At 68.3% G+C, this 56,306-nt stretch carries 49 protein-coding genes and 1 tRNA gene (1 of these 50 running past the window's edge); 22 read left to right on the top strand and 28 right to left on the bottom strand.

What is annotated here, in order from left to right; all coding sequences use genetic code 11:
* Both CUR96_RS00835 and CUR96_RS00830 read right to left on the bottom strand, forming a co-directional pair.
* On the bottom strand, positions 1-465 hold the 5' end (the start) of the coding sequence (locus CUR96_RS00835) for a carbohydrate ABC transporter permease (protein ID WP_245861043.1). It extends 507 nt beyond the left edge of the window; the window shows 465 of its 972 coding nt (coding positions 1-465); it begins with the start codon at positions 463-465; the stop codon falls past the left edge of the window.
* Entirely contained in the window at positions 462-1,799 is a 1,338-nt protein-coding gene (locus CUR96_RS00830) for a sugar ABC transporter substrate-binding protein (protein WP_102191401.1), read from the bottom strand. The genes CUR96_RS00835 and CUR96_RS00830 overlap by 4 nt, the downstream gene beginning before the upstream one ends.
* 114 nt (positions 1,800-1,913) lie before the next feature.
* On the opposite strand from CUR96_RS00830, the gene CUR96_RS00825 reads away from it, so the two are divergent.
* The 3 genes from CUR96_RS00825 to CUR96_RS00815 all read left to right on the top strand — a co-directional run bounded on the left by CUR96_RS00825 (position 1,914) and on the right by CUR96_RS00815 (position 5,242).
* Positions 1,914-2,942, top strand: coding sequence for a hydroxyacid dehydrogenase (locus tag CUR96_RS00825; RefSeq protein WP_102191400.1), 1,029 nt, complete (start codon positions 1,914-1,916; stop codon positions 2,940-2,942).
* A 102-nt stretch (positions 2,943-3,044) separates the two neighbouring features.
* Complete coding sequence (locus tag CUR96_RS00820) at positions 3,045-4,124, top strand: LacI family DNA-binding transcriptional regulator (RefSeq protein ID WP_102191399.1); 1,080 nt, start codon at positions 3,045-3,047, stop codon at positions 4,122-4,124.
* On the top strand, positions 4,121-5,242 hold the full coding sequence (locus CUR96_RS00815) for a glycerate kinase (protein WP_102191398.1): 1,122 nt from the start codon (positions 4,121-4,123) through the stop codon (positions 5,240-5,242). Before CUR96_RS00820 ends, CUR96_RS00815 begins: the two co-directional genes overlap by 4 nt.
* A gap of 105 nt (positions 5,243-5,347) precedes the next feature.
* Here CUR96_RS00815 and pgm read toward each other — a convergent pair whose 3' ends face one another.
* Positions 5,348-6,991 carry a phosphoglucomutase (alpha-D-glucose-1,6-bisphosphate-dependent) gene (pgm, locus tag CUR96_RS00810; protein ID WP_102191397.1) on the bottom strand — a complete coding sequence of 548 codons (1,644 nt, stop codon included), beginning with the start codon at positions 6,989-6,991 and terminating at the stop codon, positions 5,348-5,350.
* A gap of 77 nt (positions 6,992-7,068) precedes the next feature.
* On the opposite strand from pgm, the gene pheA reads away from it, so the two are divergent.
* Complete coding sequence (pheA, locus tag CUR96_RS00805; protein WP_102191396.1) at positions 7,069-8,019, top strand: prephenate dehydratase; 951 nt, start codon at positions 7,069-7,071, stop codon at positions 8,017-8,019.
* 228 nt (positions 8,020-8,247) lie between these two features.
* Here pheA and CUR96_RS00800 read toward each other — a convergent pair whose 3' ends face one another.
* The 4 genes from CUR96_RS00800 to CUR96_RS00785 all read right to left on the bottom strand — a co-directional run bounded on the left by CUR96_RS00800 (position 8,248) and on the right by CUR96_RS00785 (position 11,355).
* Positions 8,248-9,180, bottom strand: coding sequence for an endonuclease domain-containing protein (locus CUR96_RS00800; RefSeq protein WP_146008100.1), 933 nt, complete (start codon positions 9,178-9,180; stop codon positions 8,248-8,250).
* Positions 9,181-9,512: 332 nt separating this feature from the next.
* A complete protein-coding gene (locus tag CUR96_RS00795) occupies positions 9,513-10,553 on the bottom strand; it encodes an LLM class flavin-dependent oxidoreductase (protein WP_102191394.1) in 1,041 nt (346 codons plus the stop codon).
* 60 nt (positions 10,554-10,613) lie between these two features.
* Positions 10,614-10,841: a DUF2795 domain-containing protein gene (locus CUR96_RS00790; RefSeq protein WP_180968896.1), complete on the bottom strand. Its 228-nt coding sequence runs from the start codon at positions 10,839-10,841 to the stop codon at positions 10,614-10,616.
* Positions 10,842-10,932: 91 nt separating this feature from the next.
* Positions 10,933-11,355 (bottom strand): Hsp20/alpha crystallin family protein, encoded by a 423-nt coding sequence (locus CUR96_RS00785; RefSeq protein WP_102191392.1) that lies wholly within the window; start codon positions 11,353-11,355, stop codon positions 10,933-10,935.
* Between the two features lie 131 nt (positions 11,356-11,486).
* Between CUR96_RS00785 and CUR96_RS00780 the strand changes: the two genes are divergently transcribed.
* The 3 genes from CUR96_RS00780 (at position 11,487) to CUR96_RS00770 (ending at position 14,238) form a co-directional block, all read left to right on the top strand.
* A complete protein-coding gene (locus CUR96_RS00780) occupies positions 11,487-11,771 on the top strand; it encodes a MerR family transcriptional regulator (protein WP_102191391.1) in 285 nt (94 codons plus the stop codon).
* A gap of 72 nt (positions 11,772-11,843) precedes the next feature.
* Positions 11,844-12,470 carry a phosphoribosyltransferase gene (locus CUR96_RS00775; protein ID WP_102191490.1) on the top strand — a complete coding sequence of 209 codons (627 nt, stop codon included), beginning with the start codon at positions 11,844-11,846 and terminating at the stop codon, positions 12,468-12,470.
* A 40-nt stretch (positions 12,471-12,510) separates the two neighbouring features.
* Positions 12,511-14,238 carry a cation:proton antiporter gene (locus CUR96_RS00770; protein WP_102191390.1) on the top strand — a complete coding sequence of 576 codons (1,728 nt, stop codon included), beginning with the start codon at positions 12,511-12,513 and terminating at the stop codon, positions 14,236-14,238.
* A gap of 296 nt (positions 14,239-14,534) precedes the next feature.
* Here the strand turns inward: CUR96_RS00770 and CUR96_RS00765 are convergent, their stop codons facing one another.
* Together CUR96_RS00765 and CUR96_RS00760 are read right to left on the bottom strand one after the other, a co-directional pair.
* Positions 14,535-15,977 carry a dicarboxylate/amino acid:cation symporter gene (locus CUR96_RS00765; RefSeq protein WP_180968895.1) on the bottom strand — a complete coding sequence of 481 codons (1,443 nt, stop codon included), beginning with the start codon at positions 15,975-15,977 and terminating at the stop codon, positions 14,535-14,537.
* A gap of 139 nt (positions 15,978-16,116) precedes the next feature.
* Entirely contained in the window at positions 16,117-16,449 is a 333-nt protein-coding gene (locus tag CUR96_RS00760; protein ID WP_102191389.1) for a hypothetical protein, read from the bottom strand.
* 95 nt (positions 16,450-16,544) lie between these two features.
* On the opposite strand from CUR96_RS00760, the gene CUR96_RS00755 reads away from it, so the two are divergent.
* The gene (locus tag CUR96_RS00755; protein ID WP_102191388.1) at positions 16,545-16,886 is read left to right on the top strand and encodes a YbjQ family protein; all 342 of its coding nucleotides are present in this window, start codon (positions 16,545-16,547) and stop codon (positions 16,884-16,886) included.
* Positions 16,887-16,893: 7 nt separating this feature from the next.
* On the opposite strand, the gene CUR96_RS00750 is transcribed toward CUR96_RS00755, so the two are convergent.
* The 3 genes from CUR96_RS00750 to CUR96_RS00740 are packed head-to-tail and all read right to left on the bottom strand — an operon-like array spanning position 16,894 to position 18,345.
* The gene (locus CUR96_RS00750) at positions 16,894-17,130 is read right to left on the bottom strand and encodes a helix-turn-helix domain-containing protein (RefSeq protein ID WP_102191387.1); all 237 of its coding nucleotides are present in this window, start codon (positions 17,128-17,130) and stop codon (positions 16,894-16,896) included.
* Positions 17,127-17,735 (bottom strand): hypothetical protein, encoded by a 609-nt coding sequence (locus tag CUR96_RS00745; protein WP_102191386.1) that lies wholly within the window; start codon positions 17,733-17,735, stop codon positions 17,127-17,129. The genes CUR96_RS00750 and CUR96_RS00745 overlap by 4 nt, the downstream gene beginning before the upstream one ends.
* A 1-nt stretch (position 17,736) precedes the next feature.
* Positions 17,737-18,345, bottom strand: a complete 609-nt coding sequence (locus CUR96_RS00740) for a hypothetical protein (protein ID WP_146008099.1) — start codon at positions 18,343-18,345, stop codon at positions 17,737-17,739.
* Between the two features lie 248 nt (positions 18,346-18,593).
* Between CUR96_RS00740 and CUR96_RS00735 the strand changes: the two genes are divergently transcribed.
* From CUR96_RS00735 to CUR96_RS00720, 4 genes are all read left to right on the top strand, one after another.
* Positions 18,594-21,122 (top strand): ATP-dependent Clp protease ATP-binding subunit, encoded by a 2,529-nt coding sequence (locus CUR96_RS00735; RefSeq protein ID WP_102191384.1) that lies wholly within the window; start codon positions 18,594-18,596, stop codon positions 21,120-21,122.
* Between the two features lie 114 nt (positions 21,123-21,236).
* Positions 21,237-21,740 carry an amino-acid N-acetyltransferase gene (locus CUR96_RS00730; protein ID WP_102191383.1) on the top strand — a complete coding sequence of 168 codons (504 nt, stop codon included), beginning with the start codon at positions 21,237-21,239 and terminating at the stop codon, positions 21,738-21,740.
* Between the two features lie 9 nt (positions 21,741-21,749).
* Entirely contained in the window at positions 21,750-22,397 is a 648-nt protein-coding gene (locus CUR96_RS00725; protein ID WP_102191382.1) for a hypothetical protein, read from the top strand.
* Between the two features lie 228 nt (positions 22,398-22,625).
* Positions 22,626-23,033, top strand: a complete 408-nt coding sequence (locus CUR96_RS00720; RefSeq protein ID WP_102191381.1) for a dehydrogenase — start codon at positions 22,626-22,628, stop codon at positions 23,031-23,033.
* 1 nt (position 23,034) lies between these two features.
* Here CUR96_RS00720 and radA read toward each other — a convergent pair whose 3' ends face one another.
* Entirely contained in the window at positions 23,035-24,402 is a 1,368-nt protein-coding gene (gene radA, locus CUR96_RS00715; RefSeq protein WP_102191380.1) for a DNA repair protein RadA, read from the bottom strand.
* A gap of 115 nt (positions 24,403-24,517) precedes the next feature.
* Here radA and CUR96_RS00710 point away from each other — a divergent pair, with 115 nt between their 5' ends.
* The 4 genes from CUR96_RS00710 to cydC are packed head-to-tail and all read left to right on the top strand — an operon-like array spanning position 24,518 to position 30,286.
* Positions 24,518-25,933, top strand: coding sequence for a cytochrome ubiquinol oxidase subunit I (locus CUR96_RS00710; RefSeq protein WP_102191379.1), 1,416 nt, complete (start codon positions 24,518-24,520; stop codon positions 25,931-25,933).
* Positions 25,934-25,944: 11 nt separating this feature from the next.
* Complete coding sequence (cydB, locus tag CUR96_RS00705; protein ID WP_102191378.1) at positions 25,945-26,976, top strand: cytochrome d ubiquinol oxidase subunit II; 1,032 nt, start codon at positions 25,945-25,947, stop codon at positions 26,974-26,976.
* Positions 26,973-28,628, top strand: a complete 1,656-nt coding sequence (gene cydD, locus CUR96_RS00700; protein WP_102191377.1) for a thiol reductant ABC exporter subunit CydD — start codon at positions 26,973-26,975, stop codon at positions 28,626-28,628. Before cydB ends, cydD begins: the two co-directional genes overlap by 4 nt.
* Positions 28,625-30,286, top strand: coding sequence for a thiol reductant ABC exporter subunit CydC (gene cydC, locus CUR96_RS00695; RefSeq protein WP_102191376.1), 1,662 nt, complete (start codon positions 28,625-28,627; stop codon positions 30,284-30,286). The genes cydD and cydC overlap by 4 nt, the downstream gene beginning before the upstream one ends.
* 90 nt (positions 30,287-30,376) lie before the next feature.
* Here cydC and CUR96_RS00690 read toward each other — a convergent pair whose 3' ends face one another.
* The 4 genes from CUR96_RS00690 to CUR96_RS00675 form a co-directional block, all read right to left on the bottom strand.
* Positions 30,377-31,702: an ABC transporter substrate-binding protein gene (locus CUR96_RS00690; RefSeq protein ID WP_102191375.1), complete on the bottom strand. Its 1,326-nt coding sequence runs from the start codon at positions 31,700-31,702 to the stop codon at positions 30,377-30,379.
* A gap of 82 nt (positions 31,703-31,784) precedes the next feature.
* Entirely contained in the window at positions 31,785-32,663 is an 879-nt protein-coding gene (locus CUR96_RS00685; protein WP_102191374.1) for a carbohydrate ABC transporter permease, read from the bottom strand.
* On the bottom strand, positions 32,660-33,553 hold the full coding sequence (locus CUR96_RS00680; protein WP_102191373.1) for a carbohydrate ABC transporter permease: 894 nt from the start codon (positions 33,551-33,553) through the stop codon (positions 32,660-32,662). The genes CUR96_RS00685 and CUR96_RS00680 overlap by 4 nt, the downstream gene beginning before the upstream one ends.
* Positions 33,550-35,562 carry a beta-galactosidase gene (locus CUR96_RS00675; protein ID WP_102191372.1) on the bottom strand — a complete coding sequence of 671 codons (2,013 nt, stop codon included), beginning with the start codon at positions 35,560-35,562 and terminating at the stop codon, positions 33,550-33,552. Before CUR96_RS00675 ends, CUR96_RS00680 begins: the two co-directional genes overlap by 4 nt.
* Positions 35,563-35,704: 142 nt before the next feature.
* On the opposite strand from CUR96_RS00675, the gene CUR96_RS00670 reads away from it, so the two are divergent.
* Together CUR96_RS00670 and CUR96_RS00665 are read left to right on the top strand one after the other, a co-directional pair.
* Positions 35,705-36,721 carry a LacI family DNA-binding transcriptional regulator gene (locus CUR96_RS00670; protein ID WP_102191371.1) on the top strand — a complete coding sequence of 339 codons (1,017 nt, stop codon included), beginning with the start codon at positions 35,705-35,707 and terminating at the stop codon, positions 36,719-36,721.
* A 70-nt stretch (positions 36,722-36,791) separates the two neighbouring features.
* Positions 36,792-37,253, top strand: coding sequence for an SRPBCC family protein (locus tag CUR96_RS00665; protein WP_102191370.1), 462 nt, complete (start codon positions 36,792-36,794; stop codon positions 37,251-37,253).
* 1 nt (position 37,254) lies between these two features.
* Here the strand turns inward: CUR96_RS00665 and CUR96_RS00660 are convergent, their stop codons facing one another.
* A complete protein-coding gene (locus tag CUR96_RS00660) occupies positions 37,255-38,028 on the bottom strand; it encodes a hypothetical protein (protein ID WP_102191369.1) in 774 nt (257 codons plus the stop codon).
* Positions 38,029-38,130: 102 nt separating this feature from the next.
* On the opposite strand from CUR96_RS00660, the gene CUR96_RS00655 reads away from it, so the two are divergent.
* A tRNA-Ser gene (locus CUR96_RS00655) sits at positions 38,131-38,221 on the top strand.
* 69 nt (positions 38,222-38,290) lie between these two features.
* Here the strand turns inward: CUR96_RS00655 and CUR96_RS00650 are convergent.
* Positions 38,291-40,747, bottom strand: coding sequence for a X2-like carbohydrate binding domain-containing protein (locus tag CUR96_RS00650; protein WP_180968894.1), 2,457 nt, complete (start codon positions 40,745-40,747; stop codon positions 38,291-38,293).
* Positions 40,748-40,963: 216 nt separating this feature from the next.
* On the opposite strand from CUR96_RS00650, the gene CUR96_RS00645 reads away from it, so the two are divergent.
* The 3 genes from CUR96_RS00645 to CUR96_RS00635 are packed head-to-tail and all read left to right on the top strand — an operon-like array spanning position 40,964 to position 45,595.
* The gene (locus CUR96_RS00645) at positions 40,964-43,426 is read left to right on the top strand and encodes a glycosyl hydrolase family 95 catalytic domain-containing protein (RefSeq protein WP_102191367.1); all 2,463 of its coding nucleotides are present in this window, start codon (positions 40,964-40,966) and stop codon (positions 43,424-43,426) included.
* 16 nt (positions 43,427-43,442) lie between these two features.
* A complete protein-coding gene (locus CUR96_RS00640; protein ID WP_245861042.1) occupies positions 43,443-44,420 on the top strand; it encodes an acetylxylan esterase in 978 nt (325 codons plus the stop codon).
* 8 nt (positions 44,421-44,428) lie between these two features.
* Positions 44,429-45,595 (top strand): ROK family transcriptional regulator, encoded by a 1,167-nt coding sequence (locus CUR96_RS00635; RefSeq protein ID WP_102191365.1) that lies wholly within the window; start codon positions 44,429-44,431, stop codon positions 45,593-45,595.
* 83 nt (positions 45,596-45,678) lie between these two features.
* Here CUR96_RS00635 and CUR96_RS00630 read toward each other — a convergent pair whose 3' ends face one another.
* The 9 genes from CUR96_RS00630 to CUR96_RS00590 form a co-directional block, all read right to left on the bottom strand.
* A complete protein-coding gene (locus CUR96_RS00630) occupies positions 45,679-47,307 on the bottom strand; it encodes an extracellular solute-binding protein (protein ID WP_102191364.1) in 1,629 nt (542 codons plus the stop codon).
* 53 nt (positions 47,308-47,360) lie between these two features.
* Positions 47,361-48,338, bottom strand: a complete 978-nt coding sequence (locus tag CUR96_RS00625) for a carbohydrate ABC transporter permease (RefSeq protein ID WP_245861041.1) — start codon at positions 48,336-48,338, stop codon at positions 47,361-47,363.
* The gene (locus CUR96_RS00620) at positions 48,335-49,309 is read right to left on the bottom strand and encodes an ABC transporter permease (protein ID WP_180968893.1); all 975 of its coding nucleotides are present in this window, start codon (positions 49,307-49,309) and stop codon (positions 48,335-48,337) included. The genes CUR96_RS00625 and CUR96_RS00620 overlap by 4 nt, the downstream gene beginning before the upstream one ends.
* Before the next feature lie 80 nt (positions 49,310-49,389).
* Positions 49,390-51,558 carry an alpha-galactosidase gene (locus CUR96_RS00615; RefSeq protein WP_102191363.1) on the bottom strand — a complete coding sequence of 723 codons (2,169 nt, stop codon included), beginning with the start codon at positions 51,556-51,558 and terminating at the stop codon, positions 49,390-49,392.
* A 45-nt stretch (positions 51,559-51,603) separates the two neighbouring features.
* Complete coding sequence (locus CUR96_RS00610; RefSeq protein WP_102191362.1) at positions 51,604-52,323, bottom strand: GntR family transcriptional regulator; 720 nt, start codon at positions 52,321-52,323, stop codon at positions 51,604-51,606.
* Positions 52,324-52,328: 5 nt separating this feature from the next.
* A complete protein-coding gene (locus tag CUR96_RS00605; protein ID WP_102191361.1) occupies positions 52,329-53,360 on the bottom strand; it encodes an aldo/keto reductase in 1,032 nt (343 codons plus the stop codon).
* Positions 53,357-54,517 carry a mandelate racemase/muconate lactonizing enzyme family protein gene (locus tag CUR96_RS00600; protein WP_102191360.1) on the bottom strand — a complete coding sequence of 387 codons (1,161 nt, stop codon included), beginning with the start codon at positions 54,515-54,517 and terminating at the stop codon, positions 53,357-53,359. The genes CUR96_RS00605 and CUR96_RS00600 overlap by 4 nt, the downstream gene beginning before the upstream one ends.
* A complete protein-coding gene (locus CUR96_RS00595) occupies positions 54,517-55,380 on the bottom strand; it encodes a carbohydrate ABC transporter permease (protein WP_102191359.1) in 864 nt (287 codons plus the stop codon). The genes CUR96_RS00600 and CUR96_RS00595 overlap by 1 nt, the downstream gene beginning before the upstream one ends.
* Complete coding sequence (locus tag CUR96_RS00590; protein WP_245861052.1) at positions 55,373-56,245, bottom strand: carbohydrate ABC transporter permease; 873 nt, start codon at positions 56,243-56,245, stop codon at positions 55,373-55,375. Before CUR96_RS00590 ends, CUR96_RS00595 begins: the two co-directional genes overlap by 8 nt.
* Positions 56,246-56,306 lie beyond the last annotated feature (61 nt).

Below are 56,306 nucleotides of genomic sequence, written 5' to 3'. Positions count from 1 at the left end.
CCGCCACAGCTCGGCGATGACGGCCATAGGGACGACCACCGGCAGGAAGGCCGCTGAGCGGATGAAGGAGAGCTTGCGGGTCTGGCCCTCGAGGAGGAGCGCCAACAGGAACCCGAGCACCAGGCATCCGAGCGTCTGGCCGAACGCCAGGACGAGGGTGTTGATCGTCGCGTCGCGGAAGGCCGGGTCGGAGAGGATCGTCTCGTAGTTCTTCAGCCCGACGAACTCGTTGCCGAGGTAGGGGCGCACGTTCTCGACCGACATGCCGATGGCCTGGACCATGGGGATGTAGCGGAAGACGAGGAACAGCAGCAGGGCGGGCATGAGGAAGGCCCACGGGACCCACCACTGTCCCTGTACGCGATGGCGGCCGCGCCGCCGGGCGGGCGGCGGGGACACGCTGGTCCCCGCCGCCGACTTCGGAGCGTCTGCCGTGTTCACGGCGTCGGCTGTGTGGATCGTCACTGCTTGAGGATTCCCTGCGTCAGGAGCTCGGCCGTCAGCTTGCCGTCGAGCTTGGTGAGTTCTTCTTCGACGTCGAGGGAGCAGTCCGCGAGCAGGGCGTTGATGGTGTCAGCGCTCATCTGGCGTACCGGCGTCCAGCTCGGGATGGTCGGAGCGTAGTGGCCGCTCTCCTTGTAGGCGGTCGCGAAGGTCTCCCAGCGGGGGTCGTCGCGGACCTGGCCGACATCGACCTTCTCGTTGACCGGCAGCTGGATGGCGAAGGCATCCGTGCCCTCCATGCCGTAGGCCTGCGACTCCTCGCCGACGTACCAGTCGGCGAACGCCGTCTGGCCCTCCTCGTTCTCGGACCCGGCCATCAGGTAGACCGTGCCGCCCTCGGCGAGCACCGAGGCGTCCTTCGGGCCCTCGGGTGCCGGGACCACGGTGTACTTGTCGGCTCCGAGCACCTTGTCGAAGCGCGGCATCATGTAGGGGCCGGTCACGTACATGCCGGCAACACCCGACTCGAAGGCCTCGTTCGTCGGCGGGGTGTCCATGCTCGGGGCGCCCGGCTGGATGACGCCGGCGGTGCACTGCAGGTCGCGGAACCATGTGGTGGCCCCGATCGCCTCGTCGGAGGTCATCGACGGCAGCCACTCGTCGCCGGAGCCGGTGATGAAGTCGCCGCCCGCGGCCCAGAGGAAGTTCGAGAAGTACCACGACGCGTAGCCGCGCTTGGTCGAGCCGGGAACCGCGAGCCCGTAGGTGTCGGCCTGGCCGTTGCCGTCCGGGTCGTTCTTCGTGAACGCCTCGGCGACCGCGAGCAGCTCGTCCCAGTCGGTCGGTGCCTCAAGGCCCAGGTTCGCCAGCCAGTCGCTGCGGATCATGAGGGCGTTGGCCTGAGCCGAGTAGGGGATGCCGTAGGTCTTGCCGTCGATGGCCTTGCCGGCCTCGAGCGCCTGCTCGGTCATGTTCTTCGAGTTCTTGATGTCCTTGAGGTCGATCTCGCGGAGGATGCCCTGAGACTGCATGGTGCCGAGCTGGCTGACGTCGTTGAGGACGATGTCGGGCAGGTCCTTCTGGCCGGCACGCTGGGCGAGCTTGATCTCGAAGTCGTCGAAGATCGCGGTGACCTCGGCCTTGTAGCCCGTTGCCTCCATGAACGCCTCGACCTGGCGGATCGTCGCGGCCTCGCTCGGGCTCCCCGGGGTGGTGCGGGTCCAGACTTCCAGGACGGCTTCTTCGTCCTGCGTGACACCGGAACTGCCGCCTTCGGGAGCGGCTCCGCTGGAGCAGCCGGCGAGCGCAAGCGTGACGACGCCCAGGACTGCGGCTGCTTTCATCTTTGTGTGCATGGTTTCTCCAGGGTTTTGGCAAACGCTTGCCACTTTGCAAGTCGTCGTTTGCGAATCTAACCTAGGGATGCGAACACTGTCAATCATTGATCGGATGTTTCGCTTTCAATCGTGATGAAGTCGGGAGACGAAGTGGTCGACAGGGATGAGAAGCTCCGAGTGCGCCTGGTGATGGAGGAGCGGCGACGGGCAGACGTCTATCCCGCCGACGTGCTCGCCGAGATCGACCGTATCGCGGACCTGGAGCGGCCATTCCTCACGGCGCAGGAACTCGCCGCCGACCCCGATGCCCTGCGCGACACCGACGTGCTCCTCACCGGCTGGGGCGCTCCCGTCATCGACGCCGGTCTGCTCGCTGGTGCGCCGCGACTGCAGGCGGTGATGCACGGGGCGGGATCGGTCAAGCACCTGGTCACCGACGACTTCTGGGCGCGCGGGCTCCCGATCGTCTCCGCTGCCGCCGCGAATGCCGAGCCGGTGGCGGAGATGACTGCGGCGCAGATCGTCCTGGCATCGCGCGGCGTTCCGGCATCACGCCGCCGGTATCGCTCTGAGCGTTCGCTCACTGCGGTCGGCGCCGCATCCGGCACGCGCGGAAGCGTCGTCGGTCTGGTCGCCCTGGGTGAGATCGGGCGCCGGGTCGCCGAGCGTCTGCGGGGCACCGGGCTGACGCTGCTGGCGGCGGATCCGTTCGCGGATGCCGGCGCCGCGGCCGAGCTGGGCGTGTCCCTCGTCTCCCTGGAGGAGCTTTTCGATCGGGCGGATGTGGTGAGCCTGCACGCGCCGCTGCTCCCGGCGACGGAGGGGATGATCGGTGCGGCTCTTCTCGAACGGATGCCGGAGGGCGCCACGATCATCAACACGGCTCGCGGGGGCCTGATCGCCGAGGACGATCTCATCGCGGTGCTCCGTCGGCGGACCGACCTCACAGCGTTGCTCGACGTCACCGCGCACGAGCCCCCGGCCCCGGATTCCCCGCTCTGGGAGCTGGAGAACGTCGAGCTGACGCCCCATGTCGCGGGTTCCATGGGTGCCGACCGCGGCGCCATGGGTCAGCTGGTCGCCGAGGAGCTCGGGCGCCTGGCGGCGGGCCTGCCGCTGCAGCATGCGGTCGAGCGGCGAGCCCTCGAGCGCATGGCCTGATCGGGCCCGGGGAGCACCGAGGCTGTGTCATCGGTCCGGCAACCGATTGCCACGATGGAGAGAGGCAGCAGATCCGGTCGCCTACGCCGCTATGCTCGGGTCATGGAAACGTCAGGGTCGACATCGGAAAGCCCATTCCGTGGCCGCCAGGCGCGGTCAGGCCGGCACAGTGCTCCGACGCTGGAGGATGTCGCCCGTGTCGCCGGAGTGTCGCTGGCCACCGCATCCCGCGTGCTGAACGGCTCCGAGCGCAAGGTCGCCGAGTCGTTCCGCGAGCGGGTCGAGCAGGCTGCCGCAGAACTCGGATATACGGCGAACGTGTCCGCCCAGGCGACCGCCCGCGGCACGTCTCCGGTCATCGCCCTCCTCGTGGCGGACATCGCCGACCCGTACTTCGGTCTGATCGCATCGGGAGTCGCCCGTGGTGCCGATGAGCACGGTCTCGTGGTGACCATCGCGATCACCGAACGTGATCCGGTGCGGGAGAAGCGGATCGTACGGGCGCTGCGCGGACAGCGACCACAGGGGCTGATCCTCGCGGCGTCGCGAACGCACGAGCCGATGGAGCAGGAGATCCGGCAGGAGCTGGCGGAGTTCGCACGGTTCGGCGGCCAGGTCGTCTCCCTCGGTGCGGGGGCCACGGGGGAGCGCAGCGTCGAGATCGACAACGTCGCCGGTGCCGAGGCGCTCGGTCGGCGGATGGCCGAGCTCGGTTACCGCTCGGCGGTCGTGCTGGCCGCGGCTGCGGGAGTGGACACCTCCGACGCGCGACTCGACGGCTTCCGTCGCGGGTTCGGCACCGGTGGCGGCGCGGTCGAGCGCGTGTACCGCAGCGGATTCCGGCGGGAGTCGGGGACGGATGCCATGGCTGACGCTCTCGCCGACGGCATCGACCGCGGCACGCTCGTCTTCGCGATCAGCGATGTCGTAGCGATCGGCGCGATGACCGCCATCCGCGACGCCGGCCGCGAGATCGGCACGGACATCGCGGTGTGCGGCTTCGACGATGTGCCGTCGAGCCTCGACGTCACCCCGCCGCTCACCACCGTGCACGTGCCGCTGACCGACGTCGGCTATCAGGCCTTCCGGGCGACGATCGATGCCGACTGGAAGCAGGGACCGCTGCCGCTCGACGTCATCGTGCGCGAGAGCACACCGGTCCGCGGCGGGGCGGCACGATGACCCGCGTCGTTCTGGCGCCGGACAGCTTCAAGGGCACCATCACCGCTGCGGATGCGGCGGCGGCGCTCGCCGAGGGATGGGCTTCCGTCGAGCCCTCGACCACGTTCGTGCACCGGCCGATGGCCGATGGCGGCGAGGGCACGGTTGTTGCCTTCGCAGCGGCGGTGCCGGGGGCCGTGCGGATGCCGGTCGTCGTCGACGGTCCGGCCGGTTCGCCTGTCTCGACCCACTGGCTGCTGCTGCCGCCGACCCCGGAGGCGCCGCAGGGCACCGCCGTCATCGACCTCGCGTCGACCTCGGGCATCGAGCTGTTGGATGAGCTGCGGCCGTGGGATGCCGACACGACCGGATTCGGGCAGGCCGTCGTCGCCGCGCTCGACCACGGGGTCTCGCGTCTCGTCGTCGGCATCGGCTCGAGCGCGTCGACGGATGGCGGCACCGGTCTGCTCACCGCTCTCGGGGCACGGTTCCTCGATGCCCAGAGTTCCCCGGTCGCGCCCGGTGCGCGGGGGCTCGCTCGGATCGCCGCGGTCGACCTCAGCGGGCTCCGGCCGGCTCCGGAGGTGCGGGTGCTCACCGACGTCACCAACCCGCTGACCGGGCCGCGCGGAGCCGCCGCCGTCTTCGGCCCGCAGAAGGGCCTCGGCCCGGACGATATCGCCACCGTCGACGCCGGCCTGGAACAGCTCGCCGTGCTGCTCGACCTCGACCCGTCGTATCCCGGTTCGGGAGCCGCCGGCGGCACCGGTGCGGCGCTCGTCGCCTGGGGCGCGACGCTGGCCCCTGGCGCGGTCGAGGTCGCACAGCTCATCGGCATGGCTGACGCCGTGGCCGATGCCGACATCGTCATCACCGGAGAAGGCTCCTACGACGGGCAGTCCGGCGATGGCAAGGTGCCCTCGTACGTCGCCGGACTGGCGGCGGACGCCGGTGCGATCGCCATGCTCGCCGCCGGGCGGATCACCCCGGATGCCGACACGACGCTGTTCGCGGCATCCGCATCCCTCACCGACCTCGCGGGATCATCCGAAGGCGCCCTCGCTGAGCCAGCGCGTTGGCTGCGCGAAGCCGGCGCCGCGCTCGCGCGGGTCGCGGCGTCGCGCGCCTCGGCGTCCTGAGCCGAGCATCCCTCGCCTTCGGGGATGGTTTCGGCTGGTTCCGGCCCGCTGGGACCAGCGAAACCCATCCCCGAACCGCGGTCAGGTGGCGCGGGGCGATGAGCGTCAGCCGCCGAGGGCAGCGGACACGACGGCGCGGGCTTCCTCCTGCACCTCGGCGAGGTGCTCAGGGCCGAGCAGGCTCTCGGCGTAGAGCTTGTACACGTCTTCGGTGCCGGACGGGCGGGCGGCGAACCACGCGTGCTCGGTCTGCACCTTGAGGCCGCCGATCGCCGCGCCGTTACCGGGGGCGTGCGACAGCTTCGCGGTGATCGGCTCGCCGGCGAGGGTCGTGGCCGACACCGCCTCCGGTGCGAGCTTCCCGAGGGTCGCCTTCTGCTCCGGGGTCGCGGCCGCGTCGACGCGCTGGTAGGCGGATGCTCCGAACGCCTGCTCCAGCTCGGAGTAACGCTCGGACGGGGTCTTCCCCGTGACCGCGATGATCTCGGCGGCGAGCAGGCAGAGCAGGATGCCGTCCTTGTCGGTCGACCAGACCGATCCGTCGTGGCGCAGGAACGAGGCTCCGGCCGACTCCTCGCCGCCGAACGCCACGGAGCCGTCGAGCAGACCGGGCACGAACCACTTGAACCCCACCGGCACCTCGAGCAGCCGTCGGCCGAGCGACTCCGCAACGCGATCGATGATCATCGACGAGACCAGCGTCTTCCCGATCGCGGCATCCCGTGGCCACTGCGAACGGTGCGAGAACAGGTAGTCGATCGCGACGGCCAGGTAGTGGTTCGGGTTCATCAGCCCGGCATCCGGGGTGACGATGCCGTGTCTGTCTGCGTCGGCGTCGTTGCCGGTGAGCACGTCGTAGTCGCCCTTCTTGGCGACGAGAGACGCCATCGCCGAGGGCGACGACGGGTCCATCCGGATCTTCTCGTCCCAGTCCAGCGTCATGAAACGCCAGGTGGGGTCGACTTCGGGGTTCACCACGGTGAGATCGAGGTCGTGCACTTCGGCGATCAGCGCCCAGTATTCGACCGATGCGCCGCCGAGCGGATCCGCGCCGATGCGGACGCCGGCGCGGCGGATCGCGTCGACGTCGATGATCGAGGCGAGGTCGCGCACGTAGACGTCGCGGAAGTCGTACTCCCCGATCCGCTCGGCGTCGATGTCGGCGTAGCGCGTGCGCTTCACTCCTTCGAGGCCGGCCATGATCAGGGCGTTCGCGCGGTCGGCGATCCAGCCGGTGGCATCGGTATCGGCCGGGCCGCCGTGCGGGGGGTTGTACTTGAAACCGCCGTCGCGCGGCGGGTTGTGCGAAGGGGTGACCACGATGCCGTCGGCCTGCCCGGTCGTCGTGGTGTCGGTGCGCTGGTTATGGGTGAGGATCGCGTGGCTGAGCGCCGGCGTCGGCACGTAGGAGTCCCGCGAGTCGACGCGCACATCGACGCCGTTCGCGACCAGCACCTCGATCGCGCTGCGCTCCGCCGGCAGAGACAGGGCGTGGGTGTCGCGGCCGAGGAAGAGCGGGCCGGTGATGCCCTGGCTCGTGCGGTAGTCGACGATGGCCTGGGTCGTGGCGAGGATGTGGTTCTCGTTGAAGCTGCCCGACAGCGAGGAGCCGCGATGGCCGCTGGTGCCGAACGCGACCCGTTCGGCGGCGACTTCGGGGTTCGGGATGCGGTCGTAATAGGCGGCGATCAGTTCGTCGACATCGATGAGGTCAGTTTCCTCCGCGGGGAGGCCGGCACGGCTCGTCATGCACACAGTCTGCCCTCTGTGCGGCGGGAGCGCATCCGCGATCGGACCTGATTACGGACGGCGCGCCGAGGGCTAAGGTGAAACGCGTGACTGAACGCCGCACCTACAGCTACCTCGGCCCTGCCGGAACGTTCACCGAGGCGGCACTCGAGCAGGTCGCCGAGGCTCGTGGCCAGGATTGGCGCCCCGTGCACAACGCGGGCGAGGCCTTCGCCGATGTGCTGGAGGGACGCAGCCACGCGGCGATGATCGCGATCGAGAACTCCATCGAGGGCGGTGTCTCGACCACGCAGGATGCGCTGGCGACGCTGCCCGGGCTGCGGATCATCGGCGAGTATCTGGTGAAGGTGAACTTCGTGCTCGTGGCTCCGCGGGGGACGACGCTGGACGACGTGCAGGTCATCGCCGCGCATCCTGTCGCCTACGCGCAGTGCCACGGATGGCTCGGCGAGCACCTCCCCGCCCACTCGCACGTACCGGCGGCGAGCAATGTCGCCTCCGCCATCGGGATGCTCGACGGCTCGTTGCCGGTGCAGGCGGCGATCGCCCCTCCGGGAATCGTGCGGCACTACGACGTCGATGTGCTGGCATCCGAGATCGGCGACAACGCGCAGGCCGTCACCCGCTTCGTGCTCGTCACCCGGGTCTCTCCGCCGCCGGAGCCGACCGGTGCGGACAAGACCTCGATGATCGTCGAGTTGCCGCACGACCACCCCGGCGCTCTGCTCGAACTGCTCGAGCAGTTCTCCACCCGGGGCATCAACCTGTCGCTGATCGAGTCGCGTCCGATCGGCGACGAACTCGGACGGTACCGCTTCGTCCTCGACGCCGACGGCCACATCGAGCACGAGCGGATGGCGGATGCCGTGCTCGGCATCCGCCGGTTCAGCCCCCGCGTCGTCTTCCTCGGCTCGTATCCGCGTGCCGACCGGCAGATCGTGCAGTACCCGGAGCGCTACGCCGACGAGGTCTTCGTCGAGGCCCGGGACTGGCTGCGCGGCATCCTGAGCGGCGAGCCGGAGGCGTAGGTGGGCTGGGTCGTCGCCGGGTGCGGCGGCGCGCGCAGCGCGCGCGGGATGCGTAACGTCGGTCTGTGCTGGTCTGCACCGACGTTTTCCATCCCGCGCATCGTGTGCGAGCGTGGCGAGCAAGGCATGGGATGCGTAACGTCGGTCTGTGCTGGTCTGGGCCGACGTTTTCCATCCCGCGCGCCGCGGTGGGCCTCACTGCGCCACCCACCCGTCGCGAAGGGCGGGTCAGTGGCTGCGGGCCGCGATCGCGCGGCGGATGCGGGAGATCAGCGCCGCTGCGCCGGCACCGAGGTCGTACTGCGTCAGGCGGATGACTATCCAGCCGCGGTCCTCCAGGTCTCGTTGGCGTCGGATGTCTGCTCGCCACTGGTCCTTGCCTGTGCGATGTCCGTCGCCCTCGTACTCGATCGCGATCTTGAGGTCGGGATACGCGAGGTCCACTCGCGCGAGCAGCCACTGCCCTTCGCGCACCTCGTGCTGGACGACTGGCTCAGGTAGTCCGGCGTGGATCAGCATCAGGCGCGTCTCGGTCTCTTTCGGTGACTCCACGCGGTCACGGGCCAGGGGAAATGCGCTCCGGATCGTGCGGTGCCCGGAGAATGCGCCCCATTCCGCCAGCCTTGCTTCTATATCGCTGAGCGTGATGCGGGGTCGACCGCCTACGGGCAGAAGTCCCGGATAGTTGTCGGCAGTCGTGACGATGGCGTCGATCATGATCACCGCTTGGTCAACCGTGAGATCCTTCGCGCAGGTGAGAATCGCGGCGATCGGGTCCACGACGCGAGCGTCGCCGACCGTGTACGTCGTCGCTCGGTGTGTGACTAGGCGGCGTCCGCGCACGCCTTTCGTCTTCGGCGGGGTCGCCCCACGCGGCACCGCGATCTCCAGGAACTCCGATAGCCGCCATTGCTCGTGATGCGGTATCCCCCAGATCCGCACTGCTGTGCGGCCGACGTACCGCTGATTCGACCGCAATCGTGCTCCGTAACAAGCGACGATCTCTGCAAAGGTCTCGGGTTTCGATGTCGCGCGGACTCCCCGAAACGGACGCTCCAGATCGGGGGTATCGCGGCGCCATCGGCCGACGCCGACGGCGGCAGCATCCGGGAGTCCGAATGCCTGTCCCAGTTGCGGAGGGAGGTCGATTCTGTGACGCATGCGTCACAGAATCATGGATATCCGATTTCAGGCGTGTTTGTCATTCGGCAACTTCCCACGGTTTGTGCAGAAGTCGCAGTAGTGGGAAACGGTGCAGAGCGACTCGTGTCCGCGGGGCGACGCCGTCCCGCACGCTCGGGATGTCTAACGTCGGTGGCAAGGGCCTCGGGGCCGACGTTTTCCATCCCGATCGAGGGGCAGCGGGTGTGTCGCGCGTCGCCGGGATGCTTAACGTCGGTGGGAGCACCCGGGAAGCGACGTTTTCCATCCCGAGCGGCCGGCGCAGAGGCGGAGCACCCGGGCGACGACGGAAGGGGATGCGCCGCCAACCCTCAGATCGCGGCGGCGATGAGCTCCAGCGTCTGGGCGCGGCCCGAGGGCTCGGCGAGCGGCTCCGCGTCGAAGGCGCCGGCCACCGGTGACAGCATGACCTCGTCGACGCCGAATCGCTCGGCGAAGGAGCGGATCTCGGCGGCGACCGACTCTCCGGTGCCGACGAACCAGCGCGATCGCGCGGCCTGCACGACCTGGTCGGTGGCGGCATCCGTCTCTGCAGCGACTGCCCGCTCGACGGTCTCGAGCGCCGTGAGCGGCTTGTTGAGACGCAGGCGCGACATCATCCGCAGCTGAGGGAGGGCACGGGCCTCGGCCTCCTCGGACGTGGGTGCGGCGACCGCGTTCACGGTGAGGAAGGTGCGCGGCTGCGCGAGGGCCTCGGAAGGCTGGAATCCGGAGCGATACAGGTCGAGTGCCCGCTCCAGCCCTTCGCCGGAGAAGTGGTTCGCGAACACGTACGGCAACCCCTGCGCGGCGGCGAGCTGAGCCGAGTAGTCGCTGGATCCGAGCAGCCACACCTCGGGTACGCCGGTCGCGGCGGGTGTCGCGTGCACCGAGTACTCGCCGCCCGAGGTGAAACGCACGGTCGCGCCCTCGTCGGAGAGCAGCAACGAGATGTCCTGCACGTGGCGCGGGAACTGCTCGACGTCGCTGGTGGTACCGGCGGTGCGCAGCAGCTGCGTGATCACCGGGTCGCTTCCGGGTGCGCGGCCGAGTCCGAGGTCGATCCGGCCCGGGGCGATCGCCTCGAGTGCGGCGAACTGCTCGGCCACGATGAGCGGCGCGTGGTTGGGGAGCATGACCCCGCCCGAACCCAGGCGGATGCGGCGGGTGCGACCGGATGCCGCCGCGATCAGCACCGGCGGAGAAGTCGATGCGACCGCCGGCATGTTGTGATGCTCGGCGAACCAGTACCGGCGGTAGCCGAGCTGATCCGCCCGCTCGGCCAGGGCCAGCGATGCGGCCACCGCCTGTGCGCTGGTCTGTCCGGTGCGTACCGGAACGAGGTCAAGGACGGAGAGGGCGGTGGCAGTCATCCTCCACTCCAACCCCGCTGGGTGGCCGCGCATTCCCGTGCGGGCGGAGGGAACTCCTCGCTAGGTGCTCGCCAGCGGGCGCCCGAACAGCGCATCGGCGAGCGAAGCGCGGGCGAGGAAATAGCGGATGTGCCAGCGCGCGCCGAAGTTCTGATCGGGGAGGTCTTCCAGAAGCGCACGGTCGCTCGGAGACAGGCCGTCGCGCACGGCTTCGCGAAGCAGGTCGTCCTTGGTCGCGGGGTACTCCATGTCCGCCAGGAAGACGTCCAGGGATGCGGGAATGGTCATGATGTTCTCCTCTCTGAGGATCTCGGGGCCGATGGGATCTCGGGGGTGAGCAGCGGGGGCCGGCATTGCGGCCCCCGCTGCGCGAACAGAGTCAGGCGTCGATGGCCTGGCGCTGCTCGCCCGACTCGACCGCGATCTTCCGCGGCTTGGCGCGCTCGCTGACCGGGATGACGACCGAGAGCACGCCGCTCTCGTACGACGCGCTGATCTTGTCGGCATCCACTCCGTCGCCGAGCATGAACTGGCGCAGGAACATCCCGGCACCCCGCTCGCGCGCGAGCCAGCGGACGCCTTCGCGGGTGTCCGCGGTGCGCTGCGCCCGGATCGAGAGCTGCGCTCCGTCGACATCCACGTCGATCGATCCGGGGTCCACACCCGGCATGTCGGCGTGAAGGATGTACCGATCCCCGTCGCGGTACAGGTCGACGGGCATCAGCCGCGGTGCTCGAACGGAGTCCAGCACGCTTGCCGCGAAACGGTCCAGCTGGCTGAACGGGTCGAAGGACAGTGACATGAGTGATCTCCTTTCGTGTCGCCCACCTGTGGGCTATGTGAATGAGCTACAGATTATCTGCAACTCGTGGTATAGATTTTTTATAGAACAACTTCAGATCCAACGCAACCCGAGGTAAGGAAACTCTCAGAATGGCCGAACACGATCCCCGGCTCCCGGTCTACGGGATCGCCGTCGCGGCTCAATTGAGCGGGGTGCCCGAGGCGAGTCTGCGGCTGTTCGAGGCCAAAGGGCTTCTCACACCTTCCCGCAGCGAGGGCGGCACCCGGCGCTACAGCGAAGAAGACATCGGGCGGCTCCGCCGCGTGACGGATCTGCGTGACGAAGGCGTCAACATCGCCGGCATCCGCCGTGTGCTCGACCTCGAGGACGAGAATGCCGGCCTGCGCGACGAACTGGCCGACGGGCGCTCCTGAGAGATTCTCGCGACCACAGGCTTGACCCGTTCCCCTCGCGGGGGTACTCCGGAGGAGAGCATGGAGGCGGCGATGGAGCGATTCGCAGATCGACAGCAGGCGGGGCGGATGCTCGCGGAGCGCCTGGCGGAGCATCCGCTCACCGAGCCCGTGGTGCTCGGATTGCCGCGGGGTGGTGTCCCGGTCGCCGCGGAGATCGCACAGGCGCTCGCTGCGCCGCTGGACGTACTCGTGGTCCGCAAGCTCGGCTTTCCCGGACACGAGGAGTTCGCGATGGGCGCGGTCGGCGAAGGCGGGGCGAGGGTGCTGGATCAGCGGGTGGCCGCCGGGGTCTCCCGTCGCGACCTCGATCGGATCGAGGCCAAGGAGGCGGCAGAGGTCGAGCAGCGCGTCGCGCGGTTCCGCGAAGGGAGGCCAGCCGTCGATCTGCGGGGGCGCACTGCTGTCATCGTCGACGACGGCGTCGCGACCGGAGCGACGGCACGTGCAGCCTGCGCGATCGCGCGGGCGCGAGACGCCGCCGCCATCGTTCTCGCCGTGCCGGTCGCGGCGCCCGACTCGCTCGCCGGACTCGCGGATGCGGCCGATGAGATCGTGTGCCTGCACGCGCCGGCGGGCTTCATGGCCGTGGGCATGCACTACGTGGATTTCCGTCAGATCGAGGACGCCGAGGTCGTCCGGCTGCTGCACGGGCAGTGACGTTTCCGGGCGTCTTCGGACGCGCCGCTACGCTTCGAGCATGGATGCCGGGGTCTTCTTCGTTCTCACGGGTGCACTCATCGTCGCCGCCATCGCGCGCTGGCGCGGATGGCCGGCGCCGCTTCTCGTCACGGTCGTCGCGCTCGCCGTGTCGTTCGTGCCGTTCGTGCCGAACCTCGAGATCGACGGGCATCTGCTGCTGACCCTCGTGCTGCCGCCGCTGCTCTACTCGGCCGCGCTCGACGTCTCGTTCATCAGCTTCGCGCGCAGCCTGCCGCAGATCCGCCGGCTGGGCGTCGGACTGGTGCTGGTGACGACGCTGGTGGTCGGACTCGTCGCCTGGTGGATACTCCCGTCGCTGACCCTGCCCGGTGCTCTGCTGCTCGGGGCGATCGTCGCGCCACCCGATGCGGTCTCCGCCGCCGCGATCGGCCGCAAACTCGGGCTGCCGAGACGCGTGATGACCGTGCTGTCCGGGGAGAGTCTCATCAACGATGCGACCTCGCTGACGCTGTACCGGGTCTTCGCGTCGATCGTGCTCGGCGCCACCGTCAGCGTCGGGGAGGGCATCGGCCAGTTCGCCGTCGCCGTGGTCTTCGGCGTCGTCATCGGACTGGTCTTCGGCGTCGTCATCCACCAGCTGCGTCTGCGGATCGCGGACCCCGTCGTCATCGGCACCTTCGGGCTGCTCGTGCCGTTCGGTGCCTACGCGATCGCCGAGCACGTCGGCGGCTCCGGTGTGCTCGCAGTCGTCGCGATGGGCCTGTTCGTCGGGTTCAACTCGCCGAGCACCAGCTACACGACCAGGCAGCAGGAGGCGCCGTTGTGGCTCTCCGCCGACTTCCTGTTGGAGAGTTTCGTGTTCGCCTACATCGGATTGCAGTTCCCGCGGGTGATCAGCGACCTCGGTGACGAATCGGTCGTGCATGTGATGCTGCTGTCCGGGGCGGTACTGCTCGTCGTCCTGCTGGTGCGCCCGGCCTTCATCTATCCGGCGGATGCGTGGGGCCGGTTCTGGCAGCGGGTGCGGCTCCGCCGTTTCGACCGACGCATGCAGTCCGGTCGGATCCAGGCGCGGCTGGATCGCGGGAAGCACCCGCGGAAGCCGCAGATGAGTGCGGAGCAACTGCGAGGGCGAATGATCGCACCCGCGCTGACCTGGAAGGACAACGCCGTCATCTCGTGGGCCGGGATGCGCGGTGTCGTCACCCTCGCGACGGCCCTCGCAGCCGCGGATCTGGCCGGCCTCGACCGAGGCGCGGGTCACGCGATCGTCGTCGTCGCGTATGTGGTCACTCTCGGCACGCTGCTGCTGCAGGGGCTGACGCTGCCGTGGCTCATACGCATGCTGGGGGTTGTGGCCGATTCGGAACACGAGGAGGATCGCCGTCAGCTGGCGGCGGTGCGCGCACGCAGTAAAGAAGCGGGTCGGGAATACCTCGATCAGCGCCGTTCCGAGTGGGTCGCGGAGCACGGCCCGGGCAGTGCCGCGAGGTTCGACGCCTTCGAGGCGCGGTTGCTGAAGATGGAGACCGACGCGGATCGCGCGCAGACGAGCACGGACGGCGCGGAAACCGCTCATCCGACCTACGCCGAGCTCGAAGAGCTGTCGCGAGGGTGGCTGCAGGTGCGGCGAGAGGTGCTGCGGCAGGAGCGCGACGCGGGGAAGTTGAACGAGGAGGTCATGCGCGAGCTGATCGCGGCGATGGATGCCGAAGAGCTCGCCCTCGACACCCGCGGGGCGCTGCGGCTGCCGGGGAGGGCGTAGGCGGGGGCATCCGCCTCCACAACTCCGGAGATCCGCGGGGCTGCACGGGCGGCACCCGTGTGATCACGTGAGGTCGGATGCCGGTCGAGGGGGAATCTCCGGAGTTGTAGAGCAGCGGTCGGCGGGACCGGTGTTCGCAACTCCTCAAGAACGCCGGGCCCGGTGCTGTCCGACCGCGGAATCCCGCGACCGTTCGGCAGCGACGAGCCGGCTTCTGAGGAGTTGTGAACACCCGGACGCGGAGAGCGCCCCGTCCCGAAGGGGACGAGGCGCTCTCGCAGGAACTGCGCGGTGGGTCAGCGTGCGCCGACCGGCTCCGGGTCCTTGTCGGTGACGGCATCCGTCTTCGGCGCGTCGCCGGAGCCGTCCGCGTCGCCGGAGTCGTCCGCGAAGGGAAGGCCCTCGCGCGGCGCGTTGTAGAGCTCCTCGTCGAGGATGCCCTCGCGCTTGGCGACGATCGTCGGGATGAGCGCCTGACCTGCGACGTTGACCGCAGTGCGGCCCATGTCGAGGATCGGGTCGATCGCGAGCAGCAGTCCGACGCCCTCGAGCGGCAGGCCGAGCGTCGACAGCGTGAGCGTGAGCATCACGGTCGCGCCGGTGGTGCCGGCCGTCGCCGCCGAGCCGACGACCGAGACGAGGACGATCAGCAGGTACTGCACAATGTTCAGCTCGATGCCGAAGAACTGGGCGACGAAGATCGCGGCGATGGCCGGGTAGATCGCGGCGCACCCGTCCATCTTCGTGGTGGCGCCGAACGGCACGGCGAACGACGCGTAGGAGCGGGGCACGCCGAGGTTGCGCTCGGTGACACGCTCGGTGAGGGGAAGGGTGCCGATCGAGGAGCGGCTGACGAAGGCGAGCTGCACGGCGGGCCAGACGCCCGAGAAGTACTGCTTGATCGAGAGGCCGTGCGCCTTCACGATCGCCGGGTAGACCACGAACAGGACCAGCGCGAGGCCGATGTAGATCGCGGCGGCGAACCAGGCGAGCGAGGTGAGCTTGTCCCAGCCGTACTCGACCACAGCCGCGCCGATGAGGCCGAAGGTGCCGAGCGGGGCGATGCGGATGATCCACCACAGCACACGCTGGATGACCTTCAGAAGCGACTCGGTGAAGACGAGGAACGGCTCGGCCTTCTTGCCGGCCTTGAGTGCGGCGATGCCCACCACGGTCGCGACGACGATGACCTGCAGGATGTTGAAGCCGACGCTCGACGCGACGGCACCCGCCTCGGGGTCGAAGGAGCTGTTCACGGTGAGGCCGAGGAAGTTCTGCGGGATGAGTCCGAGCAGGAAGTTCCACCAGGTGCCGACCGTGTACGGGTCACCGGGTTCGAGGCCGGCGCCGGCGCGGGACCCCGGCTGGATGACCAGGCCGAGCGCGATGCCGATGGTGACGGCGATGAACGCGGTGATCGCGAACCACAGCAGAGTCTGCCCCGCGAGGCGAGCGGCGTTCTGCACCCGGCGCAGGTTCGAGATGCTGGCGACGATCGCTGTGAAGATGAGCGGGACCACAGCGGCGCGCAGCAGCGTCACGTAGGAGCCGCCGATCGTGTCGAGGGTGGCGGAGAGCCCGTTCGGAGCGTCAGCCGTGGCGCCGAGCTGGCGGGCCAGAAGGCCGGCGGCGATGCCGAGGACGAGGGCGGCGAGGATCTGGAAGCCGAACGAGGTCAGCAGCTTCCGGACGGGTCCGCGGGTGTCTGGCGCTTTTTGGGCGCGGGCTGTGGTGCTCATGGGACTCCAAGTCGTTGCGCGCCGGGTGCGCGCCATGGGAGTCAACGCTATGAGCGCTCATTCATTCCGGGGGCCGAAATGACGAAGGATGACGGATGCTGCGAGCATCCGTCATCCTTCGGGGAGGAGCGGCAGAGGGTCACTCGGCCGCGCACTCCTGGATGTTGTCCTTGATGAGCTGCGTGGTGAGGTCGCGCTCTTCGACGTTCTTCTGCTTGTCTTCGCCGTTCGCGATGTAGTTGAGCGTCTCGTCGCTGAGCTTGGAGTCGACGAGGACGTCGGCCAGGCAGGCGGCGACGTCTTCGGTCACCACATCCTCCTGGCCCTGCTCTTCGAAGACCTTGTAGATGCCGTCGGCGACCTTGTCGACCGAGGGACGCGCCGGTCCGGCACAGGCGGCGAGGGAGAACGCCACCGCCGCGATCGGCAGGGCGAGGAGGAGGCGCGTGCGCAGGTTCCGGTCGATGTCCATGCGCTCAGGGTATCGGCTCGCGGGTCGATGGACACCGTTGCAGGATGGGGAGGATTGCCCATGCTCATCGGGCGTTCTTCTGCCACGATGGCCTCATGTTCATGGTGACGACGAATGACATCCCCGGCTACCGGATCACCCAGGTCCTCGGCGAGGTGATGGGGCTGACGGTGCGCTCCACCGACTTCGGCCAGAGCTTCACCGGTGCGTTCCGTTCGCTCGGCGGCGGAGAGATCCCCGAATACACGCAGGTGATGTACGAGAGCCGCCAGGAAGTGATGGCACGCATGTGGGGCGAAGCGCAGCAGCGCGGCGCGAACGCCATCATCGCGATGCGCTTCGACACCGGCTCGATCGGCAACTTCAGCGAGGTGTGCGCGTATGGGACGGCCGTCGTGGTGGAGCCGGTCGGGGTGGCGGCGGCGCCGGCAGCCTGAGGCGAGATCACCGCTCGGCGAGCACCAGCAGTTCCCCGACCTCGCACCCGAGCGCATCGCAGATCGCACGCAGCGTGGAGTAGCGGACCGCCCGAGCGCGATCGTTCTTCAGGACGGACAGATTCACGATGCTCACACCGACCCGAGCGCTCAGTTCGGTCAGCGTCATCCCGCGTTCGGCGAGCAGCTCATCGAGCCGGCAGTGGATGCCGGTGTCCTCCTCATCCTGACCCGCCGGGCTCATACGAGCCCCTCCGTCTCGCGCTGCAACCGGATGCCGCGGCGGAACACGATGACCAGCACGCCGACCGCGATCGCGGCGACGAAGAAGGGCAGCGCCCGCATGAGCAGGGAGGTCTGACCCTCGAACTCATCGCCCAGTGCGGCGAAGACGCCGTTGAGTCCCATGTTCTGGAACCACATCTGGCCCAGTCCGGCGGCGAGCAGGCTGATCGAGGCGCCGAACGTCAGCCGCAGATTGACGGCGTCGAACACGATGCCCCGGGCGAGGCGACGGCACAGCATCACGCCCAATGCGGCGACGGCGATCAGTCCGAGCACTTCGACGATGATGGCCACAACGAGGCACACCACGCTGATCGTGCTCACGCCATCGACGACGAGAGTGGCCGAATCGATCGTCGCCGTCGCACCGGATCCGACATCTGCAGTGATCTCCTGAGTTCCCACGGGGGCCTTCACGGTGATCGCGCCCGGAGCGGCGAACAGGTCGCTGATCCGGCTGATACCGCTGTAGACCAGAAATCCGATGGCGAGAGCGCCGACGATGATCCCGGTGATCAGATCGTTCTGATCGGCCTTCGCCTGTGTCTTCGGGTCCTTGGACATGTCAGACCAGCCCTTCCGTTTCTCGCCGCAGGCGGTCGCCGACGACGAAGACCGTGCCGATGATCGCGAGGGCGAAGGCGGCGAGCAGGAAGGGGAAGGGCTCCACCGTGAGCACGGCTGTGTCGAAGGAGTCGTCGGTGACCTGAGCGATGGCGGTGTTCGCGAGCACGTTGTCGAAGAACCGGGCCGCCGCCGAGCCGACCAGGCCGAGGATCCCGCCGCCCATGACGAGAGCAGTGTTGGTGCGGCTGAACACCACGCCACGGAGGAGGCTACGGCTGAGTGCGATCAGACTGACGACCACGCCGGTGATGGTGAGAGCGAACGCGATCTGCCCGAGGATGCCGAAGACGACGCCTGTCGGCATGAGGCCGGTGACGGTGACCACCCCGCGATCCACCAGGACAGCGAGCGTCTCCTCTCCCGACGTCGCCTGCGCAGGAGCCTCGATGAACTCGGCGAGCACCTGCACGGGTCCGCCTGATGTGAGCTCGACGATCCGCACGACAGCCATACAGACGGATGTCACGGCGATCCCGACTCCCATGATGGCGAACAGGGCGAGCGCGACGATGTCGCCGGTGCTCAGTACCCGTTGCTGAACCTTCATGATCACTCCTTATCGAATATCGTTGTTATCGACTTCCGTTAAGGTAACGACAATCGATATGCGAGTCAAGGGGGCAATGCGTTTCGTCTCGCTTCACTCGCTCAATGACCGGCAAGACGGCGCCGACTCGACGACCGCGAACGCGCTATGCCGACGGCGAACATGGGCATACCGGCATCCGCCGCTGGTTACTCTCGATGTACAAGCGCTACACGCGTCTTCGCCCCGTGCGAATAAGGAGTCACAGCATGTTCGAGAGATTCACGGACCGAGCCCGTCGAGTGGTCGTCCTCGCCCAAGAAGAGGCGAAGATGCTCAACCACAACTACATCGGCACCGAGCACATCCTGCTCGGCCTCATCCACGAGGGCGAGGGTGTCGCAGCCAAGGCTCTCGAAAGCCTCGGCATCTCCCTCGATGCCGTGCGCGAGCAGGTGCAGGACATCATCGGCCAGGGCCAGCAGCAGCCCACCGGTCACATCCCCTTCACCCCCCGCGCCAAGAAGGTGCTCGAGCTGAGCCTCCGCGAGGCCCTCCAGCTCGGCCACAACTACATCGGCACGGAGCACATCCTCCTCGGCCTCATCCGCGAGGGCGAGGGCGTCGCCGCTCAGGTGCTCGTCAAGCTCGGCGCCGACCTGAACAAGGTGCGCCAGCAGGTCATCCAGCTGCTGTCGGGCGCCCCCGGCCGCGAGCCGGCCAGCGTCGGCGCGACCACCGGCGACCAGCAGCAGGGCCCCCAGGGCGGATCCGCGGTGCTCGACCAGTTCGGCCGCAACCTCACCCAGGCCGCGCGCGACAACAAGCTCGACCCGGTGATCGGGCGCGAGAAGGAGATCGAGCGGGTCATGCAGATCCTCTCCCGCCGCTCCAAGAACAACCCCGTCCTGATCGGCGAGCCCGGCGTCGGCAAGACCGCCGTCGTCGAGGGCCTCGCCCAGGCGATCGTCAAGGGCGATGTGCCCGAGACGCTGAAGGACAAGCAGGTCTACTCGCTCGACCTCGGCTCGCTCATCGCCGGTTCCCGTTACCGCGGTGACTTCGAGGAGCGCCTGAAGAAGGTCACCAAGGAGATCCGCACCCGCGGCGACATCATCGTCTTCATCGACGAGATCCACACCCTCGTGGGTGCGGGTGCCGCTGAAGGTGCGATCGATGCGGCCAGCATCCTGAAGCCGCTCCTCGCCCGCGGTGAGCTGCAGACGATCGGTGCGACCACCCTCGACGAGTACCGCAAGCACTTCGAGAAGGATGCTGCGCTCGAGCGCCGCTTCCAGTCGATCCAGGTCGCCGAGCCGAGCCTCGCGCACACGATCAACATCCTCAAGGGCCTGCGCGACCGTTACGAGGCGCACCACAAGGTGCAGATCACCGATGGTGCGATCGTCGCGGCATCCAACCTCGCCGACCGTTACGTTAGCGACCGCTTCCTCCCGGACAAGGCGATCGACCTGATCGACGAGGCCGGCGCCCGCCTGCGCCTGTCGATCCTGTCCAGCCCTCCCGAGCTGCGCGAGTTCGACGAGAAGATCGCCGCCGTGCGCGAGCAGAAGGAAGTCGCCTCCGAGGAGCAGGACTTCGAGAAGGCGGCCTCGCTCCGCGACGAGGAGAAGAGCCTCCTCGCCGAGCGCCTGCGCCTCGAGAAGCAGTGGCGCTCCGGCGACGTCGCGACCGCGGCGGTCGTCGACGAGGGCCTGATCGCCGAGGTGCTCGCACAGGCCACCGGCATCCCGGTGTTCAAGCTCACCGAGGAGGAGTCCAGCCGACTCGTCTTCATGGAGAAGGCACTGCACCAGCGCGTCATCGGCCAGGAGGAGGCGATCGCCGCCCTCTCCAAGACGATCCGTCGTCAGCGTGCAGGCCTGAAGGACCCGAAGCGTCCCTCCGGCTCGTTCATCTTCGCCGGCCCCACCGGCGTCGGAAAGACCGAGCTGGCCAAGGCGCTCGCCGAGTTCCTCTTCGACGACGAGGCAGCGCTCATCTCGCTCGACATGAGCGAGTTCGGCGAGAAGCACACCGTCTCGCGTCTGTTCGGTGCCCCTCCCGGGTTCGTCGGATTCGAAGAGGGCGGTCAGCTCACAGAGAAGGTGCGCCGCAAGCCGTTCAGCGTCGTGCTCTTCGACGAGATCGAGAAGGCCCACCCGGACATCTTCAACTCCCTGCTGCAGATCCTCGAAGAGGGTCGCCTCACCGATGGCCAGGGCCGGGTGATCGACTTCAAGAACACCGTGATCATCATGACCACCAACCTCGGTGCGCGTGACATCGCCGGTGGACCGGTCGGCTTCCAGCTCGAGGGCAGCAGCTCGACGACGTACGAGCGGATGAAGGGCAAGGTCAACGAGGAGCTCAAGCGCAACTTCAAGCCCGAGTTCCTGAACCGCGTCGACGACATCATCGTGTTCCCGCAGCTGTCGAAGGAGGAGCTGGTGCAGATCGTCGATCTGTTCACCAAGCGCCTCGGCGAGCGGCTGCTCGACCGCGACATGACGATCGAGCTGTCGCAGTCGGCCAAGGAGCGTCTCATCGAGATCGGGTTCGACCCGGCCCTCGGTGCTCGCCCTCTGCGTCGCGCGATGCAGCACGAGGTCGAGGACCGTCTGTCGGAGAAGATCCTGCACGGCGAGCTCAACGCCGGCGACCACGTCAAGGTCGACTCGAAGGACGGCGAGTTCCTCTTCGAGCACGGTCCGCGCGGCGAGCGGGTCGCGGTCGGCGTGAACACCGGCGGCGCGATCGCCGGCACTCCCGACCTGGCAGTCGCCAGCGGGGAGTAACACCTCACGAACGAAGGGGCGGATGCTGCGGCATCCGCCCCTTCGTCGTTCCGGGCGTCCGAAGCGGGCACTGCCTGCATCGATGTCCCAGCCTCGGCGTTCTAGGCTGGGGTCGTGAGCGAGATCATCGTACGGCCGGCGCGGAGCGCGGACATCGTCCCGATCCGGAACCTGCTTCAGCCGCTCGTCGAGCAGCGCATCCTCCTCGGCAAGGATCTCGCGATCCTCTACGGCGCCGTGCAGGAGTTCGTGGTCGCCGAAGCAGACGGCGAGCTGATCGGATGCGGTGCACTGCACGTGATCTGGGAAGACCTCGGCGAGGTGCGCACGCTGCTCGTGCGCGACGACTGGCTGCATCACGGCGTCGGGCGCGCCATCGTCGACCGCCTCGAAGAGAACGCCGTGACCCTCGGACTGTCGCGTCTGTTCTGCCTGACCTTCGAGGTCGAGTTCTTCAGCCGCCGCGGGTTCTCCCCGATCGGGGAGCAGGTCGTCGACCCGGACGTCTACTCGCAACTGCTGCGCAGCGGCGACGCCGGCGTCGAGGAGTTCCTCGATCTCGCGCACGTGAAGCCGAACACGCTCGGCAACACGCGGATGCTCAAACAGCTGAACTAGCCTGGACGCATGCCCCGTTCGTCTGCAGCCGTCTATCGCCGGCGACGCCTCGTGGCGGTCGTCGGGCTGCTCGTCCTGCTCACGGCGATCGGGGTCGGCGTGTGGCTCTTCATCGCGCAGCCGTGGGCGGGTGCCGAGACTTCGCCGCGCCCCACCTCGTCCTCCACGACGAGCGACTCGCCGACGACTGCACCGACCGCCGGTGAGACCCCCGTTGCCGAACCGACGGCCGACGAGACTCCCGGGATCGAGCCCTGCAAGGCGACGGACGTCACCGTGGCGGCAGTGACCGATGCCGAGGTCTACCCGGCGGGCGTGCTGCCGAAGCTCTCGATCTCGCTGACCAACAACGGCAAGGCCGACTGCACTCTCGACGTCGGATCGACGATGCAGGTGTTCACCGTCTCCAGCGGCGCGGACGTCTGGTGGCGCTCGACCGACTGCCAGGAGAACCCGAGCAGCATGATCGCCACCCTCGCGGCGGGCACCACGGTCACCAGCAAGGAGCCGGTCGCCTGGGACCGCACCCGATCCAGCGTCGAGACGTGCGCGGAGGAGAACCGTCCCCGGGCACCCGGCGGCGGTGCTTCGTACCACGTCGGCGTGTCGATCGGCGGCTTCGAGAGCCAGGGGACGCAGCAGATCATTCTCGAATGAGAATCGTCTGATCGACGCGACTGAGGGTCCGTGGTGGCCCAAAGCGGGCGTCCTTTGGGATACCATGGAGGTGCTCTCGGGTATTCGCGGCGCAAGCCATCCCCAGTGGCGTCGGCTACAGCGTCCCCAGCGCTTCGACATCTGCCGCGCGAGAGTTTCGGGCCCTCTCGAGTACTCCAGTCCCCACTGGAGAACTCGAGAGGGCCATCTTCGATTTAGGCTGGACGCATGGCAGCGAAGAAGGCGAAGACCTCGAAGAGACCCGCTCCCGAGGAGTTCCGATCCGAGGCGCTGGCCGCGGCACTGGAGAAGCAGGACATCGCCGCGGTCGCGCTGGCGCTCCGCCACGGCACGACTGTCGTGCCCCTCATCAAGCCCGGTGCTCGGGACAATCCGCTCGACAGCGGCGAGGTCTGGACGTACCGCAATCCGGAGAGCGGCGACCTCGCTCTGCTGCTGTTCAGCGACGCGAAGAACAAGCCCGCGAACCTGCCTCCCGGGGTCGGCATCTACGACGCCGACTGGCTGCGGAAGTTCCTGGCCGCGCATCCGATCACGACGGTCTTCCTCGACATCGCCGGACCCCATCCGATGCAGGCCGCTCCCGACGAGCTGCTGAAGGCACTCGACGCCTGACTCAGAACGGCGGGATCTCGCCATCCGGGCGACGGCTCGTGTTGCGCGCCCGCACGTCGTCGAGCGCCGCGCGGAGCGTCTTCGAGCGATCGTCGACGACCTGTTCGTAGCCCAGCCGGGCCGCTTCGGACCGTCGTTGGGCCGCCTGTGTCACCGGTCGGATCTCTCCGGCCAGGCTCAGTTCGCCGACCGCGGCGACCGTGCGCGGCACGGAGTTCAGCTGCACGGAGCCGGCGACGGCGACCGCGATCGCGAGATCGGCGGCCGGCTCGGTGAATCGCACGCCGCCCACCGTCGACACGTAGACGTCGAGCATGCTCGTCTTGATGCCGGCTCGCTTCTCGAGGATCGCGAGCACCATCGCCACCCGCGACGCGTCGAGACCGTGCACCACTCGGCGCGGATTCGGTGCGGTGGACGGGATGGTGAGCGCCTGCACCTCCACCGGCAGCGCCCGCTTGCCCTCCAGGGCGATCGCGACGCAGGTGCCCGGCTCGGTCGCGCCCTGCGAGAGGAACAGCCCGGACGGGTCGGGGACCTCGGCGATGCCTCCGCCCGTCATCTCGAAGCATCCGACCTCATCGGTGGGACCGAACCGGTTCTTCAGCGCCCGGATGAAGCGCAGCGACGTCTGCCGGTCGCCCTCGAAGTGGCAGACGACGTCGACCAGGTGCTCGAGCACGCGTGGCCCGGCCACCTGGCCGTCTTTCGTGACGTGGCCGACGATGATGATCGGCAGGCTGCGCTCCTTCGCCACCCGGATGAGCGTGGCGGCCACCTCGCGGACCTGGCTGGGCTGGCCGGCGGCGCCCTCGGACAGGGAGGAGGACACCGTCTGCACGGAGTCGACGATCACGAGCTGAGGCCGCACCTCGTCGATGTGCCCCAGGATCGTGGCGAGGTCGGTCTCGCTCGCGAGATACAGCTCGTCGTGGAGGGCGCCCGTGCGCTCGGCCCGCAGCCGCACCTGGGCGGGAGATTCCTCGGCGCTCGCGTACAGCACCCGCCGGCCGGCGCGGGCGGACTGGGCGGCGACCTCGAGCAGCAGCGTCGACTTGCCGACACCGGGCTCGCCGCTGAGGAGGATCGCCGCACCGGGGACGATTCCGCCCCCGAGCACGCGGTCGAACTCGCCGACGCCGCTCGTGCGCCGCGGGGCGTCTTCGGTGGTGATCTGCGTGATCGGTCTGGCCGCACGATCCGCATGCGGGGCGAGGGGTGTCATCCGGCGGAGGATGCCGGTCGGTGCGGCTTGCTCGGAGACCGTGCCCCACTGCTGGCATTCGCCGCAGCGGCCCACCCACTTCGCCGTCGTCCAGCCGCATTCCGTGCAGACGAAGGCGGGGGGAGCGGGTTTGCGGGTGGCCATGCAGCCAGGCTATCGGCCGCATCCGACATGCCTATCGGCCAGGGGGACTTTCGGCCCGTTCCGGCCACGCGGGCGGGGCACAATGGAGGCGAGAGGCCGAGAGAAGGAGTCGCGCATGGAATGGCTTGACCCGCTGGTCCTTTCCCGATGGCAGTTCGGTCTGACCACCGTCTATCACTACCTCTTCGTACCGCTCACGATCGGAATGGTCTCGGTCGCCGCGATATTCCAGACCGTCTGGGTACGCACCGGCAAGGTCGAGTACCTGCACCTCACCCGCTTCTTCGGCAAGATCTTCCTCATCAACTTCGCCATGGGCGTGGTCACCGGCATCGTGCAGGAGTTCCAGTTCGGCATGAACTGGTCGGACTACTCCCGCTTCGTCGGCGACGTCTTCGGCGCGCCGCTGGCCTTCGAGGGCCTCCTGGCCTTCTTCTTCGAGGCGACCTTCATCGGCCTGTGGATCTTCGGCTGGGACAAGCTGCCGCAGAAACTGCACCTGGTGACGATCTGGTGCGTCGCCGTCGGCAGCATCCTCTCCGCGTACTTCATCATCGCCGCGAACGCCTTCATGCAGAACCCGGTCGGTTACGAGTACAACCCCACGACGAACCGCGCCGAGCTCGTCGACATCGGCGCCCTCCTCACGAACCCGGTCGCGCTCGCCGCATTCCCGCACACGATCTTCGGCGCGTTCATGTTCGCCGCCGGCGTCGTGATCTCGGTCTCGGCCTGGCACCTCGCCCGAGGGCAGCACTACGACACCATGCGCATCTCGCTGAAGTTCGGGCTGTGGGCGATGATCATCTCGACCGCCGGCGTCGTGCTCACCGGTGATCAGCTGGGACTCGCGATGTACGCGGCGCAGCCCATGAAGATGGCTGCTGCCGAGGCGACGTTCAACACGGTCTGCGGTTTCGACGCGTCGTTCAGCCTGTTCACACTCGGAACGCCGGACGGCAGCTCCGAGCTGTTCTCGATCCGGGTTCCCTACCTGCTGTCGCTGCTGTCCACGCACTCCTTCGACGAGTGCGTGCACGGCATCAACGATCTCAACGCCGAGTACACCGAGACCTTCGCCGGCACCGGACTCACCGAGTTCGCTCCCGTGCTGTGGATCACGTACTGGGCGTTCCGCTGGATGATCGGCCTCGGTATGGCGGCCGCGCTCGTCGCCGTCGTCGGCCTCTGGATCACGCGTCGCAGCGCCAAGCGCCAGCCCGCACCCTGGATGTGGAAGCTCGCGATCTGGTCGTTCCCGCTCGCGCTCGCCGCGAACATCATGGGCTGGGTCTTCACCGAGATGGGCCGTCAGCCCTGGATCGTGTTCGGACTGATGACCACCCAGGACGGCGTCTCGCCCGGGGTGAGCGGCCTCGAGGTGCTCATCTCGCTGATCGCCTTCACCGCGATCTACGCCGCGCTCGCCGTGGTCGAGATCCGCCTCATCGTGAGGGCCGCGCAGAAGGGGCCCGACACCGCCGAGCAACCCCACGACGAGACGGCTCAGCTGCCGTCGGTCGTGTACTGAGAGGAACCACCATGGACCTCGCCACCCACTGGTTCTGGATCGTCGCCTTCCTGTTCGTCGGGTACTTCGTGCTCGACGGGTTCGACTTCGGCGTCGGCATGTCGCTGCCGTTCCTCGGCAGGGACGACGTGTCGCGCCGCCAGGTCATCAACACCATCGGCCCGATCTGGGACCTCAACGAGACCTGGGTCATCGTCGCGGGCGCGTGCCTGTTCGCGTCGTTCCCCGAGTGGTACGCCACGCTGTTCAGCGGCTTCTACCTGCCGCTGCTGATCATCCTGCTCGCCCTGATCCTGCGCGGCGTCTCCTTCGAGTACCGGCATCAGCGTGAGGATGCCGCGTGGAAGGCGCGCTTCGATCGGATGATCGTGATCGGCTCGGCCGTGCCCGCGTTCCTGTGGGGAGTCGCCTTCGGCAACATCGTGCAGGGCGTCGCGCTGGATGCCGATCACACCTACGTGGGCGGATTCTTCGGGCTGCTGAACCCGTATGCGCTGCTGGTCGGCGTGACGACGCTGCTGCTGTTCTTCCTGCACGGGGTGTGCTTCGTGGCGCTGAAGACCGACGGCCGGGTCCATGAAGACGCACGGAAGCTCATCGCGCGTGCCGCGCTCCCCACCGTGCTCGCCGCTGCCGGAACGGTCGTCTGGACGATCGCGCTCGCCGCGCAGCGCGAGGCGCCGCTGCTGTGGCTGGTGGTCGCGGCGGGCGCTCTGGCCGCGGTGAGCCTGCTGAGCCTGGTCATGCTGTCGCTTCGCGGCCGGGACGGGCGGGCGTTCTTCGTCGGCGTCCTCACGGTGCTGCTCGCGGTCGTGATGCTGTTCGCCGCGCTCTTCCCGTTCGTGATGCCGTCGACGATCGACCCGGCCGTGAACAGCCTCACCATCGCGAACGCCTCGAGCACGCCGTACACGCTGCAGATCATGAGCTGGACGGCACTGGTCGCCCTGCCCCTCGTGCTCGCGTACCAGGCCTGGACGTACTGGATCTTCCGCAAGCGCGTCACCCGCCGCTCGATCGAAGCGGCTCCGGCGCACGCATGAAACCCATCGACCCGCGGCTGCTGCGGTACGCCGCGGCGGCGCGCGGGTTCGTCGCGGCATCCGCGGTGATCGGCGTGGTGCAGACCGGCGTGACGGTCGCGTTCGCATGGCTGCTGACGGATGCCGTCACCGGCGCGCTCGCCGGGCGTGACGTCTCGGCATCCCTCCTCTGGCTGCTGGTCGCAGCGGGATCCCGCGGTGCGCTGATCGCCCTCTCGGATGCCGTCGGCACCCGCGCTGCCGCGCGCACCGGCGCCCAGCTGCGCGCGGCGCTCATCCGCGCCGTCGGCCGGCTGGGTCCCGGCTGGCTCGCGCAGCGGAATCAGGCCGGTCTCGCGGTGACCGCCGGACACGGACTTGAGGCGCTCGACGCCTACTTCGCGCGGTACATCCCGCAGCTCGTGCTGACCGTCATCGCGACGCCGGTGCTGCTCGCGGTGATGTGGTGGAACGACTGGCCCAGCGGTCTGACGGCGCTGATCACGCTTCCGCTGATCCCGCTGTTCCTGATCCTCATCGGCATGGCGACCCGCACCGTGCAGCGGCGGCAGTGGCAGACGCTGCAGCGGCTCGCGGTGCGCTTCGCCGACACCGTGCAGGGGCTCGCGACGCTGCGGCTGTTCGGCAGGGAGCGGCGGGCCGCCGAAGGGATCCGGGCCACGGCCGACGAGTACCGGCGAGAGACGATGACGGTGCTGCGGTTCTCGTTCCTCTCCGGCTTCGCGATGGAGCTTCTGGCCTCGCTGGCCGTCGCCCTCATCGCCGTCTCGGTCGGGTTCCGGCTGCTGTCGGGCGATCTCACCCTCGAGGTCGGGCTGTTCGTGCTGCTGCTCGCCCCGGAGGCGTTCCTGCCCATCCGGCAGGTCGGGGTGCAGTTCCACGCCGCCGCCGAGGGGGTGGCCGCCACCGAGGACGTCTTCGAGGTGCTGGACGCCGCAGCGCTTCCTGTTCACAACTCCTCAGAAAGACGCGTGGGTGCCCGCATACCGACCGGATCGGGTGGGATCGGCGCTGATCCTGAGGAGTTGTGGACGGGCGGAGGCGAACTCGTCGTCTCCGGCCTGCGTATCCGTGACCTGCCACCGGTGACGTTCACGGCGCGGCCCGGCACGATCACGGTGATCGAGGGACCGAGCGGCTCGGGCAAGTCGAGTCTGCTCGCCGCCCTCCGTGGGGCCGTGGACTTCGACGGTGAGGCGGCGTTCGCCGATATGGACATCCGGACGCTGGTGCCGGCCGACTGGCTGGCCTGGGCCGGGCAGGCACCGGGGCTCATCCGCGGCACGATCGCCGAGAACGTCGCGCTCGGCGCTGCCGCACCGGATGCCGGCGGCATCCGCGTCGCCCTCGACGACGCCGGCGCGGCGGAACTCGATCCCGCGCTGGAACTCGGCGTGCAGGGTGGCGGGCTGTCCGGAGGGCAGGCACAGCGGGTGGCGGTGGCACGGGCTTTATACCGGCACGCCGCCGACCCTCGGAGGGTGCTGGCGCTCGATGAGCCGTCCAGCGCGTTGGACGCCGACACGGAAGCACGGCTCTGGCGTGCACTGCGGATGCGGGCGGATGCCGGTGCCACGATCCTGCTCGTCTCGCATCGCCGTACTGCGCGGGAGATCGCCGATCAGGTCGTCGCGCTGGGGGTGAGCGCATGACCGTTCAGAGAGACGCTCGAGTACGCGACATCCTCCGCCGTGCACAGCCTCCGCTCGCACGCTTCCTCCCTGGACTGCTCTGGGGTGTGCTGTCGGCCACAGCCGCGGTGAGTCTGCTCGCGGTGAGCGGCTGGCTGATCGTCAGCGCCTCGATCGTCGATTCGCTCGTGCCGTTGTCGATCGCGGTCGTCGGGGTACGGTTCTTCGCGGTCTCCCGTGCCGTGACCCGATACCTCGAGCGCCTCAGTGGACACGACGCGGCGCTGCGCCAGCTGGCCGTCACCCGCTCCGACATGGTGCACCGGCTGATCCCGCTGTCGCCGGCCGGCCTCGGCCGGACCGACCGTGGGCGGGTGCTCTCGGCTCTCGTCGACGACGTCGAGAATCTGCAGAACCTGCCACTGCGCGTGGTGCAGCCTCTGGCGGCGGCCGGTGTCGTCGCCGTCGGAGCGGTGGTGTTCGTCACGGTCGTGTCTCCTTCTGCCGGGCTCGCCCTCGCCGTATGCCTGCTCGTCGCCGCTGGTGCGGCGGTCGGCCTCGGCTGGATGCTCGGATCACGGGCCGAGACGCGGGTCTCACTGCGGAGGGCAGAACTGTCGGCGGCGCTGGTGGACTACTTCGGCAGCCTGGACGTGTTGATCGCCTACGGAGCCGAGGGTGCAGCGCGGGAACGGGTGCAGGCGGCGGACGTGGCGCTGCGGAGTTCGGTGACTCGTGCATCCCTCGCCCAGGCGATCGCTGCCGGCGTCGTGTCGGCGATGGCGGGCGCCGGATCCGTGTGGGCGCTCGCTGCGGCATCCTCCGGGTTGCGGACTGGAGCGATCGACGGGCCATGGCTCGCCGTGGTCGTGCTGGTACCCATGGTGGTCTTCGAGGTGTTCGGCGCCGTGCCGATCGCGGCGGCGTCGTGGAGAAGCGTCCGGGCGAGCGCTCGGCGTGTGGTCGATGTGCTCCCGGAGCGGATGCCGGATGAGCTGCGCAGCGACGACGGCGTCGACGCGGATGGTCTCGAGGGGAGCATCCGGCTGCGGAACGTGCGCGCGACGTGGCCGGGCGGAGCCGAGGGCCTGCGCGGCGTCGACCTCGATCTGCGGCCGGGGGAGCGGGTGCTCGTCTCGGGCGCGAGCGGCGCCGGGAAGAGCACGCTCGCGGCAGCGCTGGTCGGGTTCCTCCGGATCGAGGGTGAGTATTCCCTCGGCGGCAGGGACGCCGCCACGCTCTCCGGTCCCACGCTGCGCAGCGTCGTCGGGCTGTGCGAGCAGCGCCCGCAGCTGTTCGACGAGGACATCAGGCAGAACCTGCTCTTCGCCAGGGACACGGCCTCCGACGACGAGCTGCGCACCGTGCTCGACCGGGTGGGGCTCGGTGACTGGGTGCGGGAGCGCGGCGGACTCGACGCGCGCGTCGGCGACCGCGGAGCGCTGGTCTCCGGCGGCCAGGCGCAGCGCATCGCTCTCGCCAGGGTGCTGCTGCGCGGGTTCCCCGTACTCGTGCTCGACGAGCCGACCGCGGGCGTCGACCCCGCGGCATCCGACGCGCTGCTGCGCGACCTGCTGGAGGCGGCAGGCGAGCAGTCCGTGCTGCTGATCTCGCATGTCGCCCCTCCGGCGGGCACCGTCGATCGCGTCGTGCGGATCGAGGGCGGGCTCACCGTCTGAGCTGACCGAGGGGTGCTCCTCGTGCGACGTGCCCCGTGGATGCCCGAAGGCATCCACGGGGCACGCATGTGCTGCAGGGTGTTCGGCGCCTTACTCGGCGACCGGGATGGACTGCGATTCGAGGGTCTTGATCGTGGCGGTCTGGCCCTTGTCCAGAGCATCCAGGAGCGTGCCCTGACCGCTGACGGCCGCCTTGAACCCGTCCGAGACGTCGGCGTACGTCTGCGTCATGGTCGGGCCCCACGTGAAGTCGGGGGAGACCGACGTTGCGGCGTCGGCGAAGACGTCGTAGATCTTCTGGCCACCGTAGAACTCGACGCCCTCCGAGAACGCGGGCAGCTTCAGGCCGGCCGTGGTCGCGGGGTAGAGGTTCGCGGCATCAGCGAGGGCGGTGAGCGCCTCATCGGACGTGTTCAGCCAGAGCGCGAACTTCGTCGCCTCGTGGATGTGCTCGCTGCCCTTCAGTACGGCGATCGACGATCCGCCCCAGTTGCCCGCCGCGCTTTCGCCGGCCGTCCACTGCGGCAGCGGAGCTACGGCCCAGTTGCCCGCGGTGTCCGGTGCGCCGCTGGAGATGGAGTTCGCACCCCACACCGCCGAATTCCACGTCCAGACCTGGCTGGAGTTGTAGGCGTTGTTCCACTCGTCCGTCCAGGCCGGGTAGGTGGAGACGAGGTCCTCGTCGATGAGCTCCTGCCAGTAGTCGGCGACCTTCGCGCTGTCGTCGCCGGTCAGTGAGACCGTCCATGCCGAGCCGTCGTTGGCGAACCAGTCGCCACCCGCCTGCCAGACGAAGCCGGCGAACTGGTTGATGTCGGACTGCGAGAAGTTGGTGATGTATCCGCCGGCGGCACGGACCTTCTTCGCGGCCTCCTTGTACTCGTCCCACGTGGTCGGCACGGCGATGCCGTTCTGCTCGAACAGGTCGGTGCGGTAGAAGAGGCCCATGGGGCCGGTGTCCTGCGGGACGCCGTAGACGGCGGACTCAGTCCCGAGGGTCACCTGACCCCAGGCCCAGTCGACGAACTGGTCCTCGGCGGCAACGACGTCTGCGCACGCGCTGAGGTCTTCGACGCCGTCCTGCACCACGAAGTTCGGCAGCGCGTCGTACTCGATCTGACCGAGATCCGAGGCGTTGCCCGCTGCGATCTGGTTGAAGAAGTTCTGATACGTGCCGCTGTTGCCGTTCGGCCCGGTCTGGACCTTCACCTGGATGTCGGGGTTCGCGTCGTTCCAGATGCTGACGACGTCTTCGATCCCGGGGATCCAGGAGGTGAACTCCAGTGTGACGTCGCCGTCGGACGGCTCGCATACGGCCGTCTCCGCGGACTCCGGGGTGCCACCGGCAGCGCAGCCGGTGAGCAGGAGGGTGGCGGTCAACGCGACAGCCAGGGCCTTCTTCGATGTGTGCTGCATGTCGGTCCTTTCTTGGTGTGAGCCGTGCGGGTCATTCCGGACGGCACCGGTGCCGCGGGGGTCGTTCCCCGCGACGGTCGGGCTATTTCAGAGCACCGGCGCCGAGGCCGTTGCGCCAGAACCTCTGCAGGAGCAGGAAGGTGATGATCAGCGGGATCACGGACAGCAGGGCTCCGATGAGGACGAGGCCGCGCAGTTCCGGAAGCTGATTGAGCTGGTTGTTCCACCCGTACAGGCCGTAGACGACGGGGAAGAACTCCTCGCTGCGCAGCATGATCATCGGCAGGAAGAAGTTGTTCCAGATGGCGACGAACTGGAAGAGGAACATCGTCACCAGCGCCGGGGTCATCAGGCGGATGCTCACGGTGAAGAACGTCCGGATCTCGCCGGCGCCGTCGAGCCGGCTCGCCTCGAGGAGCTCGTCGGGGACGGCGCCGGCGGCGAAGATCCGCGCGAGGTACACGCCGAACGGACTGACGATCGACGGGAGCAGAACCGCCCAGATCGTGTTGGTGAGCTGGATCTCGCTGAACAGCAGGAACAGCGGGAGCGCGAGCGCGGTCGCCGGGACCAGCACGCCACCGAGGACCACGTTGAAGAGGAGTTCGCGACCGGGGAAGCGGTACTTGGCCAGGGCGTAACCCGCCATCGCGGCGAGGATCGTGGCTATGGCGCCGCCGACTCCGGCGTAGAGCAGAGAGTTGCCGAGCCACCGCAGGTAGATGCCGTCGCGGTACGCGAACAGGGACCCGATGTTCTCGAACAGCCGGAAGTCGCTGAACAGCAGCGGGTTCGTGGTGAGGATGTCGCCGGTGTCCTTGCTGGAGGCGACCAACAGCCACCACAGCGGGAGGAGGAAGTAGACAGTGAACACCGCCATGATGAGCATCGCGGTGCCCCGCGAGACGACGGGTTCGCGGATGGCCTGGGGCGAGGTGCGGGTCGCCGCTGCGGTGCTCATGCGATCTCCTTCCGCTGGGTGAACCGCATGAACCCGAACGAGAGGACGAACGTGATCAGTGCGAGAACGACCGAGAACGCGGCCGCGAGGTGGGTGTTGGGAATGGACGCCGCCGCGTAGACCGCCATGTTCGGCGTGAATGTGCTCGTCACAGCCGAGCTGAATGAGCGGAACACCTGGGGCTCGGCGAGGAGCTGCAGCGTGCCGATGATCGAGAAGATCGCGGTCATCGTGATCGCGGGGCGCACGAGGGGGATCTTGATCGCCCAGGCGATGCGGAACTGCCCCGCGCCGTCGAGGCGCGCCGCCTCGTAGAGCTCGCTGGGGATCGACAGCAACGACGAGTAGATGATGAGCATGTTGTAGCCGACGAACACCCAGGTCACGACGTTGGCGATCGACCACAGCACGAGATCGGCTCCGAGGAAGTCGATCTGCTGGGTGACGGCGCTGAAGGGGGAGAGGTTCGGGGAGAACAACGAGCCCCACATGATCGCGGCGATGACGCCGGGCACCGCGTACGGCACGAAGAAGGCGAGGCGGAAGAAGCGCTTGCCGCGCAGCAGCGGCGAATCCAGCAGCAGGGCGAACAGCAGCGCGAGGCCGAGCATGACCGGCACCTGCACGACGCCGAAGAGCAGCATCCGTCCCATCGACGCCCAGAACGCCTCGTTCTGGAAGACGAGGGCGTACTGGCTCAGGCCGCCGAAGACGAGCTCCGCCTTGCCGAACGTGCCGTCGCGCTGCACGACGAGCGTCGACTGGATCATCGCGAAGATGATCGGGACGACGTAGAACAGCGCGAAGAGCACGCCGAACGGGATCAGGAAGAACGCGATCGCTCCCTTGTGGGAGACACGGGTTCTACGCGGTGAGGTGATGGTCGTCATCGGATCTCCTCGATGATGCGGACGGCGCCGGCCGGCAGCGATGCGGAACCGGACACGGTCTGTCCGGTGATGAGATCGCGGCCGTTCGCCGGGACGGCGGCATCGATGCTCGTGTGGTTGATCGCGATGACGTAACTGTGCGTCTCGCCGTCCCGCCGGACGACTTCGAGACCCTCGTGGCCCGGACCGCGGACGGCGCCGGCCTCGGCGGCGATCCGGGCGACGAGGTCGCGGTAGGGCTCGGGGTCGAGGTGCGTGCTGACGTACCAGGCGGCGCCGTCGCCGGACGCGCGGCGGGTCAGGGCGGGCATGCCCGCGGCCGGTCCGTCGACGTAGTGGTCGATGATCTCGGCATCCGCCACCGTCATCCGCTCCGACCAGGTGCGGGCCTGCGCACCGGAGCCGAGCGTCACCTGCTGGGCCGGCAGCAGCGGCGCGAACTCCTCGACGCGCACTCCGAGCAGATCCCGGAAGGCCCCGGGGTAGCCGCCGAGCCGCACCCGGTCATCCGCATCGACGATGCCGCTGGAGAACGTGACGAGAACGGTGCCGCCGGCGGCGGCGAAGTCGCTCAGCACGGAGGCCGCGCGGTCGTCGATGAGGTGCAGGGCAGGAACGATCACGAAGCGGTAGGCGGAGAGATCGGCGCCGGGGGCGACGATGTCGCAGGTGAGGCCGGCGTCGGATGCCGCGCGATGCGCGCTGTGCACCTCGTCGAGATAGCCGAGGCCCTCGCTGGGGCGGCCTTCGCCCTCGATCGCCCACCAGCTCTCCCAGCTGAACAGCAAGGCGGTGTCCGCGCGCACGCGGGTACCGCGCAGGGGGTCGAGCAGCCGGAGGAACTCGCCGAGCTCCACGACCTCGCGCCAGGCAGCACTGTCGGTGCCCGCGTGCGGAACCAGCGCGGAGTGGAACTTCTCGGAGCCCTGTGCCGATGCGCGCCACTGGAAGAAGCAGATGCCGTCCGCGCCGCGGGCGATGTGCGATGCGACATTGCGCAGCAGCTGGCCGGGTTGCTTGGCCAGGTTGTACGGCTGCCAGTTCACGGCGCCGGTCGAGGTCTCCATCAGCAGCCAGGGGTCGCCCTGCGCGAGCCCGCGGGTGAGGTCGGCGGCGAAGGACAGCTCGCGACGTGGCTCATCGAGGCGGTTGTCGAGGTAGTGGTCGTTGGCGATCAGATCCATGTCCCCGGCCCAGGACCAGTAGTCCAGGTTCCTGATGTGCGCGGTGACCATGAAGTTCGTCGTGAGGGGAGCGGCGGAGCGCTCGCGGATGATGCGCGCCTCCGCGCGGTACAGGCCGAGCTGCTCATCGGAGCTGAAGCGGTGGAAATCGAGAACGTGCGAAGGGTTGCGCAGCGACAGCGTCTGGCGCGGGGGCAGGATCTCGGCCCACGCTCCGTAGCGCTGGCTCCAGAAGGTCGTTCCCCATGCCGCGTTGAGCGCGTCGATCGTCTCGTAGCGGTCCTGCAGCCAGGTGCGGAAGGCGCGGCCGCTCTCGTCGCAGTAGCAGAGCGCGTTGTGGCAGCCGAGCTCGTTCGAGACGTGCCAGAGGGCGACGGCGGGGTGGTCGCCGTAGCGATCGGCGACGCGGGTGACCAGTTCACGCGCATAGTCGCGGAACACCGGAGAGCTGGGGCAGAACGCCTGGCGTCCGCCGGGGTAGCGGGTGGTGCCGTCTTCTGCCACGGGCAGGATCTCGGGGTGCGCGGTGCTCAGCCACGGGGGAGGGGACGCGGTGCCGGTCCCGAGGTTGAGGCGGATCCCCGCGCCGTGCAGAAGCTCGATGACCTCGTCGAGCGCGGAGAAGTCCCAGACCCCGGAGGCGGGGTTGATCGACGACCAGCCGAAGATGTTGATGGCAACCAGGCCGACGCCCGCTTCGCGCATCAGGCGCACGTCCTCACGCCAGACGTCGCGGTCCCACTGCTCAGGGTTGTAGTCGCATCCGAAGGCGAGGCCGTCGTCGCTCAGAGTCGTGAGCAGATGGGTGGTGCGGGACTCGGCCATCCGGCTGGCGCTCCTTTGCGAGAAAACTGGGCACGTGCACACATCGGCGGCCACGTGTGCGGCGACCAAAATGTGTGCACGTGCACATATTGCCAAAGAGTGGCGACCTCGTCAAGCAGGCTGCATCGCTAGGCTGTGAAGAATGGCTCCTCAGGCACCCCGAACACAGCGCAGCACCGTCCATGACGTGGCGCGGGTGGCAGGTGTGTCCCGAGGCACGATCAGCCGTGTTCTCAACGGCGGTTACGTGTCGGATCGCGCCCGGGAGGCGATCGAGGCCGCCATCGAAGAGGTCGGGTACGTGCCGAACACCGCGGCGCGCAACCTCGTGCGCCAGCGCACCCAGGTCATCGGGTTCATCGTGCACGAACCGCACGCGCTGTTCCTCGAAGATCCGAACATCGGCGCCATCATGCTCGGCGCGAACACCGCGCTGTCGGAGGCCGACTACCAGATGGTCTGCGTCGTGGTCGACTCCAGTCGCGATACCGATCGCGTCTCGCGCTACCTGAGCGGCGGGTTCGTCGACGGCGTCGTGATCGTCTCCGCGCGAGAGCATGACCCGATCGCCGCCGTCGTCGAGAAACTCGGGATGCCGGCCGCCTTCGTCGGGCACCCCTCCGACGTGACGGGAACCTGGGTCGGCATCGACAACAGGGGCGCGGCGCGCGCGATCACGCAGCGGCTGCGCGAGACCGGACGCCGGCGGATCGGGATGATCGCCGCAGCACTGGACCGAGACTCCGGCAGCGATCGGCTCGCCGGCTTCACGGAGGCGATGGGCGATGCGTTCGATCCGACGCTCGTCGAGGAGATCCCGTTGTACTCCTTCTCGGACGGTGTCACCGGCATGACCCGGCTGCTGGAGCGGGCACCGGACATCGACGGGCTCTTCGGGGCGTCGGATGCCGTCGCCGCCGGCGCGGTGGCCGCGTTGCAGGCCGCCGGGAAGCGCGTGCCCGAAGACATCGGGGTCGTCGGCTTCGATGATTCGACGTGGGCGCAGCGGACGATCCCGAACCTCTCCACGGTCCACCAGCCGGCGGAGGGCCTGGGCATGGCCGCGGCGTCGGCAGTGCTTGCGCAGATCGCCGGGGAGCAGGATGCCGGGCAGGGCATCATCCTCGATGCGCCCGTCGTCTGGCGCGCATCGGCCTGAGCGTTGCGCGCTGCCTGAGCATCCACCGAAGAGAGATGCGTCCATCGGAGGGCGCACGTAGCGTGGAACCATGAGCCGGACAGATGAAGCGGGTCTGCTTGTGAACGCCTCGCCGGTGCGTGTCTTCCGAGCGCTCACCGATCCGGAAGCTCTCGTGGAGTGGCTGCCTCCCGAAGGCATGACTGCGCGCTTCGAGCGCTTCGACGCGCGGCCAGGGGGCGGCTACCGGATGGTGCTGACCTACTCGGATGCCACGGGCTCGCCAGGCAAGAGCAGCATCGACGAGGATGTCGTCGAGGGCAGATTCGTCGAGCTGACGCCCGGCGTGCGCGTGGTGCAGGAGATCGAGTTCGAGGCCGATGATCCGTCGTTCGCCGGAGTCATGCGGATGACCTGGGAGGTCATCGCGCGAGGCTCGGGCGCCCAGGTCGTGTTCCGTGCGGAGGACGTACCGGACGGCATCTCCTCGAAGGATCACATCGACGGGATGACGTCGTCGCTGCGCAACCTCGCCGCGCTCGTCGAGCGCTGAGTCAGTACAGCGACGTCGGCGGCTCCATCACGATGCCCTGAGCCTCGAACGCCTGGCGACGCTCCTCGATGCGGCGGTGCAGTTCGACCTGGGCATCCTCGATCGTCTGCGGATCCAGTTCGACCATGGGCGGATGCGCCTCTCCGTGGTTCGCCGAGATGTAGGCGTCGAGCTCGGGTCCCGAGGTCCATGAGGTGATCAGCGCGTAGCGGGGAGCGGTACCGTGATGCCAGACGGCGTGCCAGAAGCGCTGGGTGTCGACGATGATCCGGGATCCGGCGGGGAGCGCGAACCGCACCTCGGTGGCGGGATCGAAGCGATCCTCGCGGAGGATGAGCAGCGAGTCCGGGTCGTCGGTGAGGTTGAAGAATCCACGCACCACCCACCCGGTGCCCTCGTCGTTGAGGCGGTTGTTGTCGTCCTGATGCAGGTTGTAGATCGCGTCGGCGTAGTCGTTCGGCTGCAACTCGATCACGCGGCAGCGGCCGATGTTCGCGCCGGGTTCTTGCGCGCGCTGCATCAGGATCGGCGCCCGCTCCGCCTGTTCCGTGACCCACACGCCATCCTTGTCGGTGCGGGGCGGGGTGTGGTTCCAGAAGCCGTTGCAGTCGATGTCGCCGGCGTAGCTGGTGAGCGGCGCGAAGCGGGTGATCCCGGAGGATCGCCAGCCGATGTACTCCAGGTCGAGCCACTCGGCGGGGTCCGCCGCCTGGTCGTGGTCGTCGAGGACGACGTAGCCGGTCTCGGCCAGTGCTTCGGATGTGATGAAGCTCATGCTGTGCCTCCCGGCTGTCTCGTCTTCGAGCCTAGCCCGGCCGTTGCGGCGCGATCAGATCCCGATTCGCGCGCCGGCGCGCTCTCGCGTAAACTATCCCGCGGTGACGTGTCCGAGCGGCCGAAGGTGCAACTCTCGAAAAGTTGTGTAGGGTAACCCCCTACCGTGGGTTCAAATCCCACCGTCACCGCCACTCAGAAGCCCCGCCATCCCTGTGATTACTGGGATGGCGGGGCTTCTTCTTTGCGGAGAGCGGCTCCTCTCAGCCGGTCACGTACGACAGCGCGTCGACGCGGAGCACATCGCCTGACGCCTTCACGATGCGGATCGTGTGCTCGCCTTTGGGCAGGCCATCGCTGGAGAAGAGCACCTGCTGCGTGAGTCGATCTTCGGCGTGCAGGTCGATCGTGTCGACCAGCACATCGTCGATGTAGACCTCGGCCGAACCCTGATCGGGGCCGAGCGCTCCGGTGATGGCGACCTTGGGCCCGGCGAACGTCAGCGAGACAGAGGCTCCATCTGCGCTCGCCCAGTGCACGTCGTCGCGCAGATCTCCTCGGAAACGGAACTCGATCGCGGAGTCGCCGTCGGGGAGCGCGGCCAGCAGGTCCGCTGCGACCGTCACTTCGCGGCCGTCCACCACGTAGTCCGCGCCGGCCTCCAGCGCTGCGCCGTCACGGAACACCCCGACGAGTTCGCCGGGATCCCTCAGCAGCGCGACGACGGCGTCGCTCGGTACTGCGCGATCGAACGCCACGTGGTCGATGTCGAGCACGCCCTCCTGGACGACGTCGAGCTTGTCGAGGAGCATGAACTGGCCCGATTTCTTCACGACGCGGAGGGTGTGGCTTCCGTTCGGAAGATCACGCACGCTGTAGACCACCTGTTGCACGCCACGGCCCTCGGCCTGGAAGGTGTCGACCGTGTCGACGAGCACGCCGTCGAGGTAGACCTCCGCCTCGCCCTGGGAGGAGTGCGTCTCGGTCACCCAGTCGATGCCGGTGCCGACGAACGAATACTCGAACGCGGAGCCGTCCGCCTCGCTGTACTGAACGTCGTCCTGGTAATCGCCCATGCCGCGACCGGCACTCCGGCTCCACGTACCGCTGTAGACGATGCCGGGCCCATCGTTGTTGACACTCACCACGTTCGAGGCGCCGGTCTCCGGAGCCTCGCCGCCCTGCGAAGAGTCGAAGACCGAAACGGTGAGCGCCTGTGATCGTGCGGGGACCTCCTTGCCGCCGTTGCGGCTCCACTCGCCGTCGTAGTGGAGTCGTGAGTCGTCGTCGTTCAGTGTGATCGTGCTCTTCTTCGTCGGGCTGAACGTGAACAGACGCGTGCCGTGGATCGGCACGTCCTCGGCGACGAACTCCCCGGTCGCACTGCCGAGGTTCTTCTTGCGCCACAGATCGCGGACCTTCGCAGAGCCGTCGATGCCGATGTCGGCAAGCGGGATCGTGATGTCGGCGTCGGTGCGGCCGAGATTGAACACGGCCACTGTCACCGAGCCGTCGGGGTTGACTGCGTACCAGGTCTGGCGTGACGTCGCCGTCGACACCGGATGCGCCGGTCGCCCGGCCTGGTTCACCGCGATGACCTCATCGTTGGTCAGCAGCTCCAGACCGTAGTCATCGAGGTTCGTCATGTCGTTGCCGACGTACATGGGCGCAGCAGACACGGCCCAGAACGTGGTCGCCGTCCGCCGCTCATCTTTGGTCAGGCCGTCCATCGCGCCATTGCCGACGTTGAGCGAGTCGAAGTCGTTCCATCCTGAGGGTCCGGCATGACGCCACCATTCGGCGGCTTTGGGGAACAGGCGGGCGATGTTCTCCCAGGTCGTCAGCGCCTCCTTCTCGCAGTAGCACTCCACGTCCCAGTCGATGCGCCACCCGTTCGCATGCTCCTTCCAATAATCGGCGTAGCGGATGTCGAGGGCCCACGAGAGCTCGAACCAGATGTTGTTGCGCTCGAGCGCCTGCGACCAGGCCGCGACGTCGTCGCGAGCGTCCAGCGAGAGGTCGCCGACACCGGACCCCGGTGTGACGCTGTCGAACTTGAGGAAGTCGATTCCCCATTCACCGAGCATGTCGGCGATCGAGTCGATGTACGCCTGGCCGCAGGGGGTCGAGAAGTCTATGCGGTGCCCGATACCCCAGTAGTCGGCCTGCTGGAGGGGTCGCTTGACCACATCTCCGGTGGTGCATTCCGGGGCGCCGGCGATCGGCAGCTCCGCCTCGTACACTTCGGCAGAGATGCCGGGGATGAAGTACAGCCCCACCTTCTGGCCGTTGCCGTGCACGTGGTCGATCACAGCCTGCAGGCCATCCGGATAGAGCGTCTCGCTCGGCACCGGGCGGCCGTGCTCGTCGACGCCGCCGTTCCAGCCGGCATCGATGTTGATGTACTCGTAGCCGTAGTCCTGCAGCTTCTCGTGCATGGCGTCGGACTGAGCGACGATCTGCTCGGCGCTGATCCATGCCTGCCCATCACCGGCGTAGACCTGCATGCTGTAGCTGCTCCAGCCCATGTACGGACGCGACCCCAGCGGCTCGTCGTCATCGGTGACGGCGGTAGCAGCGGCGGAAGCCCCAGTGGCGGCGGGCGCGGAGGGCGTCTCAGCGGCCTGCGCCGACGCCGTTCCGATGCCGAATGCCAGGGCGGCGGCGGCCAGGGCGGCCGGCCATCGCAGCCTCGCTGTCGGACGGTCGTAGTGGATCATGTGTCTTCCTCTCATGGTGGTTCGACGATGAACCCCGTGCGCCTTCGCACGGCCCCCAGAAGGTTCGGCGGGCGGCCGATTCGTCCCCGCGAACCGGCTGTCAATTACTTGACACCGGTAATTAATCACGAATAGGCTGGCACCGCAAGCAGTTCTCCAGGTCGATCGGGAAGTCACCCGATTCGATGACTGGCCGTCATCTCGTCAAGGAAGACCATGTCGCGTCCCACTCCCGAGACCCTTCCCCGCCCTGCAGGAACGCTGCGGCTGGCATGGCGATCGCCCGCATCGCAGTGGAATGAGGCCACCCCGCTGGGCAACGGACGCATCGGCGCCATGCTCTTCGGCGGTGCGTCGGGGCGGTACGCCTTGAACGACGCGACGGTGTGGTCGGGGTCGCCGGACGGGCCGGCCGTCGCGCTCCGCGAGGTCCTCGCCGCCGGTGCGGGGCCCGAGCGCCTCGCGAAGGTCCGGGAAGCGCTGGACGAGGGCCGCACTCGCGACGCCGAAGTGCTGCTCATGGCCTTCGAGGGCCGGTACTCGCAGGAGTTCCTTCCACTCGCCGAACTCCACGTGCGCATCGAGGATGCGGTGGCGATCGACCCTGCCCGCGTGCTCGACCTCGATGAGGCCGTCGTCACCGAAGATCTCTCGGTCCCCGGTGGCACGGTTCGCCGGCGGTCCTGGATCTCGGCACCGGCCCGCGCCCTGATCGTCGAGATCACGGGGGATTCCGCGTTCACCGCCTCCGTCGCCCTGGGCACCCAGCTGCACGACGCGGGCTCCGGCTTCCTGGAGAACCGGGATGCGATGACACTCGACATCGTCGCGCCGATCGACGGCGCGCCGCTGCACGAGACCGCGGTGGAGTCGCCGCTGACGTACGCGGACGAAGACTCCGAGGTGTTCGACGCCTTCGCGGCCGTCGCCCTCTCATGGAGCACCGATGGGTTCGCGGAGCGCACGCCGGACGGCGTCACGTTCCGCGGAGGTCGTCGGCTGCTGATCGCCCTCTCCACATCGTCCCGCGCCGCGTCGTGGTGGGCCGGCGAGGACGGAGAGGGGCGGATCGCCTCACGCGAGGCGATCCGGAACCACGCCAGGGAACAGGCGGATGCTGCGGTCAGCCGTGGTGCCTCAGCCCTGTTCGAGGAGCACGCGGCGGATCGTCGACGCGCGACTCCGGCGAGGTTCGCGATCGGCGGCCGGCGGGAAGGCGTGTGGGACGTCGACCGAGACATCCTGCACGGGCCCGACCTGCAGCTGAAGGCGACCGTTATCGCCGAGTTCGGCGCCTACCTGCTCGCCTCGTGCTCGCGGAGCGGCGGGCCGGCGGCGAACCTGCAGGGCATCTGGAACGACGAGCTGCGCCCGGCTTGGTCGTCCAACTACACGATCAACATCAACACCGAGATGAATTACTGGGCAGCTCCCGTGCTCGGCATGGACGATGCGTTCGAACCGCTCGTCGGCATGGTGGCGAAGCTCGCCCGGAACGGCGCCGAGGTCGCCCGTGACCTGTACGGCGCCCGCGGCTGGGTTGCGCATCACAACTCGGATCTGTGGGGCTGGGCTCTCCCGGTAGGCGGTGGTCACGGCGCCCCGAGCTGGGCGATCTGGATGATGGGCGGGGTATGGCTCACGCACAACCTGTGGGATTCGTATGCCTTCGGCGGCGATCGCGAGCTGCTGCGAACTCGCATCTGGCCGCTGCTGCGCGGGGCCGCGGAGTTCGGTCTCGACTGGCTGGTGCCGGACGACGAAGGCCGACTGCGCACTTCGCCTTCGACCTCACCGGAGAACTCCTTCGTCGCCGCCGATGGCGAGGGCACCGCGATCGGGCTCACCTCGGCATCCGATCTCCTGCTCCTGCAGAGCCTCTTCGAGCGCGCACGGACGGCGATCGAGGTGCTGCAGCTCGACGAGCGCGCACTCCTGGCCGAGATCGACGAGGCGCTCGCCCGTCTCGCTCCCGTCATCATCCGCGCCGACGGTCGCATCGGCGAATGGTCAGCCGATGTCGTCGAGGTCGAACCGCTGCACCGGCACATGACGCCGCTCGTCGGCATCCATCCGCTCGACGTGACGACCCGCGAGCGGACACCCGAGCTCTTTGAGGCCGGGATCCGCCTGCTCGACGCCCGTGGTCCCGGCGCGATGGGCTGGTCATGGGCGTGGAAGGTGGCCTTGCGCGCGCGGATGGGCGACGGCGAGACCGCGGCATCGCTGTTGGATGAGGCGCTCACAGCCTTCGACGGCGATGCCATGCGGCACGGGCCGGTCGACGGCTCGGAATGGGGTGGGCTGCTGCCGAACCTCTTCAGCACGCATCCTCCGTTCCAGATCGACGCGAACCTCGGCTTCCCCGCATCCATCGCCGAGATGCTGCTGCAGAGCCATGAGGGAATCCTGCGTCTGCTGCCCGCGCTGCCCTCGGCCTGGCGTGAGGGAGACGTTCAGGGACTCAGGGCCCGAACCGGCATCGAAGTCGACCTCGCGTGGAGCGACGGGCGACTGCGCGAGGCGCGGCTGCGGAACCGGCTCGATGAGGATCGGGCCGTGGTGGTCGAGTACGACGGACGTCGCGTCTCGCTCACCGTGCCCGCAGGGGCCGTCGTGCACGCGCCTGTGGGCGGCCTCGCCGATGCGCTCGTGGGCGGTGTCCCGGATGCACGGTGAGGTCGCGGTGGCCGGCATGCCGACCACCCAGACGGAGCCGAGCGACTTCGACGCCTTCTGGGCCGAGACGCTCGCCGCGACCCGCAGCTTCCCACTCGACGTCACCGTCGAGCAGCGCGAGACGCGCCTCACCGTCATCGATGTCTTCGAGATCACGTTCCGGGGATTCGACGGCACGCGCATCCGCGCCTGGCTCCGGATGCCGCGCGGGGCGGCGGCCCCCTTGCCAGGGCTCGTCCAGTTCTTCGGATACGGGAACGGGCGAGGGCACGCGCTCCGCGACCTGCGCTGGGCCGCGGCCGGATACGCCCACCTCGTGGTGGACGCGCGCGGTCAGGGTCACGGCGACACCGACGACGATCACCCGGAGGGCGGCCCCTCAGCCGGTGGCTTCCTCACCAGGGGCCTGCGGTCGCCGCGGGAGTACTACTACCGACGGGTCTACGCCGACGCGGTGCGTGCGGTCGAGGCGCTGCGATCGCTGGACGCCGTCGACTCCGCCCGTGTCGGTGCGGTCGGCGCGAGCCAGGGCGGCGGCATCGCGCTCGCGATCGCGGGACTCGTACCGGATCTCGCCGTGGCGATCATCCAGGCCCCGTTCCTCTGCGAACTGAACCGCGCCGCCGACCTCAGCACGGAGGAGCCGTATGCGCTCCTCACGCAGTACTTCGCCGATCGTCGCCTCGACACGGCGGCCGCGCTCGACACCCTTCGCTACTTCGACGGGGTCAACCATGCCAAGCGCGCGAACGCTCCCGCGCTCCTGAGCACCGGTCTGCGCGACGGCATCACGCCTCCGGCATCCGTCCTGCCCGCCTTCACCGCCTACGCCGGCGAGAAGCGCACGGTGCTCTGGCCGTACAACGGCCATGAGGCGGGCGGTGACCTCGACGAGGAGAATGCCCTAGAGTTCGCGGCAGAGCGCCTGGCGCCGGCGACCTCGATGTCCGCGCGGCAGGCCCGAGGATTCGCTAGCGTAGCCGATAACGACTGAGGACTTCGATGGACCACGACACTGCCGCACGCACCTCCCTGATCCGCTCCGCCTCGGACGCCGGGTCGAAGGTGTTCGCGACGATCCTCACACGCAGCCCGATCAGCCGCATCGACATCGCGAGGCACACCGGGCTCTCGCAGGCCGCGGTCACGAAGGCCGTCTCGCCGCTCGTCGCCGCCGGCCTCGTGGATGCACCGCCGGCCGCGCATCGCGACGGCAATCCCGGACGCCCCGTCGCACCGGTCTCGATCGTGCCCGAAGCGATGATCATGCTCGGCGTGAAGGTGAACGTCGACGAGATCATCGCGGTCGCGACAGATCTCGGCACCGCGATCATCGCCGTCGAGCGGCGGCTTCTCCCCGACCACGGTCCCGATGCGACGCTCGAGGCCATCGTCGATGTCGTCGGTGTGCTCGAGGCCGCCCTCGGCGATCGCGCCACCGCGATCGCCGGTCTCGGGGTGGCCGTCTCCGGCGACGTCGACACGCAGACGGGTGTCGTGCGGGAATCGGCGATCATGGGCTGGCGCGATGAGCCGTTCGGAGCACGACTGCAGGAGCGCCTCGGTCGGCCGGTGACCCTCGAGAACGATGTGCACGCCCTCACGGTCGGCGAGCACTGGTTCGGCGTCGGCCTCGGCACGGCCTCGTTCGCGATCGTCACGATCGGCCGCGGTATCGGCAGCGGACTGCACCTCAACGGCCAGGTCGTCAGCGGCGCCTACGGAGTGGCCGGAGAGATCGGTCACCTGCCCCTCGCCGATCCGCAGCGGATCTGCCCCTGCGGACGACAGGGATGCGTCGAGGCGGTCGCGTCGACTGCCGCGATCGAGGCCGCCGTGTCAGCCGTTCACGGTCGCGCGATCACGATCGACGAAGCCGTGCGCCTCGCGCACAGCGGCGACCGTGCCGCCGAAGCGGCGTTCCAGGAGGCATCGACCATCATCGGCACGGCGATCGCGACGCTGGTGAACCTCACGGGACCGGAGCTGGTCATCATCGGCGGCGAAGGCGTGTCGAACTTCGACCTCTATGACGCGACGCTGCGCAGCGCCTTCGAGGCGCACGTCTTCGGTGCGGCCGCGCGCTGCCGGATCGTCGTCCGTCCGCACACGTTCGAGGACTGGGCGCGCGGTGCTGCCGCCGCTGCGATCCAGTCCCTCGTGCTCTGACGCGCGGCTGCCTGGGGGCATTCGACGGCAGGCAGAACTGCCCGGCGGAGGATTCCGCCGGGCAGTTCTGTCACCTGTCGTGATCAGAGTGCGTCGTAGAGCTCCTGCTGCAGCTCCAGGTAGCGCTCGACGCCGAGGCCGTTCAGGTCGTCGATGTACACCTGCCACGTCGCGTCGTCATCGATGTCGCGCTGACCGGTGACGAACTCCGCCTGCGCCTGCGTGATGTAGGTCGCGATGTTCGTCTGCAGCTCGGCGATCTCGGCAGAGGTGTCCGGGTTCGGCCACAGCTTCTCATCAGGGAACAGCAGGCTCTCATCCGGGGCGAAGGGCTCGTACAGCTTCGTCGCCTCGAGCAGGCGGCGCTCGTAGCCGGCCGGGGAGTAGACGTCCTCCGGTACGACCTGCGAGTTGCGGTACTCCAGCGAATCCCAGTACTGGCCCATGGAGCGCCACGACGCGTTCGAGGTCTCGTCGTAGGTGAGTGGCTTGAAGCTCGGCTCCAGCTCGGGGTCGAGCGCCACGTCTCCCTCCTCTGCGGGTACCCAGGCCTCGCCCTCCGGCCCCATGGCGCCCAGCCGGTCGCCCTCGTCCGTCACCAGATAGTCGATGAGCTGGATGGCCTTGATGCGCTCCTCCTCGGTCGACTTGTTCGTGAGGGCGAACATGCCGAGCGGACTCACCGGCGACCGGTAGGTGGCGAACTGCGTTCCGTCCGGGCCCTGGACCGGTGCGACCGCGTCATAGTGCTTGTCGCGGCCGTCCGGGGAGTCCGCCGTGACGATCTCATAGGGGTGCAGCACGGCGGCGGCGCCCAGGATCTCGGCATCTGCGTTGTCGCCGAGGGCGCGCAGCGCGTTGCCGTTCTGCGTGAAGGACGCCGTGTCGATCAGCCCTTCTTCGGCGAGCGATGCGATGTACTGCAGGCCTGCGCGCCAGCCATCGGAGGTCGCGGACAGGGTGACCTCGCCGTCGTCCATCACCATGGGCGGCGGACTCGAGGGGCTGCCGTAGGGGGCGTACGCGAACGCGTTCATGAAGTAGTTGATCACGGGTTCGGACGCCGAGGCGCTGAGGGCGACCTCGTCGGCCTTGCCGTTGCCGTTGGGGTCGTTGTTCTTGAATGCCCGTAGCACCTCACGGAGCTCCTCCGTGGTCGTCGGCTGCTCCAGGCCGAGCTTGTCGAGCCACGTGGTGTTCATCCAGAGCTTGGAGGGGTAGCTGCAGTGGTAGCACTCCGTCCACTGGGTGATCGCGTAGATGTGCCCGTCGGGGGCGGTGACCGACTGCTTCCAGTCCGGCTTCTCCTCGAAGCGTTCCTTGAGGTTGGGTGCGTACTCGTCGATCAGGTCCTCGAGCGGGACGAGGACGCCCTGCTGTCCGTATTTGAGCACCTCGCTGCGCGAGAAGGCGTCGACCCACGGCACGAGGAAGTACGCGTCGGGATAGTCGCCGCTCGCGAGCGAGACCTGCCGCTTCTCGCCTGCGACGCTGCCGTCGTAGGTCGTGGTCTGCCAGTCGAAGTCGATGTCGAACTTCTTCTCGACCAGCTGGGTGAACGCGTTGTCCTTGAGCGAACCGTTCTCGCCCTGCGGACCGAACGCGACGAGCTGAGCGTTGTCGTCACTCGGCGAGGTGCAGGCGGCCATCGCCGCTGTCGCCAGGGCCAGCACGCCTACGGCGGCCACCCCTCGGATGATGCTGTGTCTCATTGCCGGAATCTCCTTTGCCCGGTTAAAGGGTGATGTGGTGGGTCTGTGCGGGGTCAGCCCTTGACGGCGCCGACCATGATTCCCTTGTTGAAGTACTTCGCGACGAACGGGTACGCCACGAGCATCGGGATGGTCGCGATCACGACCGTCGAGTAGCGGAGCAGATCAGCCAGTTCGCGCCGTCGCAGCTGCTCGGCGACGTCGCCGCCGCCGCCGGAGTCGTTCAGGATGAGCAGGCCGCGCAGCACGAGCTGCAGCGGCTGCAGGTCGGCGTCTCGAAGATAGAGAAGGGCATCGAAGTAGGAGTTCCACTGCATGATCGCGTACATCAGGGCGACGACGGCGATCAGCGGCTTCGCGAGCGGCAGCACGACGGTCCAGAGGATGCGCAGTTCGCTCGCGCCGTCGAGTTGAGCGGCCTCGTAGACCTCGTCGGGCACCGCCGAGCGGAAGTAGACGATCGCGATGATGACCTGCCAGACGCCGATGGCGTTCGGCAGCAGCATCGACCACCGTGTGTCGAGGAGGCCCAGGGATTGGACGACGAGGTACATCGGGATGACTCCGCCGCTGAACAGCATGGTGAAGACGACGCCGCCGGTGATGATCTTGCGTCCGAACAGCTGCGTGCGCGACAGCGGGTAGGCGATCGCGACCGTGCCGATGACGCTGATGGCGGTTCCTGCGACGGTGTAGAAGATGGAGTTGCCGAATCCGCGGAGGATGGCCGGGTTGCCGAGCGCCTCCTCGTAGCCGCGGAACGTGAGGTCGACGGGCCAGAACAGCACGCGGCCCGATGAGACGGCCTGCGGGCTGGACAGGGAGCTGGCGACGATGTTGAGCAGCGGCAGCAGCACGACAAGTAGGAAGACCGAGAGGAGGATGTACGCCGCGACGATGAAGACGCGGTCGGCCCTGGTCTCCTTGACCTTCACGCCGCGCGCGAGCGGGTCGCGCCGGCGCCGCTCCTTCTTGTTCTTCGCGACGACGATCTCCTCGGTGAGGAGTGCCTCGGTGTTGATCGTGGTCACCACAGTCCGTTCCCCGTCACTCGCTTGGACACGCCGTTGACCACGAGTAGGAGCACGAGGCTGATGACGGCGTTGAAGAGCCCGATGGTCGCTCCCAGACTGAAGTTCGCATTCAGGATGCCGGTCTTGTAGACGTACGTCGGGATGATCTCGGAGGTGGACAGGTTCAGGGCGTTCTGCAGGAGGAACGCCTTCTCGAACCCGATCGCCATGATGTTGCCGACGCCGAGGATCAGGATGATCGTCGCGGTCGGCAGCAGCGCGGGGATGTCGACGTTCCAGATCTTCTGCAGGCGGCTCGCTCCGTCGATCTTGGCCGCCTCGTAGAGCGACGTGTCGACCGAGGCGAGGGCGGCGAGATAGATGACCGCCGAGTAGCCGGTGGTGGTCCAGATGTCGGTCGCGACATAGATGTGCCGGAAGAAGTCGGCATCGGCCAGGAGATCCACCTGCCCCGCGCCGAAGAAGCTCAGGGTGCGGCCGAGGAGTCCGACTCTCGGTGACAACAGCAGGATCGTCATCGACACCACCACGACAGTGGAGATGAAGTACGGCGCGTAGGTGACGAGCTGCACCGTGCGCGTGAAGAAGCGCAGACGCACCTCGTTGAGGGCCAGCGCGAGGATGATCGGCAGGGGAAAGCTCGCGATCAGAGTGTAGGCGGCGAGCAGGAAGGTGTTGCCGACCAGGCGCGGGAAGACCGGGTTGCGGAAGAGGTTGGCGAAGTTGTCGAAGCCGACCCAGGGGCTGCCCCACACTCCGTCGATCGGGTTGTAGTTCTTGAACGCGATCACCGCGTTCGCCATCGGGATGTAGCGGAATACGAGGAACCAGATGATCGGCAGGAGCAGCAGCAGGTAGAGCTGCCAGTAGCGGCGCAGGCTCCGGACGAGACGGGAGCTTCGCCGGGGAGCATCCGACGGCGCATTCGCCGTCGCGGCGGGGATGTCATGCTCGACACTGAGCGTCATGTCTGCCTTCTCCAGGTGGGATTACTTTACACCGTAATATAACTCTCGCGCGGGCGGAGCGCAACCCATCGGAGCACGTGTCAGGCTTCGACGGCCTGCAGGTGCAGCAGCATCGCCTGGCTGGGGTTGAGCGCCGGCAACGGCAGTCCCTGCGCCAGGACCGCACCCGTGCAGATCAGAGGCTCTGCGGACTGGAGCCACGCCGGATCCTCGACCTGGTGGCGGCTCGCGACGCCGACATCCTCGCGCACCGTCACGCGGTACATCGTGCGAAGGTCGAGTCCGGGGATCGGGACGCGCGGGGTGTGAGCGACGCCACTCGTCTCGGTACGGACCCAGGCGAACAGTGCTTCACGGCGATCCGGGGAGACGACGCCGTGCAGCAGCGCGCCGTCGTCGACGGCGTCGCCGCGAACCGTGACGCCCGAGTGGATCAAGCCGCGCACCTCTTTGTACAGCGCTGCCCACGCGGCGATGCCGCGGCGCTCATCGGTCGTCGCGGCATCGATGTCCCACTCGACGCCGGCATGCCCGAAGAGTGCGGTGATCGCACGGAACGAGAACGAGGCGCGGCGGTGCGTGGTGTGCGAATCGCTTGCGCCGATGTGGGAGCCGATCAGCTCGGGAGGCAGCAGGGTCTGCGTCCACCGCTGAATGCTCTGCCGCTCGACGGGATCGTTGCAGTCCGAGGCCCACACTCGGTCGGTGCGCGCGAGGATGCCGAGATCGACGCGGCCGCCCCCGCTCGCACACGACTCGATCTCCAGCAGCGGATGGCGGCGGCGGAGCTCGTCGAGCACGCGGTACACCCCCTGCGTATGTGCACGCACGCGCCGGTCGCCTCGCGTGCCCAGCGCCGCGTGCAGGTCGCGGTTGTGGTCCCATTTGACGAAGTCGACGGCGGCCTCGGTGATCACGGAGTCCAGACGTTCCAGGACGTACGCGGCGACCTCCTCGCGCGAGAAGTCCAGCACGAACTGATGCCGCGACTCCAATATCCGCGACTCGCCCAGAAGCCAGTCCGGGTGCGCCCGGGCCAGGTCTGAATCCGGATTCACCATCTCCGGTTCGAACCACAGGCCGAACTGCATGCCCAGGCCGTGCACGGCGTCCGACAGGGGGCGGAGCCCGCCGGGCCAGACGTCGACGTCGACGAACCAGTCGCCGAGGCCGGCATGGTCGTCGCGGCGTGCGCGGAACCAGCCGTCGTCCAGGACGAAGCGCTCGATGCCCAGCTCGGCGGCGGACTCGGCCAGAGCCGACAGCGTCGCGAGATCGTGGTCGAAGTACACCGCCTCCCACGTGTTGAGAAGCAGCGGACGAGGCGAGCGGGGGTGACCTGGCCGCGAGCGGATGGATGCATGCAGCCGCGCTGTCACGCCGTCGATCCCTTCGTCACTCCAGGCGAACAGGGCATCGGGGGAGCGATACGTCTCTCCGGGCTGCAGGCGCACTTCGCCCGCCTCGACGAGCTCGCCGCCGCCGAGCACCGACCGGTGCACGGCGGCACCCTCCGGCAGTCGCTCAAGGATGGTCTCCTGGTTGCCGCTCCACGCGAGGTGCGTCGCCCAGATCTCGCCGGAGCGAAAGCGGAAGCCCGTGGTTCCCGCCATGGTGAGCATGGCCGCGTCATGGCCCGGCCGGCCGCGTCGGGAGGACCGCAGCCAGGTCCCGTCGTGGATCGTCGAACGCTGCGGAAGGCGCTCGTTCGTCCATCGCCCGGTGAAGTCGAGAACCTCCTCGGCGCGGGCCGGTAGCGGAAGGACGATGCGGGCGGCGCGGATGTCGATCGGATGCTCGGCGCCGGCGTTGCGGATCTCGATCGCGGCATGGAGGATGCCGGCGTCGTCCAACCGGTAGGAGAACACGGCCTCGGAGAGCGATGCTGCGTCGCGCAGCGTGAAGCGAGCCTCCGACTCGTCGGCGTCGGAGGCGATCAGCGTGAAGCCGTCGATGACGGCATCCGCGGCGTCGGCCTCGATGGCCGGGGTTCCGGACCAGCCATGTGCACGACCGGCCGCGATCGAGAACGACCGCGGGATGTCGATCGAGCTGTTCATCACGGCCGGAGCCGATGTGGCGACCATTCCTGCCGCATCGACGTCGAACAGGGCGCGGCCCCAGTGCACGATCGCCGGAACCCCGAACCCGTCGGCTGCGAACAGGACGCTCACACCGCCACGACGGAGGTGGGCGAGCAGGGGCGTCCTGAGCGGGTCGACGCGGGGGACACTGTTACTTGACGTCATGAAGTAATCATCCGGGTTACGCGGACGCACCGCAACCCGGAGGCGTCAGCCGTCGACCGGATCCTCGGGCTGAGGAGCGAGTATCGGACCGAGGCGCCGATACGAGTTCTCGATGTGCGTGCGCATGGCCGCCGCAGCGGCATCCGGGTCCCGACGGCTGAGGGCATCGAGGATCAGCTCGTGCTCGCTCACCGTGTCGTCCTCGAAGTCGTGCCGGAAGTTCAGCCGGTACAGGTGCATGTGCGAGCGCAGGCGAATGATCGCCTCGGCGAGAAGGGGGCTGAGTGCGCGGTCGGCGATCAGGTGGTGGAACCGGAGATCTTCCTCGATGAACCGCCGGTAGTCCTGGAAGTGCTCGTCGTCGCCGGGGGAGGATGCCGTGCGCATGCGCCCCACCGAATCGGCGAGCTCAGCGGCGGTGGCCTCGTCGAGGTTCGCCGATGCCCGGCGCGCCGCCTCGGGTTCGAGGAGTTCGCGCATGTCGTACAGGTCGCGCAGGCCAGCGGCATCGAGCAGCGGAGCCGCCACGTATCCCTTGAGCGCCCGCTTCGCGACCAGCCCTTCGGATTCCAGGCGGGTGAGCGCCTCGCGCACGGGCGTGGGCGAAACGTCGAGATCGCGCGCGACCGCGTCGATGTTCACGCGTGCGCCCGGCTCGATCACCCGGTCCATGAGGAGCCCGAGGACGGCGTCGTACACATCGTCGACGAGGGCCCGCCGCGCCGGCAGCGTCCGGGGGCCGGGGGCCGCATCGTCGCTGAACATGGGTCTCATCGTACGGGCTGCCCGCCACGCACACCGGCTCGGCGCATGTTGATCGGCGAAGCGCCGATCAACCCGCGGTCGCGCAGCTCGCCCCAGAGCGCCGGTGCGACCGGCCGGCTCATGAGGGCGCTGTTGCGGGCCAGCTGCTCCGCGCTCGCCCCTCCCATCACGACCGCGGCCACAGCGGGGTGGGTGAGCGGGAACTGCACGGCGAGTTCCGGCAACGAGCTGCCGTGGCGCCGGGCGACTGCGGCGATCGCGCTCGCCCGCTCGACGACGGCGCGGCCCGCGGGGCCGTAGTCGAACGTGTCGCCCGCGCTCGGCGTATCGGTCGCAAGGATGCCCGAGTTGAAGATCGCCGCCGCGATCACCGACACCTCGCGTTCGAGGGCGAGCGGGAGCAGGTCGTCGGCGGCGGACCGATCGAGCAGCGTCCAGCGCCCCGCGACCATCATGACGTCGGAGTCGGTCTCAGTGATGAAGCGCGAGAGCATCGCGCTCTGATTCATCCCCGCCCCGAACGATGTGATGACGCCCTGGTATCGCAGCTCGCTCAGGGCGGGGAAGGCGCCGTCCAGTGCCTCGCGCTCATGGTGGTCGGGGTCGTGCACCAGCACCAGGTCGATGCGGTCCAGGCCGAGCCGGTCGAGCGAGTCTTCGATCGACCTCATCACCCCGTCGCGGGAGTAGTCGCGCACGCGCCGATGCGCGGCGGGCACGTCGAAGAGGTTCTCGATGTCTGTACGGCCGGAGGCGTCTTGCGGCACGAGCAGCCGTCCGACCTTGGTGGAGAGCACATACTCTGCCCGAGGCAGAGTGCGCAGGCTCTCGCCCAGACGGCGTTCCGCCAAGCCCAGGCCGTAGTGCGGTGCGACGTCGAAGTAGCGGACCCCGCCGGCCCAGGCGGCAGGAACGATCTCCGGCCATGCGTCGTCGGACAGCGCCTGGTACAGGTTGCCGAGCGACGCGGCCCCGTATCCGATGGGAGGAGCGGTCAGGCCGCCGCGGCCGATGCGCACCGGTGCCGGCCGGCTCATCCGACGATCAGCCGGCCGAGGGCCGCGTCATCCCAGGCGATGCCGAGACCGGTGGTCGACGGTGCCCAGCCCCGTCCATCCGCGATGCGCAGCTCGCCTGTCGTCACCGCGCGCAGTTGCGGGATGTGCTCGAGGTAGAGCGCGTTGGGGACGGCGCAGACGAGTGACACGTGCAGCTCCATGAGGAAGTGCGGCGCGACGGGGGCGTTGAACGCCTCGGCGAGGTGCGCGATCTTCAGCCAGGGCGTGATGCCCCCCACCCTCGCGACGTCCGGTTGCACGATCGACGCGCCCCCGCGCTGCAGATGCTCGCGGAAGTGTCCGAGGGAGTACATGCTCTCGCCGACGGCGATCGGAACCGATGTCGAACGGGCGAGCTGGCGGTGCCCCTCGATGTCCTCCGCGGGAAGCGGCTCCTCGAACCAGAAGACGTCGACCTGCTCGAACAGCCGCGCACGACGAACTGCCTCCGAGACCGTGAACGACTGATTCGCGTCGACCATGAGGTCCATGCCGGCGCCCACGGCCTCGCGAACGGCGCGCAGTCGTTCGAGGTCCTGATGGCCGCGCGGCATCCCCACCTTGATCTTGACCCCGCCCATGCCGCGATTCTGTGCGTCGACCGCGTGCGCGACGAGTTCGTCCGTGCCGAAATGCAGCCAGCCGCCCTCGGTGTCATACATCGGGACCGAGGCGGATGCCCCGCCGGCGGCGACCCAGAGCGGGAGGCCCGCCCTACGGGTCTTCGCGTCCCACACGGCGGTGTCGACGGCGGCGAGCGCAAGCGCCGTGATCGGTCCTACCGTTGTCGCCCGGGTGACGCCGAACAGCGCGAGCCAGACCGCCTCCGGGCGCTCGACCTCGAGACCGAGAAGGGCCGGCAGCAGTGTCTCGCGGAGCAGACTCAGCACGGCCCCGCCGCCTGTGCCGATCGTGTAGCTGTAGCCGACGCCCTCGGCGCCGTCCGCAGTGCGCAGCCGCACGAAGATGGTCTCCTGCTTGACGAAGGTCTGCAGGGCATCGGTGCGCTCGGTCTCGACCGGCAGGTCGCACAGCTGCGCCTCGACATGCACGATGCGGCTGCCCGCGGTGATGTCGGCCGTGGCGCGGGCTGTGGCTTCGAGGATGCTCGAGCCGGCGTTCTGCGATGCGTTCATCATCGTCCTCCGAGTCCGCCCAGGGTGACCCCTTTGATGAGCTGCCGTTGCAGCAGCAGCACGAGGACCAACGAGGGGATGACGGCGAGCGTCGAGCCCGCCATGAGCAGGGACCATTGCGTCCCGAACTGGCCGGTGAACATTCCGAGCCCGAGGGGCACGGTGGCCATGTCCTGCGTGTTGATGATGATCAGCGGCCAGAGATACGAGTTCCAGTAGCCGATGAAGGAGAAGACCGCGAGCACACTCAGCGGTGCGACCAGCTGCGGCAGCAGCACGGACCACAGCGTGCGGATCCGCGAGGCCCCGTCGATCAGGGCGGCCTCCTCGTACTCGATCGGGATCGTCAGGAAGAACTGGCGCATGAGGAACGTCCCGAACGCCGTGAAGGCGAACGGGATGATGAGCGCCCCGTAGCTGTCGTTCCATCCCCAGCTGTTGACCATGATGAAGAGCGGCACCACCAGCACCTCCTGCGGCAGCACCAGCGTGAGCACGAACAGCAGGAACAGCTTGTCGCGGAACCGGAACCGCAGCCGCGAGAAGGCGTAGGCCGACATCACGGCGACGACGACCGAGAGCGCGGCGCCGCCGATCGCGACGAACAACCCGTTCAGGATGAAGCGCCCGAAGGGGACGACCGTCCAGGCCTCGACGAAGTTCGCCCAGCGGATCTCCGAGCCGAAGATCTGCGGTGTCGCGGTGAAGACCTCGTCCTCGGGCTTGAGAGCCGTGAGGAACATCCAGATGAAGGGGAACGCGAAGATCAGCGCGACGATCGCGATCGCAGCGGTGTTGAGCCATTCCTTGACGGATGCCCGCCTCTGGTGTGCACGCCGGGGCAGTGTCCTGGTGTCACTCATAGTTCACCCACTTCCTCTGGCCGACGAACTGCAGTGCCGTGATGAGCATCACGACGAGGAACAGGATCCACGCCAGCGCGGATGCGTAGCCGAGCCGGTCGAAGACGAAACCGTTGCGGTACAGGTACAGCACGAACGTGTTGGTGCTCTCGCCGGGCCCGCCCTGCGTGAGGAAGAGAGGCTGCACGAAGACCTGGAAGGCGCCGATCATCGTCATGGTCGAGCAGAAGAAGAGCGACGGCGAGAGCAGCGGGAGGATGATGTACCGCAGGCGCTGCCACGCGCTGGTCCCGTCGATCCGCGACGCCTCCAGCAGTTCCCTCGGGATCGCGCTGAGCCCGGCCGACAACACGATGACGTTGTAGCCGAACGACTGCCAGACCGACATGGCGATCACCGAGGGCAGGGCCCATGCCGAGTCGGAGAGCCAGTTCGGTCCGTCGATTCCGACCGTCGCGAGCGTCGAGTTGACGAGACCGTCCTGCGAGAGCAGCAGACGCCAGACGAGGGCGTTGGCGACCATGGGCGTGATCACGGGGAGGAAGAAGATGACCCGCCAGGCGCCGGCGCCCTTCATGCGCGTGTTGAGCCAGAGTGAGATCACGAGCGCCACGAACAGGTTGAGCGCTGTGTAGACGATCGCGAAGATGACCGTGTTCCCGAGCACCGTGTAGAACGTGGGGTCGCGGAAGAGCTTGACGTAGTTGTCGAAGCCGATGAAGGCGGGGCTGCCGAACAGCTTCCAGTCGAAGAGGCTGATGAAGGCCGATCCGAACAGCGGGGTGAGGATGAAGACGACGAAACCGATCATCCCGGGGGCGAGGAACGCGACAGCCACCCAGCCGTGGCCCCGGCGGCGAGGCAGCCGCGGAGCCCGCCGAGCGGGGGCGCCGCTCGGCGGCCCCGCCCCGCGGAGGGTCGCGGAG

The organism is Microbacterium aurantiacum, from assembly GCF_002872075.1.
Taxonomy (GTDB): domain Bacteria; phylum Actinomycetota; class Actinomycetes; order Actinomycetales; family Microbacteriaceae; genus Microbacterium; species Microbacterium aurantiacum_A.
The sequence above is the reverse complement of the archived record's forward strand: the minus strand, read 5'-3'. Positions and strand labels throughout refer to the sequence as shown.

Excerpts from the sequence above, each read along its gene's own strand:
- CUR96_RS00830 (WP_102191401.1), bottom strand. The coding sequence starts at position 1,799 with ATGCACACAAAGATGAAAGCAGCCGCAGTCCTGGGCGTCGTCACGCTT.
- CUR96_RS00825 (WP_102191400.1), top strand. The coding sequence starts at position 1,914 with ATGAAGTCGGGAGACGAAGTGGTCGACAGGGATGAGAAGCTCCGAGTG.
- CUR96_RS00820 (WP_102191399.1), top strand. The coding sequence starts at position 3,045 with ATGGAAACGTCAGGGTCGACATCGGAAAGCCCATTCCGTGGCCGCCAG.
- CUR96_RS00815 (WP_102191398.1), top strand. The coding sequence starts at position 4,121 with ATGACCCGCGTCGTTCTGGCGCCGGACAGCTTCAAGGGCACCATCACC.
- pgm (WP_102191397.1), bottom strand. The coding sequence starts at position 6,991 with ATGACGAGCCGTGCCGGCCTCCCCGCGGAGGAAACTGACCTCATCGAT.
- CUR96_RS00800 (WP_146008100.1), bottom strand. The coding sequence starts at position 9,180 with ATGCGTCACAGAATCGACCTCCCTCCGCAACTGGGACAGGCATTCGGA.
- CUR96_RS00795 (WP_102191394.1), bottom strand. The coding sequence starts at position 10,553 with ATGACTGCCACCGCCCTCTCCGTCCTTGACCTCGTTCCGGTACGCACC.
- CUR96_RS00790 (WP_180968896.1), bottom strand. The coding sequence starts at position 10,841 with ATGACCATTCCCGCATCCCTGGACGTCTTCCTGGCGGACATGGAGTAC.
- CUR96_RS00785 (WP_102191392.1), bottom strand. The coding sequence starts at position 11,355 with ATGTCACTGTCCTTCGACCCGTTCAGCCAGCTGGACCGTTTCGCGGCA.
- CUR96_RS00780 (WP_102191391.1), top strand. The coding sequence starts at position 11,487 with ATGGCCGAACACGATCCCCGGCTCCCGGTCTACGGGATCGCCGTCGCG.
- CUR96_RS00775 (WP_102191490.1), top strand. The coding sequence starts at position 11,844 with ATGGAGCGATTCGCAGATCGACAGCAGGCGGGGCGGATGCTCGCGGAG.
- CUR96_RS00770 (WP_102191390.1), top strand. The coding sequence starts at position 12,511 with ATGGATGCCGGGGTCTTCTTCGTTCTCACGGGTGCACTCATCGTCGCC.
- CUR96_RS00765 (WP_180968895.1), bottom strand. The coding sequence starts at position 15,977 with ATGAGCACCACAGCCCGCGCCCAAAAAGCGCCAGACACCCGCGGACCC.
- CUR96_RS00760 (WP_102191389.1), bottom strand. The coding sequence starts at position 16,449 with ATGGACATCGACCGGAACCTGCGCACGCGCCTCCTCCTCGCCCTGCCG.
- CUR96_RS00755 (WP_102191388.1), top strand. The coding sequence starts at position 16,545 with ATGTTCATGGTGACGACGAATGACATCCCCGGCTACCGGATCACCCAG.
- CUR96_RS00750 (WP_102191387.1), bottom strand. The coding sequence starts at position 17,130 with ATGAGCCCGGCGGGTCAGGATGAGGAGGACACCGGCATCCACTGCCGG.
- CUR96_RS00745 (WP_102191386.1), bottom strand. The coding sequence starts at position 17,735 with ATGTCCAAGGACCCGAAGACACAGGCGAAGGCCGATCAGAACGATCTG.
- CUR96_RS00740 (WP_146008099.1), bottom strand. The coding sequence starts at position 18,345 with ATGAAGGTTCAGCAACGGGTACTGAGCACCGGCGACATCGTCGCGCTC.
- CUR96_RS00735 (WP_102191384.1), top strand. The coding sequence starts at position 18,594 with ATGTTCGAGAGATTCACGGACCGAGCCCGTCGAGTGGTCGTCCTCGCC.
- CUR96_RS00725 (WP_102191382.1), top strand. The coding sequence starts at position 21,750 with ATGCCCCGTTCGTCTGCAGCCGTCTATCGCCGGCGACGCCTCGTGGCG.
- CUR96_RS00720 (WP_102191381.1), top strand. The coding sequence starts at position 22,626 with ATGGCAGCGAAGAAGGCGAAGACCTCGAAGAGACCCGCTCCCGAGGAG.
- radA (WP_102191380.1), bottom strand. The coding sequence starts at position 24,402 with ATGGCCACCCGCAAACCCGCTCCCCCCGCCTTCGTCTGCACGGAATGC.
- CUR96_RS00710 (WP_102191379.1), top strand. The coding sequence starts at position 24,518 with ATGGAATGGCTTGACCCGCTGGTCCTTTCCCGATGGCAGTTCGGTCTG.
- cydB (WP_102191378.1), top strand. The coding sequence starts at position 25,945 with ATGGACCTCGCCACCCACTGGTTCTGGATCGTCGCCTTCCTGTTCGTC.
- cydD (WP_102191377.1), top strand. The coding sequence starts at position 26,973 with ATGAAACCCATCGACCCGCGGCTGCTGCGGTACGCCGCGGCGGCGCGC.
- cydC (WP_102191376.1), top strand. The coding sequence starts at position 28,625 with ATGACCGTTCAGAGAGACGCTCGAGTACGCGACATCCTCCGCCGTGCA.
- CUR96_RS00690 (WP_102191375.1), bottom strand. The coding sequence starts at position 31,702 with ATGCAGCACACATCGAAGAAGGCCCTGGCTGTCGCGTTGACCGCCACC.
- CUR96_RS00685 (WP_102191374.1), bottom strand. The coding sequence starts at position 32,663 with ATGAGCACCGCAGCGGCGACCCGCACCTCGCCCCAGGCCATCCGCGAA.
- CUR96_RS00680 (WP_102191373.1), bottom strand. The coding sequence starts at position 33,553 with ATGACGACCATCACCTCACCGCGTAGAACCCGTGTCTCCCACAAGGGA.
- CUR96_RS00675 (WP_102191372.1), bottom strand. The coding sequence starts at position 35,562 with ATGGCCGAGTCCCGCACCACCCATCTGCTCACGACTCTGAGCGACGAC.
- CUR96_RS00670 (WP_102191371.1), top strand. The coding sequence starts at position 35,705 with ATGGCTCCTCAGGCACCCCGAACACAGCGCAGCACCGTCCATGACGTG.
- CUR96_RS00665 (WP_102191370.1), top strand. The coding sequence starts at position 36,792 with ATGAGCCGGACAGATGAAGCGGGTCTGCTTGTGAACGCCTCGCCGGTG.
- CUR96_RS00660 (WP_102191369.1), bottom strand. The coding sequence starts at position 38,028 with ATGAGCTTCATCACATCCGAAGCACTGGCCGAGACCGGCTACGTCGTC.
- CUR96_RS00650 (WP_180968894.1), bottom strand. The coding sequence starts at position 40,747 with ATGATCCACTACGACCGTCCGACAGCGAGGCTGCGATGGCCGGCCGCC.
- CUR96_RS00645 (WP_102191367.1), top strand. The coding sequence starts at position 40,964 with ATGTCGCGTCCCACTCCCGAGACCCTTCCCCGCCCTGCAGGAACGCTG.
- CUR96_RS00640 (WP_245861042.1), top strand. The coding sequence starts at position 43,443 with ATGCCGACCACCCAGACGGAGCCGAGCGACTTCGACGCCTTCTGGGCC.
- CUR96_RS00635 (WP_102191365.1), top strand. The coding sequence starts at position 44,429 with ATGGACCACGACACTGCCGCACGCACCTCCCTGATCCGCTCCGCCTCG.
- CUR96_RS00630 (WP_102191364.1), bottom strand. The coding sequence starts at position 47,307 with ATGAGACACAGCATCATCCGAGGGGTGGCCGCCGTAGGCGTGCTGGCC.
- CUR96_RS00620 (WP_180968893.1), bottom strand. The coding sequence starts at position 49,309 with ATGACGCTCAGTGTCGAGCATGACATCCCCGCCGCGACGGCGAATGCG.
- CUR96_RS00615 (WP_102191363.1), bottom strand. The coding sequence starts at position 51,558 with ATGACGTCAAGTAACAGTGTCCCCCGCGTCGACCCGCTCAGGACGCCC.
- CUR96_RS00610 (WP_102191362.1), bottom strand. The coding sequence starts at position 52,323 with ATGTTCAGCGACGATGCGGCCCCCGGCCCCCGGACGCTGCCGGCGCGG.
- CUR96_RS00605 (WP_102191361.1), bottom strand. The coding sequence starts at position 53,360 with ATGAGCCGGCCGGCACCGGTGCGCATCGGCCGCGGCGGCCTGACCGCT.
- CUR96_RS00600 (WP_102191360.1), bottom strand. The coding sequence starts at position 54,517 with ATGAACGCATCGCAGAACGCCGGCTCGAGCATCCTCGAAGCCACAGCC.
- CUR96_RS00595 (WP_102191359.1), bottom strand. The coding sequence starts at position 55,380 with ATGAGTGACACCAGGACACTGCCCCGGCGTGCACACCAGAGGCGGGCA.